43 protein-coding genes, 1 tRNA gene and 3 pseudogenes (1 of these 47 only partly in view) are annotated in these 49577 nt (G+C 66.3%); 16 read left to right on the plus strand and 31 right to left on the minus strand.

All coding sequences use genetic code 11. The annotated features are described in order from the left end of the window. The 3 genes from ACLBX9_RS23385 to ACLBX9_RS23395 all read right to left on the minus strand — a co-directional run. On the minus strand, positions 1-119 hold the start of the coding sequence (locus ACLBX9_RS23385) for a MarR family winged helix-turn-helix transcriptional regulator (RefSeq protein WP_010684026.1). 400 nt of this gene lie to the left of the window's left edge; only the first 119 of its 519 coding nucleotides appear in the window; the start codon lies at positions 117-119; the stop codon falls past the left edge of the window. 130 nt (positions 120-249) lie between these two features. Next, the gene (locus tag ACLBX9_RS23390) at positions 250-1194 is read right to left on the minus strand and encodes a site-specific tyrosine recombinase XerD (protein WP_447720591.1); all 945 of its coding nucleotides are present in this window, start codon (positions 1192-1194) and stop codon (positions 250-252) included. Continuing rightward, positions 1191-1343 carry a hypothetical protein gene (locus ACLBX9_RS23395; RefSeq protein WP_010684024.1) on the minus strand — a complete coding sequence of 51 codons (153 nt, stop codon included), beginning with the start codon at positions 1341-1343 and terminating at the stop codon, positions 1191-1193. Before ACLBX9_RS23395 ends, ACLBX9_RS23390 begins: the two co-directional genes overlap by 4 nt. Positions 1344-1622: 279 nt before the next feature. Here ACLBX9_RS23395 and ACLBX9_RS23400 point away from each other — a divergent pair, with 279 nt between their 5' ends. The 6 genes from ACLBX9_RS23400 (at position 1623) to ACLBX9_RS23425 (ending at position 7667) form a co-directional block, all read left to right on the plus strand. After that, on the plus strand, positions 1623-2222 hold the full coding sequence (locus ACLBX9_RS23400; protein WP_010684023.1) for a shikimate kinase: 600 nt from the start codon (positions 1623-1625) through the stop codon (positions 2220-2222). An 18-nt stretch (positions 2223-2240) separates the two neighbouring features. Further along, a complete protein-coding gene (gene aroB / locus ACLBX9_RS23405; RefSeq protein ID WP_447720592.1) occupies positions 2241-3386 on the plus strand; it encodes a 3-dehydroquinate synthase in 1146 nt (381 codons plus the stop codon). A 108-nt stretch (positions 3387-3494) separates the two neighbouring features. Further along, positions 3495-3570: transfer RNA gene (locus ACLBX9_RS23410), tRNA-Thr, on the plus strand. Positions 3571-4863: 1293 nt separating this feature from the next. Further along, positions 4864-5766, plus strand: coding sequence for a hypothetical protein (locus ACLBX9_RS23415; protein ID WP_447720593.1), 903 nt, complete (start codon positions 4864-4866; stop codon positions 5764-5766). Positions 5767-5770: 4 nt separating this feature from the next. Next, positions 5771-6196 (plus strand): DMT family transporter, encoded by a 426-nt coding sequence (locus tag ACLBX9_RS23420; RefSeq protein ID WP_447720594.1) that lies wholly within the window; start codon positions 5771-5773, stop codon positions 6194-6196. Further along, positions 6186-7667 carry a UbiA family prenyltransferase gene (locus ACLBX9_RS23425; protein WP_010684018.1) on the plus strand — a complete coding sequence of 494 codons (1482 nt, stop codon included), beginning with the start codon at positions 6186-6188 and terminating at the stop codon, positions 7665-7667. Before ACLBX9_RS23420 ends, ACLBX9_RS23425 begins: the two co-directional genes overlap by 11 nt. 89 nt (positions 7668-7756) lie before the next feature. On the opposite strand, the pseudogene ACLBX9_RS23430 reads toward ACLBX9_RS23425, so the two are convergent. Next, positions 7757-8023 (minus strand): annotated as a pseudogene (locus ACLBX9_RS23430) (IS3 family transposase); the annotation flags it as partial. Positions 8024-8185: 162 nt separating this feature from the next. Further along, positions 8186-9104, minus strand: a pseudogene (locus ACLBX9_RS23435) (transposase); the annotation flags it as partial. 222 nt (positions 9105-9326) lie between these two features. Between ACLBX9_RS23435 and ACLBX9_RS23440 the strand changes: the two are divergent. Then, positions 9327-9857, plus strand: coding sequence for a hypothetical protein (locus tag ACLBX9_RS23440; protein WP_447720595.1), 531 nt, complete (start codon positions 9327-9329; stop codon positions 9855-9857). A 45-nt stretch (positions 9858-9902) separates the two neighbouring features. Here the strand turns inward: ACLBX9_RS23440 and ACLBX9_RS23445 are convergent, their stop codons facing one another. Beyond that, complete coding sequence (locus ACLBX9_RS23445; RefSeq protein ID WP_447720596.1) at positions 9903-10139, minus strand: hypothetical protein; 237 nt, start codon at positions 10137-10139, stop codon at positions 9903-9905. 349 nt (positions 10140-10488) lie between these two features. Here ACLBX9_RS23445 and ACLBX9_RS23450 point away from each other — a divergent pair, with 349 nt between their 5' ends. From ACLBX9_RS23450 to ACLBX9_RS23460, 3 genes are all read left to right on the plus strand, one after another. Further along, positions 10489-10734, plus strand: coding sequence for a hypothetical protein (locus ACLBX9_RS23450; protein WP_447720597.1), 246 nt, complete (start codon positions 10489-10491; stop codon positions 10732-10734). A gap of 963 nt (positions 10735-11697) precedes the next feature. Further along, complete coding sequence (locus ACLBX9_RS23455; RefSeq protein WP_447720598.1) at positions 11698-12078, plus strand: hypothetical protein; 381 nt, start codon at positions 11698-11700, stop codon at positions 12076-12078. 632 nt (positions 12079-12710) lie between these two features. Next, the gene (locus tag ACLBX9_RS23460; protein ID WP_447720640.1) at positions 12711-12926 is read left to right on the plus strand and encodes a hypothetical protein; all 216 of its coding nucleotides are present in this window, start codon (positions 12711-12713) and stop codon (positions 12924-12926) included. Positions 12927-13003: 77 nt separating this feature from the next. Here the strand turns inward: ACLBX9_RS23460 and ACLBX9_RS23465 are convergent, their stop codons facing one another. From ACLBX9_RS23465 to ACLBX9_RS23480, 4 genes are read right to left on the minus strand one after another with little or no spacing between them, the layout of a single operon-like run. Next, complete coding sequence (locus tag ACLBX9_RS23465) at positions 13004-14293, minus strand: NAD(P)/FAD-dependent oxidoreductase (protein ID WP_447720599.1); 1290 nt, start codon at positions 14291-14293, stop codon at positions 13004-13006. 8 nt (positions 14294-14301) lie between these two features. Next, a complete protein-coding gene (locus ACLBX9_RS23470; protein ID WP_010684008.1) occupies positions 14302-15033 on the minus strand; it encodes an amino acid ABC transporter ATP-binding protein in 732 nt (243 codons plus the stop codon). After that, complete coding sequence (locus tag ACLBX9_RS23475) at positions 15030-15683, minus strand: amino acid ABC transporter permease (RefSeq protein ID WP_447720641.1); 654 nt, start codon at positions 15681-15683, stop codon at positions 15030-15032. Before ACLBX9_RS23475 ends, ACLBX9_RS23470 begins: the two co-directional genes overlap by 4 nt. Positions 15684-15688: 5 nt before the next feature. After that, the gene (locus tag ACLBX9_RS23480; RefSeq protein WP_447720600.1) at positions 15689-16462 is read right to left on the minus strand and encodes an ABC transporter substrate-binding protein; all 774 of its coding nucleotides are present in this window, start codon (positions 16460-16462) and stop codon (positions 15689-15691) included. A gap of 167 nt (positions 16463-16629) precedes the next feature. On the opposite strand from ACLBX9_RS23480, the gene ACLBX9_RS23485 reads away from it, so the two are divergent. Further along, positions 16630-17226, plus strand: coding sequence for a helix-turn-helix domain-containing protein (locus tag ACLBX9_RS23485; protein WP_051072187.1), 597 nt, complete (start codon positions 16630-16632; stop codon positions 17224-17226). An 80-nt stretch (positions 17227-17306) separates the two neighbouring features. On the opposite strand, the gene ACLBX9_RS23490 is transcribed toward ACLBX9_RS23485, so the two are convergent. From ACLBX9_RS23490 to ACLBX9_RS23515, 6 genes are all read right to left on the minus strand, one after another. Further along, positions 17307-18464 carry a M20 aminoacylase family protein gene (locus ACLBX9_RS23490; protein WP_447720601.1) on the minus strand — a complete coding sequence of 386 codons (1158 nt, stop codon included), beginning with the start codon at positions 18462-18464 and terminating at the stop codon, positions 17307-17309. A gap of 78 nt (positions 18465-18542) precedes the next feature. Continuing rightward, a complete protein-coding gene (locus tag ACLBX9_RS23495) occupies positions 18543-19907 on the minus strand; it encodes a DUF3100 domain-containing protein (RefSeq protein WP_447720602.1) in 1365 nt (454 codons plus the stop codon). 107 nt (positions 19908-20014) lie between these two features. After that, the gene (locus ACLBX9_RS23500) at positions 20015-21553 is read right to left on the minus strand and encodes an aldehyde dehydrogenase family protein (protein WP_447720603.1); all 1539 of its coding nucleotides are present in this window, start codon (positions 21551-21553) and stop codon (positions 20015-20017) included. After that, positions 21553-22437, minus strand: a complete 885-nt coding sequence (locus ACLBX9_RS23505) for an NAD(P)-dependent oxidoreductase (RefSeq protein ID WP_447720604.1) — start codon at positions 22435-22437, stop codon at positions 21553-21555. The genes ACLBX9_RS23500 and ACLBX9_RS23505 overlap by 1 nt, the downstream gene beginning before the upstream one ends. 101 nt (positions 22438-22538) lie before the next feature. Then, entirely contained in the window at positions 22539-23450 is a 912-nt protein-coding gene (locus ACLBX9_RS23510) for a LysR family transcriptional regulator (RefSeq protein WP_447720605.1), read from the minus strand. Positions 23451-23591: 141 nt separating this feature from the next. Next, positions 23592-24038 (minus strand): Lrp/AsnC family transcriptional regulator, encoded by a 447-nt coding sequence (locus tag ACLBX9_RS23515; RefSeq protein ID WP_039893243.1) that lies wholly within the window; start codon positions 24036-24038, stop codon positions 23592-23594. Between the two features lie 149 nt (positions 24039-24187). Here ACLBX9_RS23515 and alr point away from each other — a divergent pair, with 149 nt between their 5' ends. The 3 genes from alr to ACLBX9_RS23530 all read left to right on the plus strand — a co-directional run bounded on the left by alr (position 24188) and on the right by ACLBX9_RS23530 (position 27703). After that, positions 24188-25321 (plus strand): alanine racemase, encoded by a 1134-nt coding sequence (gene alr / locus ACLBX9_RS23520; RefSeq protein WP_447720606.1) that lies wholly within the window; start codon positions 24188-24190, stop codon positions 25319-25321. An 8-nt stretch (positions 25322-25329) separates the two neighbouring features. Beyond that, on the plus strand, positions 25330-26589 hold the full coding sequence (locus ACLBX9_RS23525) for a D-amino acid dehydrogenase (RefSeq protein WP_447720607.1): 1260 nt from the start codon (positions 25330-25332) through the stop codon (positions 26587-26589). Between the two features lie 718 nt (positions 26590-27307). Beyond that, the gene (locus ACLBX9_RS23530; RefSeq protein ID WP_010683995.1) at positions 27308-27703 is read left to right on the plus strand and encodes a TIGR02300 family protein; all 396 of its coding nucleotides are present in this window, start codon (positions 27308-27310) and stop codon (positions 27701-27703) included. On the opposite strand, the gene ACLBX9_RS23535 is transcribed toward ACLBX9_RS23530, so the two are convergent. The 10 genes from ACLBX9_RS23535 to kdgD form a co-directional block, all read right to left on the minus strand. Beyond that, positions 27697-28002, minus strand: coding sequence for a hypothetical protein (locus tag ACLBX9_RS23535; RefSeq protein ID WP_447720608.1), 306 nt, complete (start codon positions 28000-28002; stop codon positions 27697-27699). The two genes, ACLBX9_RS23530 and ACLBX9_RS23535, sit on opposite strands and share 7 nt — an antisense overlap. A gap of 329 nt (positions 28003-28331) precedes the next feature. Beyond that, positions 28332-28724: a response regulator gene (locus ACLBX9_RS23540; RefSeq protein WP_447720609.1), complete on the minus strand. Its 393-nt coding sequence runs from the start codon at positions 28722-28724 to the stop codon at positions 28332-28334. A 68-nt stretch (positions 28725-28792) separates the two neighbouring features. Next, positions 28793-30976 (minus strand): PAS domain-containing sensor histidine kinase, encoded by a 2184-nt coding sequence (locus ACLBX9_RS23545; RefSeq protein WP_447720610.1) that lies wholly within the window; start codon positions 30974-30976, stop codon positions 28793-28795. A gap of 272 nt (positions 30977-31248) precedes the next feature. After that, positions 31249-31845, minus strand: coding sequence for a DsbA family protein (locus tag ACLBX9_RS23550; protein ID WP_447720611.1), 597 nt, complete (start codon positions 31843-31845; stop codon positions 31249-31251). Between the two features lie 545 nt (positions 31846-32390). Further along, a complete protein-coding gene (locus ACLBX9_RS23555; protein WP_010683990.1) occupies positions 32391-32600 on the minus strand; it encodes a hypothetical protein in 210 nt (69 codons plus the stop codon). Positions 32601-32706: 106 nt separating this feature from the next. Beyond that, the gene (locus ACLBX9_RS23560) at positions 32707-34227 is read right to left on the minus strand and encodes an FAD-dependent monooxygenase (RefSeq protein ID WP_447720642.1); all 1521 of its coding nucleotides are present in this window, start codon (positions 34225-34227) and stop codon (positions 32707-32709) included. Positions 34228-34625: 398 nt separating this feature from the next. Further along, entirely contained in the window at positions 34626-36203 is a 1578-nt protein-coding gene (locus tag ACLBX9_RS23565) for an aldehyde dehydrogenase (NADP(+)) (protein ID WP_447720612.1), read from the minus strand. Between the two features lie 139 nt (positions 36204-36342). After that, positions 36343-37704: a glucarate dehydratase gene (gene gudD / locus ACLBX9_RS23570; RefSeq protein WP_447720613.1), complete on the minus strand. Its 1362-nt coding sequence runs from the start codon at positions 37702-37704 to the stop codon at positions 36343-36345. A 118-nt stretch (positions 37705-37822) separates the two neighbouring features. Further along, positions 37823-39178 (minus strand): MFS transporter, encoded by a 1356-nt coding sequence (locus tag ACLBX9_RS23575; RefSeq protein ID WP_010683986.1) that lies wholly within the window; start codon positions 39176-39178, stop codon positions 37823-37825. Positions 39179-39275: 97 nt separating this feature from the next. Further along, positions 39276-40190: a 5-dehydro-4-deoxyglucarate dehydratase gene (gene kdgD, locus ACLBX9_RS23580; RefSeq protein ID WP_447720614.1), complete on the minus strand. Its 915-nt coding sequence runs from the start codon at positions 40188-40190 to the stop codon at positions 39276-39278. Positions 40191-40298: 108 nt separating this feature from the next. Here kdgD and ACLBX9_RS23585 point away from each other — a divergent pair, with 108 nt between their 5' ends. Together ACLBX9_RS23585 and ACLBX9_RS23590 are read left to right on the plus strand one after the other, a co-directional pair. Next, the gene (locus ACLBX9_RS23585) at positions 40299-41201 is read left to right on the plus strand and encodes a LysR family transcriptional regulator (protein WP_447720615.1); all 903 of its coding nucleotides are present in this window, start codon (positions 40299-40301) and stop codon (positions 41199-41201) included. 752 nt (positions 41202-41953) lie between these two features. Next, the gene (locus ACLBX9_RS23590) at positions 41954-42529 is read left to right on the plus strand and encodes a DUF1919 domain-containing protein (RefSeq protein WP_083920225.1); all 576 of its coding nucleotides are present in this window, start codon (positions 41954-41956) and stop codon (positions 42527-42529) included. 82 nt (positions 42530-42611) lie between these two features. Here ACLBX9_RS23590 and ACLBX9_RS23595 read toward each other — a convergent pair whose 3' ends face one another. The 5 genes and pseudogenes from ACLBX9_RS23595 to ACLBX9_RS23615 form a co-directional block, all read right to left on the minus strand. Then, the gene (locus ACLBX9_RS23595; RefSeq protein WP_447720616.1) at positions 42612-43559 is read right to left on the minus strand and encodes an SGNH/GDSL hydrolase family protein; all 948 of its coding nucleotides are present in this window, start codon (positions 43557-43559) and stop codon (positions 42612-42614) included. Positions 43560-43765: 206 nt separating this feature from the next. Continuing rightward, positions 43766-44479, minus strand: coding sequence for a glycosyltransferase family 25 protein (locus ACLBX9_RS23600; protein ID WP_447720617.1), 714 nt, complete (start codon positions 44477-44479; stop codon positions 43766-43768). Between the two features lie 258 nt (positions 44480-44737). Beyond that, positions 44738-45595: a hypothetical protein gene (locus ACLBX9_RS23605; RefSeq protein WP_447720618.1), complete on the minus strand. Its 858-nt coding sequence runs from the start codon at positions 45593-45595 to the stop codon at positions 44738-44740. Next, positions 45585-47618, minus strand: coding sequence for a glycosyltransferase family 2 protein (locus ACLBX9_RS23610; RefSeq protein WP_447720619.1), 2034 nt, complete (start codon positions 47616-47618; stop codon positions 45585-45587). The genes ACLBX9_RS23605 and ACLBX9_RS23610 overlap by 11 nt, the downstream gene beginning before the upstream one ends. A gap of 1199 nt (positions 47619-48817) precedes the next feature. Next, positions 48818-49577, minus strand: a pseudogene (locus tag ACLBX9_RS23615) (hypothetical protein); the annotation flags it as partial.

A 49577-nucleotide genomic window follows, 5' to 3' on the forward strand; every position in this document is an offset into this window, starting at 1 on the left:
ACGGCGAAGCACAGCTGGTTGTCGAGGCGCTGCCGCTCCTGCCGGGTGGCCTGATCGACGGCAGCCTGCCCCGTCTGGCTCGGCTCGGCGCCGCTCTGCGCAGCCGTCGGACTCGACATAGGGGTGGTCTCTCTCTGGTAAATGCGGATCCGCATACCGGTATGGCGAAAGTTCACTCTTAGGCAGTTCGCAGCACCTGTACAATGCGCGGTGGTATAACGGACGGCGTCGCGCTGTAGGCGGCGGCGCTCAACCGTCCATCAGCGGGTGCAGATCCCGTACCATGGCCTTCAATCGTTCATCGAGGACGTGCGTGTAGATCTGCGTCGTCGAGATGTCGGCATGCCCGAGCAGTTCCTGGACGATCCGGAGATCGGCGCCGTTCTGCAGGAGATGGCTGGCGAAGGCGTGGCGTAGCACGTGCGGGCTGATCCGGTCCGGACGCAGGTCCGCCTGCAGCGCCACGGCTTTGAGGTCGCGGGCGAAGGCCTGCCGGGTGAGATGCCCGCTCTCGCTGTCGGCGGGAAAGAGCCACGCGGAGTCCTCAGGGACCGTTTCGAGGTGAGCCGCCATGGCGGATCGCGCCGCCTCGGTGAGCGGCACGAGGCGCTCCCGGCCGCCCTTGCCCTTGATGAACAGGTAGCGCTCGCGGGTCGCGCCCGCCGCGCGCGGCAGGGCGACGAGTTCGGACACGCGCAGGCCGGTGGCGTAGAGCAATTCGAGCAGGCAGACCATCCGCCGCGCCCGGCGAGCCACGCCGGGCGCCCGTTCGGCGGACGCCTCCGCCTGCGCGACGCCGAGGAGGCGATCGACCTCCGCGACGGACAGGATCTTCGGCAGGGACCGTCCCCGGCGCGGCCCCGACACGGCGACGCTGGGATCGGCTTCGGCGACCCCCTCGGCATATAGGAACTTGTGGAAGCCGCGCACGCAGGACAACCGCCGCGCCGCCGAGGACGCCTTCAGCCCCCGCGCCTCGAGATCGACAAGGAAGGCCCGGAGCGTCCCGGCATCCACCTCCGGAAGGTCGATCCCGGACCGGGCGAGGAAGCCCAGATAATCGTCGAGGTCCCGCCTGTAGGCGGACAGGGTGTTGAGACCGGCACCGCGCTCCGCGGCCAGCATGTCGAGATAGTCGGCGACCTCGGAGGACGGCGCGTGGGAGCCCTCGTCGCTGCCTTGGACCGCGGTCAACGATTGCCCGGCTGAAGCTTCGAGGCTGGGATGGTCACGGTCATCTCCCGGGGTGTGGGCTGGACGAAATTGGCCAGCGCGAACATCGCGGCAAAGACGAGGCCCGCCAGGATCGCGAGGGTGGCGAAGAAACGGAACAGGGTCGGCACGTGGGTCGAACCTCGGGCGGACGGGTGCGGTCACGGGGACCGGTGCGGGGACCAGGGCGGCAACCGGAATGAGCGGGGGCCTGCTCCCGGAAGCGCCGGGTGCCCGGTTTCGATCATGCGATGAAGGCGCTGACAAGGCCCACAACGCAACAGCGATACGTTTCGCTGGTCGCTTGAATCGCGCTAAGAGCCTGCCGCAGGATGAGTGCGGCCCCGACGCTCGGCGGCCGGGACATGGGAAGAGGGCGGTAACGCCACACGGATGCGGTGCAGCGGTCGATGAGTGAGGAGGCGGCGGGTGAACCGATCGAGGCGCGCTTGCGCCGGGCGCTTGGCCTGCGCTCGATCGTGCTCGTCGGCCTCATGGGAGCAGGCAAGAGCACGGTCGGCCGCCGCCTCGCGAGCCGCCTGGGCCTGATCTTCAAGGATGCGGACTTCGAGATCGAGGCCGCGGCCGGCCTGACCATCCCCGACATCTTCGCCATCTACGGCGAGCCGAGCTTCCGGGACGGAGAGGAGCGGGTGATCGCGCGGCTGCTCCGGGCCGGGCCCCTGGTGCTGGCCACGGGCGGCGGCGCCTACTTGCGCGAGTCCACCCGCGCGCGCATCGCGGAATCCGCGATCTCGGTCTGGCTCAAGGCCGATCTCGACGTCCTGATGCGACGGGTGCGCAAGCGCGGGAACCGCCCGCTGCTGCAGACTGAGGATCCGGAGGCGACGATGCGCGACCTGATGGCCGTGCGTCACCCGGTCTACGCCGCGGCCGACGTGATGGTCATCTCCCGGGAGGTCTCGCACGACCGCGTCGTCCAGGACGTGCTCGAGGCGCTCGACGCCCATCTCAACGGCGAGCCGCCCGTTCCCGTCGCCGCCCAGTAGAAGCCAGCGAGCCTGTCCGTGACCGAGCCCCAGACCAACGCGGATTTCCTGACGGTCCATGTGCCGCTCGATGGCGGCCGTGCCTACGACATCCGGATCGGACGCGGCCTGATCGACGCCGCCGGCGCGCCGGTGGCCGCTCTGGGTGCGCGCCGGGCCGCCATCGTCACCGACGCAACGGTCGGGCCGCTCTACGCCGGGCGCCTGCAGGACAGCCTCGAGCGGGCCGGCCTTCATGCCGGTCTCGTGACGGTCGCGCCGGGGGAGGGCTCGAAATCCTACGCGGGTTACGCGCAGGTCTGCGACGGCCTTCTGGCGCTCAAGGTGGAGCGCGGCGACCTCGTCGTGGCCCTGGGCGGCGGCGTCGTCGGCGATCTCGCCGGCTTCGCGGCGGCGACCCTGCGGCGCGGCGTGCGCTTCGTACAGGTGCCGACCAGCCTGCTGGCCCAGGTCGATTCCTCGGTGGGCGGAAAGACCGGGATCAACGCACCGCTCGGCAAGAACCTGATCGGCGCGTTCCACCAGCCGCGGCTGGTCCTGGCTGATACCGGGGCCCTCGACACCCTGTCGGAACGCGAGATGCGCGCAGGCTACGCCGAGGTCGCCAAATATGGGCTGATCGCCGATCGCGGCTTCTTCGACTGGTGCGAGGCGCACTGGCGCGGGATCTTTTCCGGCGGCCCGGAACGCGACGAGGCGGTGGCCGCCTGCTGCCGCGCGAAGGCCGCCGTGGTGACCCGCGACGAGCGGGAGGACGGCGAGCGGGCCCTCCTGAATCTCGGCCACACGTTCGGTCACGCCCTGGAGCGCCTGACGGGCTACGATGCCGGCCGGCTGGTGCACGGGGAAGGGGTGGCGATCGGCATGGCGCTGGCCTTCCGGTTCTCGGCCCGGCTCGGCCTCTGCGCCGGCCAGGATGCGGGCCGCGTCGCCAACCACCTCGCGCTGGCCGGTCTGCCGACCCGCCTGCAGGCCGTCCCGGGCGGATGCGGCGATGCCGAGGCGATCCTCGACGCCATGGCTCAGGACAAGAAGGTCCGCGACGGCGTGCTCACCTTCATCCTCGCCCGCGGGATTGGCCAGAGCTTCATCGCCCCGGGTGTGGAGCGGGCGGAGGTGGCGGCGTTCCTCCGTGACGAGTTAGCAGCTGATCACGGCGGCTGAGCCCGTTCGGCGCGCTCCGGCCTTGCCTAAAACGGGTCGGGCCGCTATGAGCCTGCCAGCCCGGCGTAACCCGTTCTGCGCCGTGCCGGGTCCGGATACAGGGCCCGGGCCGCAATAGCTCAGCTGGTAGAGCACCTCATTCGTAATGAGGGGGTCGGGGGTTCGAATCCCTCTTGCGGCACCATATGTCCACCAACGGTGACAGTAATTTCGCGAGTCCTTGGCGTTGCGGTTCGGCGCACCTTTGGCCGTCGCGTCACCGACGCGGACCATCCCGACGCGACTTGAGTTCTTTGGTCGGCGTCACCCACGACTAGGGGCTTACGCACATCGACCTGGCGGCCCTGCCTGTAGTGGGGAACAGCAAATCGCTTGCCGCCGCCGACCGTTCTGCGGAAATAGGAATAGCGAGGCAAACGCGGCGAACAGCGAGAAGATGCAGGGGTTTGTGACAGGCCGGCGGGGCGCCTCCTTCAATCCCGTTCACTCAGCCAAGCAGACGGCAGAGACACTCGGCGTCTGTACGAAGACCCTTCATGACCTGCGGGTTCGCGGCGGCGGCCCTGAAGACCTGCGGGTCGGTGCGCGGATGATCGGCTATCGCGTCTTCTAAAAACTCAAGCTCGAGTGTCTGTCGGCCGACAAGCCGTTCGAGCGTAGCAAGCCTGCCCCATAGGCCGGAATCCTGTCGGCTGCCGCCGCACCGCCGCAGAGCGCGCGGGCGACCACTGCCGCGGCAGGCTTGAGGCCGAACAGGTCCCGCAGTAAGTTCGCTTCCGTGGCCGCGACGGGGTCAAGCCGCGAAGGACGATATGCACTTGTCCGCCGAGTCGTCTGACGATGGACACTGTCAGCGACGATCGAGGAGGCATCAACCGATCAGTCTTCTTATGGTCCCTTTGGCAAACTAAGGTCGAGCGTGCGGATGATGCGCCGTGGCGCTGCCGCCGTCTGAGCGCGGCGTCAATTCGCTAACTTTACTTTCTTTTCTTCCAGTCAATACACAACGCCGGGCGCTGGCCGCTGTTAAGCTTGCGCGCGATCGGCTGGACGCTCGCCTCCGCACTTGCACTGCACAAACCGCTCGTGCACGAATGAGTTGTCTGCGCCGACTTATAGATGGCGCCTCAATATGCTACTCCGAAGATCGATTGCAGCATCAAAGGGTCGGTTTAAGGACCGACACGAAATATAAGCTGCCCGAGGGTAAACAATGGATAGAGCCGAGTTGATGCATGGCTTGGAACACGCGCGAACTTCGAATGTCGAACGAGCGCCAATCATTCCAATCCGCGAGAGACGGTTGCTAACCATTGCTCCACGTATATTGCTCGTAGGTCTCGCATTACTGGTCGCCGCCGCCTCTTTTTCCGGATACTACACAAAGTGGCAGTTCCGCGATGTCGCCCCGGAGTCAGGGCTCAATAAGATGCTTGATGGGACCGCAATGCGACCCTACGCTTATCGAAGGCTGGTCGTGGACACGGTCAACGCGATCGATCAGGTTGCACCCCCTGCCGTCAGGCTTCTCGCCGCTCATTTTTTGCATCGGCGCGACGGCACGCCCCGGCTCGCCTTTCCCTCCTTTGTCGAGAGCGATAGCAGCAAGATACTGCGCTACGTACTGGTATATTTTATCACTTATTTAAGCGCAGTCGCACTTACTGTGCTCGGATACATGCTTGCTCGAAGTGAAGGTTTCGGGCCGTTTGCTTGCGGTGCAGGCGCTGCATCGTTCATGTTGATATTTCCGTTAATGCAATCTTTTGGTGGATTTTTTTATGATTACATCGAATTGGCATTTTTCTGCTTGTTCCTGCTGCTGGCTCGCAAAGCGTGGTGGCCCGCCATGCTCGCAGTCACGGTGCTCGCCACATGGTCAAAGGAAAGCTTCTTTTTCTTCGCGTTAACTGCCTATCCCTTGCTGCGTGAGCGCAAATCGGTACCCATGTCTGCGGCAATCACCGCAAGTTGCGTCGCCCTTGCAGGTCTTACCTATGAAGTTGCAAGAATTCGCTTCGGAGCCAATGCGGGCGACACTGCCGAATACCACCTCATCGATCAACTCAATTATTTTCTGTCCGGTATTTTTCTCGTCAAGTGGGAAATTACCTACGGAGTTCCCCTGCCGCACCCGTTCAGTCTGCCCTCGATCATCGCGGTCACCGCGTTGGTTGCGGTCGGTTGGCGATGGGTGACTCCGGCGATGCGTCAGCAGATTGCAATTGCGGCCGCACTCAACGTGCCTCTTTTCCTGCTGTTCTGCGCTCCGGGCGAGGCGCGGAACCTGAGTATGCTGTTTCCGGGTCTGCTTGTCATGATGGCGGCTGCATTCCAAGCTTCCACACTCTGCAGCAGCGCCTATCAGCTGCAGAGGTGACACCATGCTCGTTTGGATACTCCTCGGGATCACTGTGGTGCTCACCGGGTGCGCGCAGATCTGCCTGAAGCTCGGCGTGCAGTCGCTGCTCGCCCATGCCGATCCCGCGCGTGGCGCACTGGGGCTGGTGATCGCTTTTTGGCTGGAATGGCGGCTCCTCGGCGGACTCGCGCTCTACGGTATCGCGACGCTCACGTGGCTCTTCGTGCTGTCACGCCTGCCGTTGTCGCTGGCTTACCCGTTTGTCGGGCTGAGCTTCGTAACAGTTGCGGCACTCTCGGTCGTGCTGCTGGGTGAGCGCATCGTGCCTCTGCAAGTGGCTGGGACGGTGCTGATCGCGCTCGGCGTCGTGCTGGTCGCGATGTCGGGCAACGCGAATCCGAAATCACCGCCGATGATGTCGGCCGCGGAGGGGAACAATGAGCCTTGAGCAGCTGACCACAGCACAAGCGAGGTCAGACAAGACGCCGCTTTGCGTCGACCTCGATGGGACGCTGATCCACGGTGATCTGCTGTACGAGGCGGTGTTCGCCGCGCTCAAGCGGTCTCCGGGCGCCGCCTTCGAGCTGCTCGGCGCTATGCTGCAAGGACGATTGGCGGTCAAACACGTCCTTGCGCGCGTGGCGCCTTTCGATCCTGCACTCCTTCCCTATCGCACCGACCTCGTTGAATACCTGCGCCAGGAGCGTGCGATGGGTCGCCCGATCCATCTTGTCACAGCTTCGCCCAGAGCCTGGGCGGAGCAAGTTGCCGCGCACATCGGAATCTTCGATGCCGTGTATGGGTCGGAAAGCGTCAACCTGAAGGGTGCAGCCAAGGCGCGCTTCCTCGCCGAGTCCCATCCGGACGGCTACGACTATATCGGCGACGCGAAGGCTGACTTGCACGTCTGGCAAGGTTCACGCCGCGTGTTGCGCGCTGGTCGCGGGACGCGCCTGCAACTCGCGGACGCGAAAACGTCGCATCGCGACTTCCCGACAAACGTTTTCCCGCCCTTCCCGCTGCTGCGAGCGATGAGGCCGCACCAGTGGCTCAAGAACCTGTTGATCTTCCTGCCGCTGTGTGCCTCGCACCAGATCGACAACCTCGGGCTGGTCATTGATTCCGCATTCGCATTCATCGCGTTCTCGTTGACGGCATCGGCCACCTACTTGTTCAACGACCTGCTCGATATCCCGTCGGATCGCGCCCATCCGCGTAAACGCACCCGGCCTTTCGCATCGGGAGCACTGTCCATCCCGGTGGGTGTGGCGGCGGGCGCCATACTGTTCGGCGTGGCGTTGGTGATTGCGGCGATGACCGGGGTCGGCTTCTTGGCCGTACTGATCTGTTATATATTACTCACTGTTGCGTATTCAGTTCGTCTGAAGTTATCTATGTTGATCGATGTGTTCACGCTTGCGACGCTCTACTCCGCCCGCGTCGTTGCGGGCGGGGCCGCGACCGGCGTGCCGCTGTCGATTTGGCTGCTCGCCTTCTCGATGTTCCTGTTCTTGGCGCTGGCGATCGTGAAGCGATGCGCCGAGCTCGTCGACCGTACGAAGGCTGTTGACGAGCGGATTTCGGGGCGCGGATATTTTGGCGGCGATCTATCGGTCCTGCAATCGCTGGGCAGCGGGAGCAGCTTCGCGGCTGTCCTCGTCCTGTCACTCTACGCTGCTCAACCGGAGGTCACTCGCCTTTATGCCAATCCGGCACTGCTGTGGTTTATCGGACCCATACTACTATACTGGTTAAGTCGGATGATGCTGCTCGCGCAGCGAGGCCACATGCATGATGATCCGATTATCTTCGCTCTTCGTGAGCGAAAGAGCCAAATCCTGATCTTGATTTGCGTCCTAGTGGCGCTCGCGGCGGTTAAGCTCGACATGCCTATGGGATTGATCCTGCCGGGAAAGTGATGGTGATCTGCCCCCACTGGGTGGTCCGCGCGTAGGGTCCGTGCATGTTCGGCCTGGAGTTGACCCGGTTTGTGATCCACCGCCGTTACAAGTTCTCGGGCTGTGACAGCTTGGTTGGCGAAGGCCCTGGTCGTCGAGTCGCCCAGGGCCGTGTGGGGTCAATCTTCAGCATCATGACACCTTCAGCCCTCGATGCGCTCGCGGGCATCGGCCAGCGACTGGACCCCCAGGGGGCTCAGACATTCCGCCCGCAGGCGGCCGGTGGCCACTCGCAGGCTTTCTGGCCGACCTCGCCCCTGGATTGAGGCGTCGAGCGCTTCGGTCACTTGGAAGGCGCGGTAGGTGGCTCTCGGTGTGAACCGAACCGTCGCGGCCTGCCCTCGGACGCAGCTCCCGGTAGATTGGACGACCGCCATGGGCGGAGTTCGATGGAGAACTCGCGGTTGGTCTGGATCGAGGTTTGACCGGGGTCTTGGCCGAAGGCCTTCCGCCCGGCGGTGAGGCCGGGCTCGGCTGCCCAAGGTGATCAGCGTGACCAGCTTCCGTCGGTTCGGGGCGGCGGCCGCGCGATGGAACTCGTCCCGGGCCCCGTCCGGCCCCCGCAATCGAAGCCGATCCACCCGCAGGGTCCGCGCGAGGTGCTCACACAGCATCTCGACCGTCCTGCGACTCCGCCGCGAGGTACGGGCTGCCTCCGAGGCGCAGATGTCGCGCGCCATCTGCCGGGCGTCCCCGTGGATCGAGCGCGGGATTTTGCGGGCGGATGCGGCGGGGCAGCATCGTGGCTTCAGCGCGCAGGCATCGCAGTCGTGCTTGCTCGCGCAGTGGCACTGCATCTCGTCTGCGTCGACGAGCGGGGTCAGTGACCTGTGGACCTTTTGACGTTGCCACAGGTGCTTGCCGGCCGTGCAGATGTAGGCGTCGGCGCCGAGTCGCAGGTGAAGGCCAATCGGCTGAAGGTGCCGTCGCAGCGCTCGGACTCGTCAACGACGGGGATGAGCGGCTCGATGCCCTGCTCGTGGACGAGCCAGCCCAGCATCGGGGCCGAACTGTCGCCGCCGTCACCTGCGAGCCGGGCGGGGTAGAGATCGGAGCGCTCGCGCGAGCGCACGATCATGCGAATGGCGGCCGTGACCTCGGCCTGCCGGATCGCGGTGGTCGGCTCGACGTCCACGCACACCGCGTGGTCGAGGTCGATCAGATGGTTGGCCGCGTAGGCGAAGTCGGCCAGCCCATCGTCCGCGCCCGTCCAGCGCGCGGCCGGGTCGGCGGGGAGACGAGCTTGGGCACGACCGGCCTCGCAGCGCCGAACGCGGCGTCGAGCACGGCCGGGTACTCTCCGGCGGCACGTCTGACAATGTCGGGTAGCAGGCCGTTCATATCCTCGACGCCCATCTGCCGATTGGTATCGGCCTTGATCAGGCTGGCGTCGGTCGATCATCGGTTCCCTCACCGCGCCTTCAGCTCGGCTGCGCACTTCCGGATTTATTCCCGGCAAAATCCGCGCTCATGTCGCCCTGCCAGCGTCGAGTGCGACGGGATCGACTTCTTCGCTGCAAGGGTAGGCCCGCGCGACGGGGGGCGGCCAAAGGGTGCCGTCCACATCTGTCCAGGAACTCGCGCCTGCATTAACGTCCTGCCGAAAGGGAGGAGGGCCTGATGCGACGGCTCGCAACGGCGTTGACGGCGATTGGATTGGCGACGACTGGAGCCAACGCTGCCTGCCATAAGGTGCCGGTCATCGAAACCTCGAAGGTTCTCATCGGCGCGTTCTCGCAGCGCATGAAACAAGTTGGTGCCGACGACTGGCACTTCGGTACTCAGACGACCCGCGGCCCGATGTTCTTCTCCCTGGACTCGCGCGTGCAACTCTTCGTCAAGGACGCCGATGGGCTCGCGGGGGAAGTGGGCCTGCTGCTCAACAAGCCGACACCGACCGACAACGTGCAGTTCGAAGCAGCGGCCACGTTTCTCGCAGCGTACATCTCCGGCGTGCCCGAGAGCGCCTTGCGACCGCTCATCGTCCGCGCGATTGCCGAAGTCCGCAGAACCCGCGAGAACCAAACCGTTCGGGACGGCGAGACGACGCTGATCCTCAGCAGTCCGGACGTCGACACCGTAGCCGTGATCTCTGGACGTTTGCGATGCGACCGAGATCGGACTCATTACGCGACCTCGGCGGCGAGCTGACTGACCAGCGCCTGATCGGCACGCTCATGGCGCGTCATCCGCTCATCACAGCGCCTCTGCTCGCCCATCGCTGAGCTCCGGCAGCTCGCGCAGGCCACGGAACGGGCGGACGACCCGGCTACCGTTCTGGCGCTGGATCAGGACGTTGTGCGGAGCGCGGCGGCAGCTCCAGCTGCAGTCGTTCAGCGGGCTCATCGGTGCAGACGATCCGGCGCTGGTCTTGCCCCAACGGCTCAGCACTCGGACGGACCAGCCCGCCTCGAGGTCGGTGCGGCCGATCATGCCTCATCCTCATCTGACAGGAGAGCAAGGGCGGCTTCGGCTAACGCTTCCCAGTGATTGACTGAGGCGGGGCAGAGAGAAGCGTAAGATCTCTGCACATGGAGCCGGTCTGCTGATCGCCGGTAAAGCTCGCGCTGTTCCTCACTTAACACCGACCAATCCCTGCGGTCGTCAGCTTCGCGGTGGAGATCGCGGGCGCGTTGTTCACGGTCATCAATCATCCCGGATTCCCGCTGCGCCGAATCTGACCTCTGTAACGGCGTAATATTGAACGGTAAAAGTCGGCTATGCCAGTAGTTTTCGCGGCTCTATCGCTCTTGTTTGCCATACGTCGTCCGGAGATAAGCTCGTGAGCTTCGGCTTTTGGCGCCTGTCCAGGAGATTGTTGGCGATGAGCGGTGGCGTCTCAAAGAAGGCATTCGCGGTGGCGATGCGTGTGCAGCGGCCGCCTCAGGACTCGACCACGCCTTCGCCCGAGCAGCCCGAGTTGCGCCTTCCGAGGATACGGCCAAGCGAGGTCGCCGCCGCCGCTGGCGTTGATGCGGTCCGCCGTGCGCTCGAAGGATTGCTGGTCGAGACGCGACCGGCGGTCTGACGCGGCACTGAGCGCTCAGCAGTGCGGTCGGCCGACCATCAGCGTACCTTCCCGCCGAACAGATCGCCCTTCGCGCCCTCGGCGTCGGTCTCAGCTCGGAGCTTGCGGGCGATCGCCTGCTGAGCGCGGTCTGGCGGTCGGCGAGCGCGATCCATCGCGGAGAGGCTCGAAGGCGCTGGGCCAGCTCCCGCTCGGCGCCGGCTGCCAAGTTGGCGGCGGTGAAAGCCTCAGCCATGGACGGGCTCCCAATCGATCACGGAACGAACCGTGCCGCTGGTCGCTTCATTTTCCATAAATTAGGTGGCGCTCCTGCCGTGCGCGGGCGACTGGACACGCTGTGCTCCGTTCGTCCGACGCATCCGGAGAACATCGGAAGTGCGCGATGACAGGCGGCGAGAATGACGGCGTGGTGCCGTCCTCGAAGGACGTTGGGAAACGGTAATCACCCGGGCGACGTAGTAGAGGCGGCTGTGCTCGCGGCGGAACGCGCCCCAGTCGGCCATGCGGGCGAGCTTCCATTCGGTTGACCCACCGAGGAAGATGCCCACGCTCGGAGCGGCGCGAGGTCGGCGTGGTCCATGCCACCCCGCACGGCGATCAGCACGCGTGGCACGACTGACAGGCACCGATTGAGGTAACGGACGGACAGGTCGGGCGGGGGAGGCCCGCCTGCGACGATCCGAAATCGGATCCGCTCACCCGTTTTCGGTCAGGTCCACTCCCCCACGCGCCAGACGCCAGCGCGCGGGATGAGCAAGCCCCAACCGTGCCGGCCGAGGGCATCGAGGTTGCGGCGCCTGCCGGTGCGTGAAGCCCAGCACCTCATGCCGCCGCTTCTGGTGCCAGGTTCGCGGACGAGGCCCCATCCACATAATTCACAGCCGTCACAAACCTGTTTCTAACTGATGTTAGAGACAGCATTGCTCCTTCATGGAAGATTAGCTGCTCGCGTCGAGAGTCGTCATGGGCGCCAGTGCAGTCATGATATCGGCCCTGGCAGCGATCACCTTCATGGTCGTTGGTCATGACGTTTTGAGCGACGGCCGTAGATTTGCCGAAGCGATTCACGACTTCGTGTGGGTCGCATCGGGTCTGTTCGCTGCTGTGGCGGTGTGGTTGTTCGTCGCTCAGCCGGGACCGTGCGTCAGAACAGCTTGCGATCAGACTGTTCGCGCAGGCTCTGGATCGGCCGGGCCCGGCGCGAGAGACGAACTGATTCGGGGCCAGTTGCGCATCATTCAAGACGGCGGCACCCACCCGTTCCCTGAACGGCGGAAGGAACGCGGTGCGGATAAGCAGCCAAGCGTTTTGATGAAACCGCACGGACCCGCGCCTGAAATCTAACCCGTATTGGCGCGGCAGGCGTGGACGCCCCGTAGGTCCGCACCTGTGAACTCTAGCACCGCGGCGCTCTGCTATGCGTTCGCTGTCTCGTGAGAATGCGGGCCATTCATACCCGCTTCCCATAAGGGCTGCAGGCTACGCCGGCTTCTCTCCGGTCGGGTTAAACCAGAACGATGTCTGGATCGCGGTGCCCGGCATGCATCCCGATCCGGCGGCTATCGGCCGGTTCGTGATCCACGGCGCCGTCAACGGCGTAGTCAGGCGATCACCTCTTCTCCGGATTGGGGTCGGGACGCTGCACGGTGACCCTGCCGTCGCACTCGCTGCCGGGGACGGTCTCCCACCCGTGCTGTGCTGCGGCTTGAGCCTGATCGAGCGTCACAGGCATCTCGCCATGAGCAAGGCGATCTCCGAAGGCGCTAAGCCACAGGTCGCCGGACGAGTCGGCTATGTCGCCGGGCTCAGTGCAAGGGATGGGGAGCCTGCTAGGGCTGCCGAGTTCGAAAGCTGTCGGCTGCTTAAAGAGCATGGAGTTTGGCCCCGGTACGATATCCTTTTTCATGGCCAATCTCTGCAACCTCGCTGGCGTGAGTTAGAGGCGCGACCGCACGACGACAACTCTCACAGGCGTCATACTTCCGGATCCAACCGGCGTCGCGTACGTGACCGCGCCCGACCGCTTGGCTGGACGACCAATCGCGCATCGCACCGGATTTGCAGTCGTGATCCAGGTCGACGGCTATGCGGCCTACGAAAGCTTAGCCCACGGCGGCGCAGTACATCCTCTCGCGCGACGGCCTAGTTTGCGCAAGAGCCACTGCCCATGTCTCGTCTTTGCCCTCGTTTAGAGGCAAGGTCAATCGAACCCCGAAAGCGGACCTCGCGGCATCCCTGACTGTCAAAGTTTTCGAGATACCTTGCCTCGTCAGCGAATACCGCCGTCGCTCAGCCGATACCAACCGATGATCGCAGAGACGTACAGGCGGTGCAGCGCGTGAAGCGGCAGGGGCCTTACCGGCGTGGGCAACAGAGGAAGGCTGTCGGCATCGCCGGTCGCGATGTACGCGGCGATCGCCCGGCCCATCGCCGACTGAAGACCGACGCCGCGGCCCTGGCAGCCGATGTCGATGAGCAGTCCAGGTGCCGGTTCGTGAAGATGAGGTAGATAATCCCGGGTGATCGCCACGCGGCCACACCAGCGGTGATCGAAAGCGATACCGTCGAGCTGCGGAAAGAGCTTGCCGACGATCCGTTCCAGATGGACCCAGTCGTGCGGGCTGCGCGGCTCCCGGAAAGGGCCGAGGGCGCCCATCAGCAGCCGGCCCGTATGGTCGAGCCGGAAATACAGCAACAGCTTGCGCGTGTCCGAGGAGACCTGCCCCTCGGGCAGGATCGAGCGCCGCAGGTTGTCAGAAAGCGGTACCGTGGCGACCTGGAAGGAGTTGGCCGCGATCACCGTCCGGGCCAGGCCAGGCCAGAGCCCGCCGGTGTAGCCGTTGGTGCAGAGGACGACGCGCTCGGTCGCAAGGCGAGCTCCCTGCGCCGTGGTGACGGTCCAGCCCGATCCGGTCCGGGCGAGGGTTGTCACGGGCGATCCTCCGTGGATCGCGGCCCCCGCCGTCAGGGCGGCCCGGGCCAGACCCCGGGCGTAGCTCAGCGGCTGGATCGCGCCGCCGCGACCATCGAGCCAGCCGCCGAGGTACCGCTCCGTGCCGAGCAGCCGGTCGGTCTCGTCCTTGTCGAGGACGCGGGCCGGGGCACCGAGGTCCGCCCACTGGCGCGCCCGCCGCGCGACCTCCTCCAGTCCGGCCTCCGTGTGGGCGCCCTGGATCCAGCCCGCGCGCCGGTGCGGCACGTCCATCGCGTGCCGATCAATGAGATCGAAAACCACGTCGGCGGTGCCGCCGGCGAAGCGGGCGAGCCGTTCGCCGCGCTCGCGCCCGAACCGGGCAATGAGATCGGCGGGGTCGTACTTCAAACCCGGGATGACCTGACCGCCGTTGCGCCCGGAGCCGCCGAAGCCGATCTCGCGCGCCTCCAGGACGACCGGCCGGATCCCCCGCTCGGCGAGATGCAGGGCGGTGGACAGGCCGCAGAAGCCGCCGCCGACGATCACCACGTCGGCCTGGCCGGACTCGGCCAAAGGCGGCGTCTCCGGCGCAGGCTCCGCAGTGGTGGCCCAGAGCGATGGGGCGAGCGGGAACGGTTCGGCCACGGCCTGTCCTACAGCGGATGCAGCACGCGCTGCAGGAAGTCCTGAGTGCGGGGGTTCTGTGGGCGGTTCAGGATCTCGGCGGCGGGCCCCTGCTCGACGAGGCGCCCCCCGTCGAGGAACAGGACCCGGTCGGCCACCTCCCGGGCGAAGCCGATCTCGTGGGTCACGACGATCATCGTCATGCCCTCGTCCGCGAGGCCGCGCATCACCCGCAGCACGTCGCCGACGAGTTCGGGGTCGAGCGCCGAAGTCGGCTCGTCGAACAGGATCGCGTCAGGCCGCATGGCGAGCGCCCGGGCGATGGCGACGCGCTGCTGCTGACCGCCCGAGAGCTGGTCCGGCCGGGCATGCTCCTTCCCCGACAGGCCGACCCGGGCGAGCAGCGCGACGGCCCGCGCCTCCGCCTCCGCACGGGGCTCGCCCTTCACGTATAACGGTCCCTCGACGACGTTTTCGAGGGCGGTGCGGTTGGCGAACAGGTTGAATCGCTGGAACACCATGGAGACCCGCGTGCGGATCGCCTTGATGCTGCGCGCATCCCGGTCGACGCGCGTGCCGCCGACGCGGATCTCGCCGCCGTCATAGGCCTCGAGCCCGTTGATGCAGCGCAGGAGTGTCGACTTTCCGGAGCCCGACGGCCCGATGATGCAGACCACTTCGCCCTTGGCGACCTCGGCCGATACGCCCTTGATCACCTCCAGCGCGCCGTAGTGCTTGCGAACATCCTCGAGGACGATCATCGATGCCGACCCTTGGCCTCGAGATGGCGGACCAGCAGGATCAGCGGCAGGCTGAGAGCCAGGTACATCAGCGCCACCATCGTGTAGACGCTGGTGTTCTTGAAGGTTGACGACGCGATCAGCTTGCCCTGCAGGGCGAGTTCCGCGACCGTGATGGTCGAGGCCTGGGACGAATCCTTGAGCATCATGATCATGATGTTGCCGTAGGGCGGCAGCGCGATCCGGATCGCCTGCGGCAGGATCACCCGCCGCATCGTCATGCCCCAGCTCATGCCGATGGAGAGCGCGGCCTCGACCTGCCCGCGGTCCACGGCCTCGATGCCGGCGCGGAAGTTCTCGGCCTGATAGGCCGAGTAGGCGATGCCGAGGCCGATGATCGCCGCCTGGACGGCCGTCAGCGACAGGCCGAAATCGGGCAGCACGAAGTAGATGTAGAACAGCTGCACGATGATCGGGATACCGCGCAGGATGTTGATCATCACGGCGCTGAAGCCCGCCAGAACGGCGATGCCGGAGACCCGCAGCACGGCCCAGACGAGGCCGAGGAGTGTCGAGACCACCAGCGAGGCGAGGGTGATCAGGACCGTGAGTTGCACGCCCTGGAGCAGGATCGGCAGGTAGTCCTGCGCGTCGGCGAGGAACTCGCGCACGACGGTCAGGACCGGTCGGCGGACGGCGGCAAGCCCCATTTGGTCAGGATCGCCTGAAGCGTCCCGTCGGCCTTGAGCTTGGTGAGTGCGGCGTCGATCTTGGCGAGCAGGTCGGTTTCGGTCTTGCGCACGCTGAGGCCCACCGAGGCCACGACGGTCGGCTTGAAGGTCTCGACCAGGCGGACGCCGGGGAAGACGCCCTGCTTGACGTAATAGGCCAGGATCGGTGCGTCGGCGAAGCCGGCCTTCAACCGGCCGGAATTCACGTCGCGGATGATGTCGGGGATCGTGTCGTAGATCTTCACCTCGCCGAAGAGGCCCGACTTCTTCAGCGGCTCGACGAAGGCGGTGCCGACCTGGGCGCCCACGGTCTCGCCCTTGAGGTCGGCGAAGGAGGTGTAGTCCTTGGTGTCGGTCTTCGGGACGATCAGGCCTTCGCCGTAGCTGTAAACCGGCGCCGAGAAGGCCACGACCTCCTTGCGCTGAGGCGTGATGAACATCGCCGCGGAGATGACGTCGATCTTCGAGGCGGTGAGTGCCGGGATCAGCGTCGAGAATTGGAGCGGCTCAACCGCCACCGTGAAGCCCGCCTCCTTGCCGACCGCGTTGACGAGGTCGACCATCACGCCCTGGATCGTGTTGGTCTTGGTGTCGAGAAACGTGAAGGGCAGGCCGGTGGGGGTCGCGCCGACCTTCAACGGTTGGGCGCTCACCGCACCACACAGATATCCGACGAACAGGGCCGACGTCAGGCACAGTTTGGCCAACCGTCTTCTCATCTTGCCGCTCCCATGCAGTGATCGCAGCACGCGACGTTCGTCGGCGCCAGTTTTCATTGTCGTGAAGAATACCGCATGTTTTCGGTATCGACGCAAGCGGCTTTCACGTGCATGAAAGAACGCGCGAAAGGCAGGCTGGTGTGACGGTGGGCATCCCCCGAGGCGAGATGATAGGTCCGGAACCGGTCGACCGTGCCGTAGGTCAGCGCCTGCGTGGCCTTCGGCGGGCGCGGGGGCTGTCGCTGGAGGCCGTTGCCTCCAGCACAGGCCTGTCGATCGGCTTCATCAGTCAGGTCGAGCGGGGCCTGTCCTCGCCCTCGCTCCGCGTCCTGGCGCTCCTCGCCGACACGCTGCAGATCGGGATCGGCGGCCTGTTCGAGCCCGGCCCGCAGGCGCCGGAACCGGACCCGATCGTGGTGTTCCGGAAGGATCGGCCGGAACTGCAGCTCTGGCGGACCGGCATCACCAAGCAGTTGCTCACTCCGCCCGGGGGCACACAGGGCATGAGCCTGTTCCACATGGTGCTGAGGCCGGGCGCCAGCACGGGGGACGAGCTGTTCAGTCACGACGGCGAGGAGGCGGGTCTCGTCCTCGAGGGCCGCCTGACCCTGGTCGTCGAGGCGCGCACGCTCCAGCTGGCGGAAGGCGACAGCTTCCGCTTCGAGAGCCGTCGGCCGCATCGCTTCGGCAATCCCGGGACGCACGACCGGACCATCGTGCTTTGGGTCAATGTGCTGGGGTCTTCTCAGATCGATTCGCCGTAGCTCCGAAGGGCACGCGGGATCGAAGCGCCGGGGCCTCGAGGCGCGCACCCGAGACCGTCGAGTGTGGCGTCGAGGATCCGCTACTGACCGCCCAGCAGGCGCGTCCCGAGGGCGGCCCAATAGGCCGCTCCGATCGACAGGGCCGCGTCGTTGAAATCGTAGGCCGGATTGTGAAGCGGGGGACCGCGCTCGGCCCCATCCGTCCCGATCCACGCATAGGCGCCAGGGCAGGCTTCGAGCATGTAGGCGAAATCCTCGGATGCCATGGAGGGCACGACCTCGCCATGGCGCGCGGAGAGCTCAGGGACGGTCCCGGCCGCCTCCAGGGCGGTGCCGACCGCGTCTGCGGTGTTGACGGTGGCGGGGTATCCGAACCGGTAGTCCACCTCCGCGCGGGCGCCGTGCGTGCCGGCCGTCCCGCCCGCGATCGCCTCGACGAGCTCCGCGACGCGCTTGCGCACGGCCTCGTCCAGGCACCGGACCGTGCCGCGGATGACAGCGCGCTCGGGGATGACGTTGTAGGCGTCGCCGCCGTGGATCTGCGTGACGCTGAGCACGACTGGGTCCGTGGGCGCGATCCGGCGGCTCACGATGGTCTGCAGGGCGAGGACGAGCTCGGAGGCGACGACCAGGGTGTCGGTGCCGCGCTCCGGCATGGCCGCGTGGGTGCCGAACCCGGCGACCGTGATCTCGAACGTGTCGAGGGAGGCCATGATGGCGCCGACCCGGGTCGCGAAGGTCCCGAGCGGCAGACCGGGCCAGTTGTGCAGGCCGTAAACGGACTCGCAGGGGAACAGCCGGAACAGGCCGTCCTCGACCATGGCGCGCCCGCCGCCCTCGCACTCCTCCGCCGGCTGGAAGATGAAGTGCACCGTCCCCGTCAGATCGGTGCGCGCCGCGAGGTGCCGCGTCGCGCCGAGCAGCATGGCGACGTGGCCGTCATGGCCGCAGGCATGCATCACGCCGGGCGTCCGAGAGGCGTGAGCCACGCCCGTCGCCTCCTGGATCGGCAGGGCGTCCATGTCGGCGCGCAGGCCGACAGTCGGGCCGTCGCCCCGGCTCAGGGTCCCGACCACGCCGGTGCGGCCGAGCCCGGTCTTCACCGACAGGCCGCAGGCGGCCAGCTCCCGGGCGACGAGATCCGCCGTGCGGACCTCCTGGAAGGCCAGCTCGGGATGGGCGTGCAGGTCGCGCCGCCACGCGACCATCCGCTCCACGGTCTCCGCCTCGATGCGCATGCGACCTCTCTCTGATGCCGGAGGCTGCCAGACCGCCTCGATCCCCCGTCCGGACCCTACGCCGTTCGGCACGGCGGTTCACCCCAGTGGCGGGTGCATGAAGAACTGCGCGATCAGGACCGCGCCGAGGAACGTCCCGGCATTGGCCATGAACGAGACCACGACGATCCGCCAGCCGAGGCGGCGGAGCGCGGGCACGTCCTTGGCGACCGAGAGGCCCGCGAAGGTCAGGATCGGCGTGGCCAGCGCCAGGAAGTTCAGCTTGCCGGTCAGGGCGGCGATCTCGGCGGCGTGGGGCGTGCCGGGATAGGTCAGCGCCATGCCGATGATCGAGACCCACAGGACGGCGGGCAGGCGCCGGCCGAGGAGCAGGTAAAGGCCCCAGCCGGCCAGCACGGTGCCGATGATGATCGCCATCCCGGCGACGACCTGCGCGTCGGGGACGACCCCGTAGGTCAGCCAGTTGCCGATCAGCCCGTAGGCGCCGATCAGGATCCAGGCGAGCACCGTCTCGCCGAGGCCGATCCGCGCCTCCGGATGGGCCGGCGCGCCGCCCTGCGGCTCTGCGGCCGTCGAACGGGCCGCGTCCGGCCGGTTGCGGCCGAGGATCGGCTCCAGCTTGCCGTAGGCCCAGATCGTGAAGGGCAGCGACAGGAACAGGGTGAAGTACGTGCCGATCGTAGTGGTGACGAGGTTGCTGGCCGCCGCGAAGGTGGCGACATCCTTGGCGACCTCGGGCGTCTGCTGGGCCGCGATCGCCCCCGAAGCCGCGGCCATCATGCTGCCGGAGCCGACCCCGGCCCCCATCGCCAGCGCCAGGGGGTTGAAGAGGCCGAGGCTGGTAATCAGCCCGGCCAGAAGGGCGATGAACACCGCGCCGAACACCGTGCCGGTCAGGTACTCGGCCAGCACGCCGCGCCCCTCCGGCGAGTCCATGCCGTAGCGCTCGCCGATGATGGCGAGGCTGGGCTCGCGGCCGACCGAGAAGGTCGCGCCGATCGCCTCGCGCTTGATGCCGAGCAGGAGCGCGACCGGCAGGCCGAACACCATCGTGCCGAAGAAGTGGCCGAATTCCTGGAAGGCCAGGGCCCAGCCCGAGGCCATGATCTTCGGCAGCGACCCGCCGACGAGCAGCCCGAGCTTGGCGATGAAGATCAGGAGCGCCGGCTGCAGATAGGCGCCGGCCGCGTTCTGGAGCGCGCCCGACAGCCGCAGCGGCGCCGGCAGGCGCGGGCTCATCAGCCCCAGCGCGCCGCCCAGCAGCAGGGCCCAGAGCAGCGGGAGCAGCACGATCTTGCCGGCGCCCACCGGGATGCTGACGTTGCCGATCGCCTCCGCGATGACGACGATGACGAGGGCGAGCAGGAACAGCGTCAGCTTACCCCCGCCCGAGACGGGCGGCGCGACCGCCCGCGTATTCGTCGCAAACAGTTCCCCCGCCATCGTCATCCTCCTCGACCCCCCTCGGGGCTGCCCGTTGCTCCGCCTGCCGGTCTTGATCGCCGGCTTGGCGTTAGATCGTCTCGGTCATTGCGCCCGTGGCGTCGGGCTCAGCCCACGTAGCCGAAGGTGACGGCCGGCGCGGCGGCGGTCTCGACCCAGACGCTCTTGGTCTGGGTGTAGGCCATCAGCGCCTCGCGGCCCGAGGAGCGGCCGAAGCCCGAGCGGCCGAAGCCGCCGAAGGGCGAGGCCACATTGATCGTCTTGTAGCCGTTGACCCAGACGGTGCCGGCCCGCAGGGCCGCCGCGACGCGGTGGCCGCGCCCGCCGTCGCCGGTCCAGACCGCGCCGGCGAGGCCGTAGGGCGTGCCGTTGGCCAGCGCGACCGCCTCGTCCTCGCCGTCGAACGGCAGGACCGCCAGGACCGGGCCGAACACCTCCTCCCGGGCGATCGCCGCGTCCGGCGCGACGCCGTCGACGATGGTCGGGCCGTAGTAGAAGCCGCCCGTGTCGCGCAGGGAGGCGGGGCAGGCCCCGCCCGCCGCAATCGTGGCGCCGGCCCCCGCGGCGGCCTCGACCATGTCGGCGATCTTGTCCCGCTGGCGCCGATTGTTGATCGGGCCGATCTGCGTCGCCGGGTCGGTCGGCGCCCCCACCGGTATGCGCGCGGCGGCGTGGGACAGGCGCGCGACGAAGGATTCATGGATCGAGCGGTGCACGAGGAGCCGGGAGCCCGCCACGCAGCTCTGGCCGGCGCCGCCGAAGATCGCGGCCTGCGCGCCGATCAGCGCCCGGTCGAGGTCGGCGTCGGCGAACACGATGTTGGCCGACTTGCCGCCGAGCTCCAGCACGCTCGGCACGATGGCGCGGGCCGCCGCGGCGGCGATCTGCCCGCCCGCCTCGGCCGAGCCGACGAACACGACCAGCCGGGTCTCGGGATGGGCGACCGCGGCGGCGCCGGTGGTCGGGCCGGCGCCCGCCAGCACCGAGACGAGGCCGCGCGGCATCCCCTCGGCGCGGTCGCAGAGCAGGCCCAGCGCCAGCGAGGTCAGGGGCGTCAGTTCGGAGGGCTTCAGCACCACGGCGTTGCCGGCGCAGATCGCCGGTGCGATCTGCCAGCCCGCCGTGAAGATCGGCGCGTTCCAGGGGGTGATCTGCACCACGGTGCCGAAGGGCTCGTGGCGGGTGTAGTTCAGGTGCGAGGTCGGCACCGGGATGACGTCGCCGTGCAGCTTGTCGCACCAGCCGGCGTAGTACTCGAACATCTCGGCGACCTTGGCGACCTCGCCGCGCGTGTCGCGGATCGGCTTGCCGGCCGAGAGGGTCTCCAGCTCGGCGAGCGCGCCGGCGTGCTGCCGGACCAGGGCGGCGATCACCCACATCGCCCGGCCGCGGGCGGCGGCGCTCATGCCCCACCACGCGCGCTGGGCGTCGCGGGCCGCCGCCATGGCGGCCTCGACGACCGACGGGCCGGCATCGGCGAAGGTCGCGAGCACGCCGCCGTCGGCGGGGTTGGTGAGATCGAGTTCGGCGCCGGTCCCGGCGAGGATCTCGCCGGCCACGACGCTGCCGATGCGGCCACCCGGCAGCAGGTCGGCCAGGAGGGCGGCGACCCGGTCGGCGGCGGGCGAGTGCGGCGTGCCGGACATCAGTGGGCTCCCTTGGGATCGCGGTAATCGGCCATGCGGGTGAAGTCGGCCGTGTCGGGGATGGCGGGTTGCGTCGCCTGCCAGATCCGCTTCACCTCGGCGGAGAGCGGCAGGTCGATCCCGCATTCGGCGGCGAGTTCGAGGGCGAGGCGCACGTCCTTGCGCATCAGGCCGGCCGAGAAGCCGCTGTCGAACGTGCCGGACTGGACCCAGCGCGGGACCATGACCTCGCTGATCGCGCTGCGGCCGGTCGCGGTGTTCACGACCTTGACGGCCTCGTCGGCCGAGAGGCCCGCCGCCTCGGACAGGCGCAGGGCCTCGCCGGTGGTCACGAGATGGGCCGCGACCAGCAGGTTGTTGACGAGCTTGACGATGTTGCCGGCGCCCGACGGCCCGACATGCGGCGCGCGGGCCGACATGGCCTCCAGGACCGGGCGGGCCAGCTCGTAATCCGCCTCGGCGCCGCCGATCATCATGGTCAGGGTGCCCTCGGCGGCGCCGGACGGGCCGCCGCTGACGGGAGCGTCGAGGAGCCCGTGACCGGCCGCGGCGAGGCGCTCGGCAAGGCGCCGGGTCGTGCCGGGATCCGAGGTCGAGGTGTCGATCACCACGACCTTCCGGTCGGTCCGGGAGAGGAGGCCGCCCTCCGCGGTGACCACCGCCTCCACGTCCCGCGCCAGCGGCAGCGAGAACACCAGAGCGTCGGCCCGGCCGAGCACGTCGTTGAGGGCGTCGACGGTCGTCACGCTGGCCGCCTCGGCGGCGGGGCGCCGGGCCGGACTGAGGTCGTAGCCCAGGACAGCGAAGCCCTTGCGGGCCATGGTCGCGGCCATGCCGAGACCCATGTTGCCGAGCCCGACGACTCCTACCGTTGCGATGGTCATGCCGATCCGTCCTCACGAAGCGGCACGATAGTTCTGGCAACTGAGTGTTGCGACAACAGCCGATTTCTGCACGATCCGTGCGGAGATTCCGCACGCTCGCGTCAGGCCGGGGGCGGGCGGAACGCCACCATGTGGTCGGCCAGCCAGCCGAGCAACCGCGCCGCCCCCTCAGGCAGGCGCCGCCCCGCGCGGATGACGAGGTGGGCGCTCGCCTCTGACAGGATCGCGTCGCGCAGCGGCACCGCCGCGAGGAGGCCGTCGCGCAGTTCGGCCGCCACCACGAAGCGGGGCAGGAACGCCACGCCCATGGCGGCCATCACGAAGCGGCGGTGCAACTCGAAGGACGCCGTCTCCAGCCGCGGCACCAGCCGGAAGCCGCCGTCGGCCTCGACGCGGCCGATCAGCTGGCGCACGCCGTGGTCGGGTGGGAGGAGGGCGGTAGGCTCGGTGGCGAAGCTGCGCAGCGGGACCGGCGACGCTTCGTAGGCGAGGGCGTGCCCCTTCGGCAGGACGGCGAGCAGCGGCTGCCGGGCGGAGACGATTCCGCGGACATCCGGGTGCGCGGGCGGGTTGTAGACGAGGCCGATATCCGCGTCCCCGCGGGCGATCGCCGCGAGGATCCCGTCGGTGGTGCCGATCTCGACCTGATAGGCGATGCCCGGATGCTCCTTGGCGAAGCCCGCAAGGGCGTTGTCGAGGAGGTCGATCAGGAAGCCGGCGCCGCAGCGCAGGCTGATCGTGCCGCGCTGCACGCCGCGCAGGCGCTTGAGCTGGTCCTCCAGCAGCGCCGCCTCGTCGGCCTGCCGCTGCGCGTGCGCGGCGACCAGCCGGCCGGCCTCGGTGGGGACCACGCCCCGGGGCAGGCGCTCGAGCAGGGTCTCGCCGGTCTGCGCCTCCAGCTCGATGATCTGCCGGCTCACCGCCGAGGCGGCGACGTTCAGGATCTCGGCGGCCGCCCGGACCGAGCCCGCGCGCACGACGGCGAGAAAATAGCGGAGGGCGCGGTCGTTCATAACGGCTGCACCGTGCCTGCGGCGCGGCGCGGCATCAACAGGCCACCGCCGGCCGGGCGGCGCGCGAAAAGTCCGCTGATCGCGATCCGTCCGAGCCGCCTCGACCGCGGGACCGGGCGGCTCCGGGGCGGCCTCCGGCGGTCAGAACGGCCGGCCCGCTGCCACGACGGTCCGGATGGCGAAGCTCGACTGGAGCCGGGCGACGCCGGGCAGGCGCGACAGCACGTCCTTGTGCAGACGTTCGTAATCGGCGGCGTCGATGACCCTGAGCTTGACGAGGTAATCGGCCGATCCGGTCATGAGATAGCAGTCCTGGACTTCCGGACAGCGCCGGACGGCCGCCTCGAAGCGGTTGAGGTAGTCCTCGGTCTGGCGGTCCAGGGTGAACTGCGTGAGCACGACGAGGCCAGGCGCGTCGGCGGCGCCCACGAGGGCCGTGTAGCCGCGGATGATCCCGGACGTCTCCAGCGCGCGCACGCGCCGATGACAGGCCGAGGCGGACAGGCTGACGGCGGCGGCGAGATCCGCGTTGCTGATCCGCCCGTCACCGCGCAGGACCTGGATGATGCGGCGGTCGGTTTCGTCCACGCCCGGCTCTCGCAGGATATTCGAATTGGCCGAAGAAACTTGCACTCGGGGTCCCAGATAGCAAATGTCTTCGACAGCACGCACGCCCGTTCGACGATCCTTCGTGTAGCCTTCGGACATCGCATCCGCGCGCTGTCCCGAGGGCCGCCATGAGCATGATCGATATCGCGCTTCGGCCTGATGCGGGCCCAGCCGGGACGGCCTCCGCACTCCTCACGATCGATCTCGCGGCCATCGCGGAGAATTACCGCCGCCTCGCCGCGCGGGCCGGGTCGGCGACCTGCGCGGCCGTCGTCAAGGCGGACGCCTACGGGCTCGGCGCCGACCGGGTCGCGCCGGTCCTGGCCGCCGCGGGCTGCCGGCACTTCTTCGTCGCTCAGGTCGGCGAGGGCGTGGCCCTGCGCTCCATCCTCGGACCCGGCGCGGTGATCGCCGTGCTCAACGGCACCGCCCCGGGCGGCGAGGCGACCTGCGCGGATCACGACCTCGTGCCCGTCCTCAACGACCGGTCCCAGTTCGACGGCTGGCAGGGCTTGGCCCGGCGGCGGGCGCGGTGCCTGCCCGCGATCCTCCAGGTCGACACCGGCATGGCCCGCTTCGGCTTCGCGCCGGAGGAGGCCGGCGCGCTCCTCGACCGGCCGGACGCCCTCGCGGGCCTCGACCTGCGGCTGGTGATGAGCCACCTTGCCTGCGCGGGCGAGCCGGGCAGCCCGGTCAACGCGGCGCAGCTGTCCGTCTTCCGGGCCGTCCGCCGGCGCCTGCCCGCGGTGCCGGCGAGCCTCGCGGCCTCGTCGGGGATCTTCCTCGGTCCGGACTTCCATTTCGACATGGTGCGCCCCGGCGCCGCCCTCTACGGGATCGCCCCGCAGGAGGGCGGGCCGAACCCGATGCGCCCGGTGATCGGCCTGCGGGCCCGGGTCATGCAGACGCGCAACGTCCCGGCGGGGACGCCGGTCGGCTACGGGCACGCGGCCACGGTCGCCCGGAACAGCCGACTCGCCACGGTCGCGATCGGCTACGCGGACGGGCTCTTCCGCAGCACGGCGGGCGGCGCGGCGTGGTTCGGCGGCGCCCGGCTGCCCGTGGTCGGGCGCGTCTCGATGGACAGCCTCGTCCTCGACGTCACCGACGTGGCGCCCGGCACGCTCGGGCCGGGGGCGCTCGTCGACATCGTCGGGCCGGAGCGCGACGTCGACGCCGTTGCCGCCGCGGCCGGCACGATCGGCTACGAGGTCCTGACCAACCTCGGCCACCGTTTCCACCGCATCTATCTCGGAGCCTGAGGCCCGCCATGCACGTGCTCATCCTCGGCGGCGGCGTCGTCGGCGTCACCTCGGCCTACTATCTCGCCCGGGCCGGCCATCAGGTCACCGTGCTGGAGCGCCAGCCGGGCTCCGGCCTGGAGACCAGCTTCGCCAATGCCGGGCAGGTCTCGCCCGGCTACGCGGCCCCCTGGGCGGCGCCGGGAATCCCGGTGAAGGCGCTCAAGTGGCTGATGATGCGGCACCGGCCCCTGGTGCTGTGGCCGCGGCTCGAGCCCCGCCTCTACGCGTGGCTCACGCGCATGCTCGCCAACTGCACCGAAGAAGCCTACCAGCGGAACAAGGGCCGCATGGTCCGGCTCGCCGAGTACAGCCGCGACGCGCTGCGCGACCTGCGCACCGAGACCGGCATCGCCTACGATCACCGGGAGAAGGGCACGCTGCAGCTCTTCCGGACGCACAAGCAGCTCGACCATGTCGGCGACGACACCCGCGTCCTCGACGCCTACGGCGTGCCCTACACGGTGCTGGACCCGGCCGGCTGCGTCAGTGCCGAGCCGGCGCTCGCCGCCGTGCGCGACGTCTTCGTCGGCGGCCTGCGGCTGCCGGGCGACGAGACCGGCGACGCCCACCTGTTCACCCAGCGCCTCGCCGCGATCTGCGAGGGTCTCGGCGTGACCTTCCGCTACCGCACGGCGATCGCGCGCCTGCATCACGCCGGCGACCGGGTGACGGCGGTCGAGACCGCCGACGGCGACCTTCTGCGGGCGGATGCCTACGTGGCGGCGCTGGGCAGCTACACGCCGGCGGTGCTGCGTCCCCTCGGGATCGCGCTGCCGGTCTACCCGGTGAAGGGTTACTCGCTGACGGTGCCGATCACCGACGCGGCGGCCGCGCCGGTCTCGACGGTGATGGACGAGACCTTCAAGGTCGCGATCACCCGGCTCGGCGACCGGATCCGCGTCGGCGGCACCGCCGAGCTCGCGGGCTTCAGCAGCGCCCTGCGCCTGCCGCGGCGCGAGACCCTGGCGCGCTCGGTGCAAGACCTGTTCCCGGCGGGCGGCGACCTCGACCGGGCCTCGTTCTGGACCGGCCTGAGGCCGATGACGCCGGACGGCACGCCGATCGTCGGGGGCACGCGGGTCGGCAACCTGTTCACCAACACCGGCCACGGCACGCTCGGCTGGACCATGGCCTGCGGCTCCGGCCGCCTGCTCGCCGACATCGTGTCCGGCCGGGCTCCCGAGATCGCGAGCGACGATCTGGCGCTCGACCGCTACGCCGCGTGAGACGACTTGGGTGATCGCTCAGACACCCCGCCGGGCTAGTGATCGAGAACGTCGAAAAACGCCCGCCGTCTCGTCGCGGTCGGGCGGACCGACGTTCAGGACGGATCGGGGATGGCTCGTCTGCCGCATTCGCGCCTCGGTCCCGAGGCGCGCCGGAAGGCGGTCGAGCTGGAATCTTGAACGGTCCCCGAGCGCGTGGACAGCGACTGGCGGGGCGGATTGGCGGGCCACCACCGCACTTGCGTTCAAGGCCGCTACACGACGCTGACGGCTCGAAGCGAACCGGCTGCTGTCGGCCGATTTCGTTGAAAAACTCGGTGGCAGCGCCTCAGGCGTCATCCCAGATGGGGCCCGGGAGAAAATCGGTCTCTCGCGCCGCGGCAATCCTACGCACGAGGCGCGTTCTGTTCACCCCCAGACCAGGACTTTCGCCGGTCGGTGCTTTTCGCGGCGCTGCTTCGGCCAGCTTCCAAGTTTGTCAACACAATCAGCCACATCCGGTCGCCGCTTCGCGCGCAACTCGGCCCGTCCCCGGTATTTGGTCCGGGTTGATACAAGCGGACATCGGGGATTCAACGACGTGACGAGCGCCGTCGAGCCTGGCCGCCGCGATGCGAACCAGCCATACGTGCGGCCGGGCGGACCACGACCGACTGTGATAGATGTAGCGGGAGGTGCGCTGGCCGTCCGGCGCTGAACGCCCCCCTGGAGAATTGCAGTGGCACGTCCGGATCTCGGCACGAAACGACTTTGCCCGACGACAGGCAAGAAGTTCTATGACCTCAACAAGAACCCCGTCATCTCGCCTTATTCGGGAGAGGTCGTCCCAACCTCGGTGACAACGTCCTTCGCCAGGGGAGCCGCGCCTGTGGTAGCGCGCAAAGAGGCACCGACCGAAGACGAAGAGGACACGGACGGCCCGGAACTCGTGTCCTTGGATGAGGTCGAGGCTGAGGAAGCCGATAAGGACACGGATACCGACACGGACAGCGATGACGCTCTGGATGTCGATGACGATGGCGACCGGGTCGAGGATGACACGCTCGTGGTCGATGAGGACGACGAAGATACCACCGACCTGATCGAGGTAAATGACGACGATGATGATCAGTAGCCGCGCTTGAGTCTCCTCGCCCGAGCCGCCCCGCGCACATCGCAAACCCGGGTGACGCAGCCGGTTGATCGGGCGACGGGGCGGCCCATGAGCAGGGCCGATCGCACAGCCATGCGGCGTGACGGCTCGTCGGCTTCAGCGTCGACTACGGTGGCGTTTGCCGATGCGTGCGCCGCGACAGTCGCAGCCAAGTCAAGGATATGGTCCGGCCCGATCGGATGATCCTGCGTGGTCGGCACTGTGAGGTAGACGTCGATGGCCGCGCAGACGTGCTCGATCGCGATGCGCTCGGCGGTCACCAGATCCCAGAGCGTAGCATCGTCTGCCATCCGAGACGTTCTACACCCAGCGCTCGAGGCCGCAACAACGGGCCATCGCAGTTGGGTAGTTTCGGCCGGCCCCTTTCAGAAGTTCCGAGCCATAACACCGGACGTTCGACCAAGACGTGCTGTTGCACGGATGCGCGACCGTCTCGGGCGTCGCGTCGGGTTCGACGGTTCCTCCGGCGCAGATATCGGCTCAAGCTTGGCGAAGGCCCGGCTATCAGACCCGGTCGGTCACGGTCAGGCAGCGACGTGATGTGCGGTTCGGATGGTCATCAGGGATTGTCGGCCCCGCTGGCAGTGACCTACGAAGCAGGCCTGCACCCGAGGATGAGGGTGGCGACGGCGTGCACCAGTTCCGCCTCATGATACGGCTTCGTCAGTCGTGGGGGATCGCGATAGCCATCCGCATCCGGCAGCTTCACATCTCCGGTCGCGAATAGATACGGCACACCTCGAGACTCCAATACCGCAACCAAGGGGTGGACTGTCTCGCCATGGCCGAGGTTCACGTCCAGCACGGCCGCGGCGAGGCCGTCATCCTCAATGAAGGCGAGCGCCTGAACGACGCTCGGTACAGGCCCCGCGACGCAGGCTCCTGCCGCCTTCAGCCAGCGCTTCAGCTCGATCGCGATCAGGTATTCATCCTCGACGACGAGGATGCGGTATCCGGCGAGCGGTCGAGCAGGATCGGGCACCGTACCTCCGAAGCGCGCAGGGAAGGGCGCGAGGACCAGGTTTTCGAAGCGCCCCACCTTCACGGAGGTCAGGATACCGGCATTTCAATCCGGCAATGCACACCCTCCGGCCCAAGCTCGTAATCTACCTTGGCCTCCAGCGCGTAGGCTAAGGCATTCTGGATCAATTCGGTGCCGTAGCCGCGCCGGGTGACACTCTCCGACCGCACGGGCACGCCGCGCTCGACCCAGGACAGGGCGAGGCGGCGGCGCTGGCGACGATCGCGCACGGTTTCCCAGGTGACACTGAGTCGGCCGGCCTGACTCTTGAGCGCCCCGTGCTTGACCGCGTTTGTGGTCAGCTCGTGCACCGCCAGGGCGAAGTTCTGCACCTGCCGCGCGGTCAGATGTACTTCGGGGCCCGCGATGCTGACGCGATCGGACGCTCGATCAACATAGGCGGCCAACTCCGTCCTCACGAGCGCCCCAAGCTCAACCGTGTCGCTGCCGAACTGGCTGAGCAGACCCTGCGCCCGGCTGAGCGCCTTCAGGCGCTCCTCGAAAGCCTCGATCGGACTCCCCTGCTGCAAAGTTCTGTCTGCCACGGCGATGACGACGGCGAGCAGGTTGCGTGAGCGATGCTGCAATTCGTTGATCAACACTTCCTGTCGCGCCAGCAGCCTGTGATGGTCCGTGACGTCGATGTTCACGCCCGACCACTTCCGGATCGACCCGTCCGGATTCGTGATCGGCACAGCGCGGACGTTCGACCACCGCCACGAGGCGCTCGGTGCGTGCCACAGGCGGTACTCGTGATTGACAGCTGTCCGCGCCGCCACGGCCTGCCGCCACTTCGCCTCGGTGACATCCCGGTCGTCGGGATGGATGGCGGCGATCCAGCCCGACCCGAGCCATTCTTCCAAATGCTGCCCGGTGAATTTGCGCCAGCCTGGACTGTCGACCTCGATGACGCCTTCGGCCGAGGCTTCCCAACTGAACTGGCCGAACCCCTCGACTAGGCCGCGGAACCGCTCTTCACTCGCGCGCAGCTCGTCCTCGGCACGCTTGCGCGCCGTCACGTCGCTGGCTGCTCCGATCCATTCGCGGATCTCGCCCACCTCGTCGAGGAGGGGCACGGCCCGTGACAGGGCCCAGCCCGAGCGCCCGTCCGCCTGCCTGACGGGATGCTCCAGTTGGAACATCGCCTTGGCCTCCACCGCCTGTTGAATTGCCGCCCGCAAGCGCGGCTGATCGGCCGGGTCGATGTATGCGCCCAGCCAGTCATCGCTCGGGCTGACGGTGTCGGCCAGGAACCCCTGTCCATCGAGTACGCGCAACTCGCGCCAGTCCGGGCTCATGCGGTAGACGACATCGGCGCTGGCGGTGACGAAGGCGCGGAACCGCTCCTCGCTCGCGCGCAGGCGGTCCTCGGCCCGCTTGCGAGGGAGGATGTCTTTGAACAGGACCGCCACCTGCCGTTGCTCGGGCGTCCCGATCGGGAAGGCGTAGACGTCGTACCAGCGCCCGAGCGCGTCCGCGCGATCGTCGAAGCGTTCGGCTTTGCCGGTGCGGGCGATGCGACCGTAGGTCTGGAGCCAGTGCGCCTCGATATCGGGCACCAGCGCCCGGACCGTCCGACCTACGGCGTCCGTCAGCCCGGTCTGCTGCTCGAAGGCCACGTTCACGTACAGGAAGCGGTAGTCGACCGCAGCTCCGGCCTCGTCGAACAGAACCTCGATGGTGCAGAACCCTTCGTCGATCGCATTGAACAGATGATGGTAGCGGGCCTCGCTCGTGCGTAACTTCGCCTCGGCGCGTAGGCGCTCACCGATCTCGAAGCCGGTCATGTGGACTGCGATCACGTGTCCGGCCTCGTCGCGCACCGGCACCAGAAGCGCGTCAAAGACATCCTCCGCGACGCCTTCGCCGCGGGTGTCCAGGGGTTGGCCGGCGACTTGGACGGCCTCGCCCGCGAAGGCGCGCGCGTAGTAGGGTGCGACGGTTGCCCAACCGTCCGGGAACGTCGTCGCGAGGGGACGACCGAGGGCCTCCGGATGCCGATCGCCGTAGAGCCGGGCGGCGGCATCGTTGTAGATCAGGAGGTGCCCGCGTCCGCAGACGATGGACGCGACGACAGGGCTGGCAAGCACATGCTCGACCATGGCCGCGAGGCGGGGCGACCATGTCTCGATCGGGCCGAGCGCCGTCGCGGCCCAGTCATAGCCGCGAACGCGTTCGGCCATTTCACCGGCCAGATGAGACCCTACGGACATCGGTATCGGGACGTTGATGGACGCTGACGACCGGCATCATGTCGAGCGAAGCCAGCCGCAGCAATGGTAGCCACCCAGGACAAGCCGCCATTCCATGGGCATCATGCCGGTGACCGCGTGGCGGACCTTTCGATGATCGTCCGAACGTCCGGGTCGGGAGCGGCTTCAGTGCATGAGGGCCCTGCCGGTGCACAAGGATCGTAGGCGGTGTGGCGCCACAGCCATCCTTCTCCGGCACCCGCTTCGATGGGCCGGCCCTCTCGTGACCTACGTCAGCCGCCGCCAGTCAGCCGTCGCTCCAGGAAGTCCAGCCGGTCCTGACCCCAGAAGATGTCCCCGCCCACGGCATAGGTCGGAGCGCCGAACACACCGCGGTCGATCGCAGCCTTGGTCTCCCGTGACCGTAGCGCCGTCCACCGCGCATCATCCGCGTGCTCGAGGACGGATGGCCCGTCCAGGCCAACGTCGCCGATCAGCCGTCCGAGCGTTTCCCGGTCACCGGTGTCAGCCTCTTGCTCCCAGAGCGCCCTCAGGACGCGATGCGCCAGATTGACGGCAGGAGCATCGCCGATCGTCTCGCGCACCACGAGGACACATCGAGCGGCGGTCGCCTCATCGGCCGGGAAGTGCCTCGGCTTGAGGTTGATCGGAATGCCGAGAACATCGCGCCAGCGCGCCAGTTCCTGGAGCCGATAGGCTTGCCGCTGCGGCGAGCGCTTGGCCAGCGGGAGCCCTCCTGAAGCCGGGAAAACTTCGGCGGTGTCGATGGGATAGATCCGCACCCGCGCACCGCAACGCGCGGCAATATCCATCAAGCGCGCGCCTCCTAGGTAGGTCCAGGGCGAGTTCAACGAGACGTAATAGTCCACCTGACAACGCATCGGCCCTCCTATCGACTTACGATAGCTGAAGCGGCGCCGCGGCGGCGCCCTTTGTACGTCACGCCGCTCCCGGACCTGCTGCTGCACTCCGCGCGGGCTCGGTCGCGATCATTGCGTCGGGCGATAGGAGGGTAGGGGGAGCCAGACGGCTGTGGCCCGTTCCTACAGGTTACGTTCGCAAGCCATTGTCCAATCTGACGTTATCCGATGGCTTTCAGCGGCGTACAAGCCCATCCGAGACTGCGCCTGCCCTTTCGCAATGCAAGGGTCCGGGGTTCGAATCCAGCGTGTGGCACCGCCCCTCAGCGCCACGCGTGCTGGCCGAGGATGACGACCGGCAAGCACCGAACAGGCGACGCGGCCACCGACCTCGCCGTCTCGGACCTGCGCGAGGCCGCCCACGTCTCGGCCGGAGACAGGCGCCGCGGTGGGCATCGTGTCGGTCGACCTCGCAGCCGGGGATCACCCAGTCACGAAGAAATGGACGCTCGACCGGGCAGTCCCGGTCCTACGCACGCGCACGGCCGCCGATATCAAGCGGCGAGATAGGCAGCCAACCCGGCCAATCCCGACAACGAGGAGCGGCTCTCTTCCGTGCAGCGCGCATTCAGGTCTGCGGCCAGCCCGTCGAGCTTGGCCTGGAGCGCGACGATGCTCGCCTTCGACAGGTTGCCAGGGAGCAGAACGACAACATCCCCCTCGGTGAGGCGGATTGTTTCCCGGATCGCAGCGCCTTCGGACATGTCGGCCTCCGTCGGGAGAATTGATCTCCCGGTCTGACGACAAGATCTCATGGGCCGAAACCTTCGGCGGTGCTCCGGCACACGCGCATGAGTCGGATCGATTCGGTCAAGTCGTGCCGAACCATCGCGTCAGCGATCGGCCGGCGGCTTCCTCATCCGGGGGAGTGTCACAGGCCCAGGCGACGATCCCGTCGGGCCGAACGAGCAGGGCCTGCAGGCCGAGCCGGTCCTCGACCTCGCCGGCGACGTAGCCGACGCGCCCGGATTGCCGGTCCGTCAAAGCTTGCAGCGATGGACGAGGGGCGAAATCCAGGACCAGGCCCTTACCGGCACGCATGAGGCCGCCAACCCGTCTCCCGTCACCGAAGACGAAATCGGGCACGCTGCGCCCGACCAGCGGATGGCCGGCGCCGAGATCGTAGCTGAGCGACACGCCCCATACGCGCTCGGCGAAGTAGGTTGCGCCGTCTGTCGTGTCGATCAGGTCACGGATGATGGCTTCGAGGGCGCGCGCGCTTCGGCTCGGCCGCATGAGCGCGGCCTGGGCCCGCGACCAGTCGAGGACGCGCGCACCGACCGGATGCCGCTCGCGCTCGTAGCTATCGAGGAGATCCGCTGGCCCAATCCCCCGGATCGTGGCCGCGAGCTTCCAACCCAGGTTCATCGCATCGCCGAGCCCGAGGTTCAGGCCCTGGCCACCCAAGGGCGAATGGATGTGCGCGGCATCGCCGGCCAGAAGCACGCGGCCGCTGCGATAGGCGCTCGCCTGACAGGCGCGGTCAGTCCACGTTGTGGCAAGCTCGAGTTGGGTCACCGTGACATCCGTCCTGGAAACCCTGCGCAGGACCGCCTCGACGTGCGCGCGCGTGATCGGCGCGGTGCGATGGAAGGCCCCACCGTCGAAATCGGCCACCGCGACCGTGTCGGGCGGCGTGTACAGGTACATGCCCTCCGCGGTGTAATGCCGGCCGGGCTTGAGGGTATCCCCGTTGGCCAGCGCGGCCCGGACGGAGTAGCCCGTGAATTCAGGCTCGGTGCCGGTGAAGGCCAGGTGCGCCGCCTTGCGCACCGTGCTGCGCGCGCCGTCGCAGCCGACCAGCCAGCGGCCCCGGTACGCCGCGCCAGACGCCTGGACGATGACGGACCCGTCCGTCTGGGCGAAGCCCTCGACGCCCACGCCCCGCAGGATCCGGACCCCCGATAACTCAGCCCGCCGGGCCAGGACGGTCTCGAGGCTTTCCATCGCGATGGCGAGGGTGCTGACGGAGCCCGGCAGGCGATAGGCCCAGCGCGCCGGATCGATCCGGTCGTGGAAGAACTGGATGCCGGCAAAATGACCGCCGGGGCGGCGCGGCTGCGCTATCCAATGCGCCGTTCCCGGCATGGCGCGGCTCACCGCATCGGCCGCGATCTCTTCGAGCAGACCGCGGCGGTCGAGGCTCTCGAGCGTCGGAACCGTCAGGCCGCGTATGCCGAACGGGGGGCGCTTCAACGGCGAGGATGGGTCGCGCGCCTGCTCGAGAACCAGGACCGAGCAGCCCGCCAGCGACAGTTCGCAGGCGAGGAACAGGCCGACGGGACCGCCGCCGGCGATGATCGTGTCATAGACGGTCGATGATGGGGGCATGGCCGGACTCCGAGTCGATATTCGACCGGAGCGTTTCCCGAACCTGAGACCCGCGCGGACGAACATCCGGACGCGCACGCGCGTCCTTCGTTCGTCGTGGGGGTCCGCGGCACGAGGCCAAAGACCAGAGCTTTCGTTACCGAAAGGACTTGGGCTGACCAGACCAAGTCTGCCTTTTCCGACATGCCGACGGTAGCGCACCGGCCGCGCGACCGCAACGGCCACGTTTCAACGCCGCCCCAGGAGCCTCGCGCATCGCGGACGTGAACGGGGCAGAGAAGGGGGAGGGGTGCCGTGTTCAGCCGCGTGCGCGCCCGGCGTACAGACCTGCCCGCTCTCGGACGGTTATCGGAAGCTGCGGCTGTACGCTTGATCGGGCCCGGGCTCACGCCCCGTCGTCAGGCGCCGGGCGCGGCCCCGTCGACGCTTCTCGGAAGCCGCCACGGGTTCGCATCCGTCAGCGCGGCCGGGAGGAGGGCCTCCGGCAGGTCCTGATAGCAGACCGGCCGCAGGAAGCGGTCGATGGCGAGGCTGCCCACCGACGTGGTGCGCCCGTCCGAAGTCGCGGGGAAGGGGCCGCCGTGGACCATGGCATGGCCGACCTCGACGCCGGTGCCGAAGCCGTTCACCAGGATGCGGCCGACCTTCCGCTCCAGGAGAGGCACGAGGCCGCGCGCCGCCGCGTGATCAGTCTCGTCCAGGTGCAGGGACGCGGTGAGCTGGCCTTCGAGGCCCTCCAGGACCGTGCGCAGCTCGGCGGCATCCCGGCAGCGGACCACCAGGGAGGCTGCGCCGAAGACCTCCGCGGCGAGCCGATGGTTGGCACGGAAGGCGGCCCCGGTCGTCGCGAACAGGATCGGCCGCCCCTGCTGAGCGGTGCCGGGCTGGCCCTGTGCCACCCGCGCCACCGCGGGATTGCTCTCCAGGGCCGCGACGCCCTCGCGATAGGCCCGGTGGATGCCGGGCGTCAGCATGGCGGCGGCGGCCACACCCGAAAGGGCGTCGGCGGCGGCCGCCTCGAAGGCCGCGAGCCCCGGACTCTCGACCCCGAGGACGAGACCGGGACTCGTGCAGAACTGGCCCGCGCCGAGGGTGAGCGACGCGACGAAGGCGCGCCCGATCTCGGCACCGCGTGCCGCGAGCGCGGCGGGCATCAGGATCACCGGGTTGATGCTGCTCATCTCGGCGAAGACCGGGATCGGGACCGGCCGCGCCGCGGCGATCCGCATGAGGGCGGTGCCGGCGCGGCGCGAGCCCGTGAAGCCGATCGCGGCGACGCGGGGATCGGCGGCGAGATGCTGGCCGATCGCGATACCCTCCTCGAACAGCAGCGCGAACACGCCGTCCGGTAGGCCGCACGCGGTGACCGCGCGGCGGACCGCGTCGCCGACGAGGGCCGAGGTACCGGGATGGGCCGGATGCGCCTTCACGATCACCGGGCAGCCGGCGGCCAGCGCCGACGCGGTATCGCCGCCAGCGACCGAGAAGGCGAGGGGGAAGTTCGAGGCGCCGAAGACCAGCACGGGACCGACCGCGATCCGGCACAGGCGCAGGTCCGGTCGCGGCAGCGGCGTCCGCTCGGGCTGGGCCGTGTCGATGCGGGCGCCGAGGGAGGCGCCGCTTCGGACGACGGCGGCGAACATCCGGAGCTGGCCGACGGTGCGGCCGCGCTCCGCCTCGATCCGCGGGCGGGGGAGGCCCGTCTCGGCCATGCAGCGGGTGACGAGTTCGTCCCCGAGGTCGAGGATGGCGTCGGCGATCGCCTCCAGGAGGGCGGCCCGTGCCGAGGGGGGCATCGCGCGGTAGGCGTCGAAGGCGTCCGCGGCGAGCGCGCAGGCGTGTTCGGCCTGCCCCACCGTCGCCGAGGCGAAAGCCGGCTCCAGAGATGCCCCGGTGGCGGCCTCGACCGCGCGCCACGGCGTGCCGCTGCCCGGCACACGCGCGCCGCCGATCAGGTTGTCGCTGCTGAAGGTCATGCGGTTGCGCCTGTTCAACAATCGGCGGAGTCGTCGGGAGCCGCGCCCGGGCGCGCTGCACGCCGGCACGGCACGAGACCCTTGTTTCGATACGCCCCCCGCCGGACCGGCAGCCGCTCCGGAGGAGAGCGCACTGGCCTCACCGGACGAGGCAGGGCTTCTTGTTGTCGAAGATCCAGTTCGGGACGAGGAACTGCATCGCCGCCGCGTCGTCCCGGGCGCCGAGACCGTGGTCGCGGTAGAGCGCGTGAGCCTCCTCGACCGCCGACCAGTCGAGCTCGATCCCGAGGCCCGGCCGCTCCGGCACCCGCACGAGGCCGCCGCGGATCGCCAGGGGCTCCTTGGTCAGGCGCTCGCCGTCCTGCCAGATCCAGTGGGTGTCGATGGCCGTGACGTTGCCCGGCGCGGCGGCCGCCACGTGGGTGAACATGGCGAGCGACACGTCGAAATGGTTGTTCGAGTGCGAGCCCCAGGTCAGCCCGTGGTCGCGGCAGAGCTGGGCCACCCGCACCGAGCCGGCCAGCGTCCAGAAGTGCGGGTCGGCGAGCGGGATATCGACGGCGCCGAGCTGGATCGCGTGGTTCATCTGCCGCCAGTCGGTGGCGATCATGTTGGTGGCGGTGGGCAGGCCGGTGGCACGGCGGAATTCGGCCATGATCTCGCGGCCGGAGAAGCCCTGTTCCGCCCCGCAGGGGTCCTCGGCGTAGGCGAGCACGTGGCCCTGGCCCTTGCACAGGCGGATCGCCTCGGCGAGCGACCACGCACCGTTGGGATCGAGGGTGACGCGCGCCTCGGGGAAACGCCGGTGGATCGCCGTGACGGCGGCGATCTCCTCCTCGCCGCGCAGCACGCCGCCCTTCAGCTTGAAATCGTTGAAGCCGTACTGCTCGTAGGCCGCCTCCGCGAGGCGGACCACGGCCTCGGGCGTCAGGGCCTCCTCGTCGCGCAGCCGGAACCAGCCGTCCCGCGCCTGCGGCTCCCGGTAGCCGAGGTCGGTCCTGCGGCGGTCGCCGACGTAGAACAGGTAGCCCAGCATCTCGACCGCGTCCCGCTGCTGACCCTCGCCGAGGAGCGCGGCGACGGGCACGTCGAGGAACTGGCCGAGCAGGTCGAGCAAGGCGGATTCGACCGCGGTGACCGCGTGGATGGTGATGCGCAGGTCGAAGGTCTGGAGGCCGCGCCCGCCGGCATCGCGGTTGGCGAAGCGGGTGCGCATGGTGTTGAGCACCGCGTTCCAGGCACCCAGCGGCTGGCCGACCACGAGGTCGCGGGCCTCCTCCAGCACGCTGCGGATGCCCTCGCCCCCGGGAACCTCGCCGAGGCCGGTGGCACCCGTCGAGTCGGTGAGCACCACGAGGTTGCGGGTGAAGAACGGACCGTGCGCACCCGACAGGTTCAGCAGCATGCTGTCGTGTCCCGCGACCGGCACGACCTTGATGTCGGTCACGGTCGGCGTGTTGCGGGCGGCGTGGCGGCTGTCGGACTGCGTGGTGACGGACATGGCGTGTCCTCCTGCATGTGGTCTGGCTGGGGGCCGCACGGCCGGGCGCGGCCGGACTCGCGGGGCAGGAACATCGGGACGGGGGCCGGCTCCCGGGAGCCGGCCCCGGACGTCGGCGTCAGGCGCTCTTCAGCTCGACGCGGCGGATCTCACCGACCACCACGAGGTAGCAGAAGCAGGCCACCAGGGCGTTCAGGCCCACGAAGACGAGGGCGCCGTTGAACGAGCCGGTCGTCTGCACGATGTAGCCGATGGCGATCGGCGTGGTGATGCCGGCGGTGTTGCCGAAGGTGTTGAACAATCCGCCGGACAGGCCGCCGCTCTCCCGCGGCGAGGTGTCGGCGACGACGGCCCAGCCGAGCGCCCCGATGCCCTTGCCGAAGAAGGCGAGCGCCATCAGGCCCACCACCAGGGCATCCGCCTGGACGTAGTTGCAGCCGATGATGCTCATGGAGAGCAGCATGCCGCCGACGATCGGGATCTTGCGGGCGGCGGTCAGCGAGTAACCGCGGCGCAGGAGCATGTCGGAGATCACGCCGCCGAGGATGCCGCCGATGAACCCGCAGAGCGCCGGCACCACCGCGGCGAAGCCGGCCTGCAGGATCGACAGCCCGCGCTCCTTGACGAGGTAGACCGGGAACCAGGTCAGGAAGAAGTATGTCAGCACCGTGATGCAGTACTGGCCGACATAGATGCCGAGCAGCATCCGGTTGGCGAGCAGCTCGCGCAGGGTCTTGCCCGCATTGGCCTGCTTCTTCGTGCCCTGCCCATCCATGTCGAGCAGCGCGCCGCCGGCCTTGATGTAGTCGCGCTCGGCCTCGTTCATCAGCGCGTGCTTCTTCGGGCTGTCGATCACCTGAAGCCAGAGCACCGCGAAGGCGATGCCGAGCACGCCCATGCTGGTGAAGACGTGGTGCCAGCCGAAATTGTGGACGATCCACGCCATCAGCGGCGTGAACAGCACGGTGGCGAAATACTGCGCCGAGTTGAAGAAGGCCGAGGCCATGCCGCGCTCGCGGGTGGGGAACCACGCGGCGACGATGCGGGCATTGGCCGGGAAGACGGGCGCCTCCGTGAGGCCGACCGCGAGGCGCAGGGCGAACAGCAGCACCACGGCGGTGAGGCCGGTGAAGAAGCCGACGGCGCCCTGCATCAGCGTGAAGGCCGACCAGAGGCCGATGGCCGCCGCGTAGACCCATTTCACGCCGTAGCGGTCGAGGAGCCAGCCGCCGGGGATCTGGGCGAGGACGTAGGACCACGCGAAGGCCGAGAACACGTAGCCCATCTGGATCGGCGTGAGGCCGAGTTCCTTGGCCATGTCCGGCCCGGCGATCGAGATGGTGGCGCGGTCGGCGTAGTTGATCGTGGTGGCGGCAAACAGCATCAGCACGATGAGAAGGCGGATGCGGGTGCGGCGCGCCGCGTCGGCACCGACGAGCGTCGCGCTCGTGGTGCCACTCGTGGAGGCACTCATGGACGTTCTCCCTGGGATGGTGCCGCCCGGTTGAGTCCGGGCGGTCGCGCGTGCCGCCGTTGGCTCGGCGGTTGGTCGTTCGCGGTGCGAGGGGGTGTCAGCGGCGGTCGCCGATCAGCGCCTTCAGCTCGGCGAGCTCGGCGGCATCGAAATCGGTCAGGGGCGGCCGGACCGGGCCCGCATGGCGGCCGACGGCGGTCATGCCCGCCTTCACGATCGAGACCGCGTAGCCGCGCTTGCGGTTGCGGATCGCGATGTAGGGCAGCACGAACTCGCGCAGTTCCCTGTAGACCGCATCCCGGTCGCGGCGGCGGACCATGTCGTAGAAGGACAGCGCCCATTCGGGCAGGAAGTTGAAGATCGCCGAGGAGTAGGTGGTGACGCCCATCTCCAGGTACGGCAGCGCGAAGGTCTCGGCGGTCGGGAGGCCGCCGACATAGGTCAGGCGATCTCCGAGCCCGGCGTAGATCCGGGTCATCAGTTCCACGTCGCCGACGCCGTCCTTGAATCCGACGAGGTTCGGGTTGCGCGCGCAGAGTCCCGCGAGGGTCTGCTCGTTGAGCTGGGCATTGGCGCGGTTGTAGACGATGACGCCGAGCCCGGTCGCCCTGCAGACCGCCTCGACATGGGCCGCGAGGCCCGCCTGCTCGGAGCCGACCAGGTAGGGCGGCAGCAGGAGGATGCCGTCGGCGCCCGCGGCCTCGGCCGCCCTGGCGAGTTCCACGGCGAGCGCCGTGCCTTGGCCGGCGGGCGCGATCACGGGCGTGCGGCCGCGGGTCTCCTCGACGCAGGCGCGCACGACGCGGTCGATCTCGGCGGGGGTGAGCGAGAAGAATTCGCCGGTGCCGCCGGCGGCGAACAGTCCGGAGACCTTGTAGTCCGCAAGACGTCCGAGGTTGTCGCGGTAGGCGTTCTCGTTGACGCTGTAATCGGCGTTGAAATGCGTGACGGGAAAGGAGAGCAGGCCCGAGCCCAGCGTCCGCGCAAACTCCACGGGGGTCATCCGAGACATCGCTTTCACTCCCTGATCTGCGCCGTTCCGGCGTTGGATCGGGGATAGGCCCGCCCCTTCGATGCGTCCAACGTTGATTTTGGCTCGATTATCCCTGATCGTGCATCAATGTTCGACCTCGGCCACGCTCGCAGCTTCGTCGCCGTCGCCGAGGAAATGCACTTCGGCCGGGCCGCGGCGCGGCTGAACCTCACACAGTCGCCGCTCTCCCGGCAGATCCAGATGCTGGAGCAGACGCTCGGCGTCACGCTCCTGGAGCGCACCACGCGGGCGGTGCGGCTGACGCCGGCGGGCCGGACCTTCCTGGCCGAGGCCTACCGGGTGATCGCCGCGGCCGAGAGTGCCGCCCGGCTCACGCAGCGCGCGGCCCGCGGGGAGAGCGGCACGATCCGCCTGAGCTTCACCGCGGCCTCCGCCTACAGGACCCTGCCGCGGATCGTCTCACATGTCCGCCGGGCGCTTCCTGAGATCGACCTCGTGCTCGAAGAGATGGTCTCCGACGAACAGATCCAGGCCCTCGAGGAGAATCGCGTCGATGTCGGCCTCCTGAGGCCGGGCCCGGCTCTTCTCGATCCGCGGACACCGATCGCCACGGCCACAATCGTCCACGAGCAGTTGTTGCTCGCCGTCCCGCGCAGCCATCCCCTCGCGAAGGGAAACGCGCCGAAGGTCCGGGATCTCGACGGGGAAGCCCTGGTGACGTGGTCGCCGCGCGGCGGACGCTACTTCATCGACCTGTTGGACACACTGTTCACGGCAGCCGGCATCCGGCCTCGGGTGGTGCAGCGGGTCAACCAGCTCCACGCCATGCTGGCGCTTGTCGGAGCCGATATCGGTGTCGCACTGGTCCCCGACAGCGCCGTTCATATCGGCATGACCGACGTCGTCCTCCGTCCCATCGCAGCGCCGGCGACGGCGCGACCCTGTCTCCTGCTGGCCTGGCGCCAGGATAATCCGAATCCGTGCCTGCCATCGTTCAGGTCGAACGTGGTGACGCTCAATGACGATTAGACCGGACCACGTCCCTTCTCGTCTGACGCGCGGCCCTGTGCCTTGAGATCCGCCGAGCGCCGTCGCCTGGATCGGGCTGACGGAATGAACGAGAGGCGCGGCCGTAACTGGACAGGCGCGTGCCGACCCGCTCCTTCAGGCAAGTCGGAGATCAGCGCCTCCGACGTAACAGGTCTTCGCGATATCGGCCGAGAGATCGCCGGGGCAGAGATGGAGACGGGGTCTCACCGGATTGAGCGATCATTCCGCATCACACGGATCAACCCAGAGCTCTCGGCACGACGGAAATTCAAATCGAACGACCCTTATATTCACTCGATCTGGCCCTATCAAAATATGTGATGCATTGGCCCCGAATAGTGTCGTCATCCTAGGATCAAAGGATGGCTGGCTCCTGCGCCCCTCGTGCAGGATCGTTTCGGCGTGCCATGCCCAATCCGCTCGTCGCCAGTCTACAACGGGGATGGAACTCGACGGCCACCCAGTCGAGCCGCCTTGCGTCCACCGGCCGCGAGGAATCCTCGAAGCTCGGTTTGATTTCGACTGCGGCAAGTGCACCCAGCGCAAACGCGCCCCGACGAGAGGCTGCCTGTCAGCGACGGTCGCTTGCACCGCCACGCGCTAGCTGCTCAAACTTTCACCGCGCAAACCAGAAGCCGAGTTGCCAAGATCCTCAGATTTCCTGGCAATATTAATTCATGTGGCTTTTAGACTATTATATCTATGTCAAAGACCTCTAGGGAGATGAAGAAGTGAGAGCCATCATTGCGAACAACTGCTGGGGATCCCAACCGTACGAAGAGTGCAACATGCGCTACAATACCCCTTTCGTCGGTCTTTTTCTCTATGCGGACGACTATATAAAACTTCTAACAGATTTTCGCGCGAACATGTCGTCAGAGTTACGATTTGTAACGCGATCAAGAAACGGCCAAGAACCCGGTTGGCCGATCGGCGTCATCGGTGACGACATCGAGATTAATTTCATGCACTATGGGAGCGTCGAAGAGGCTCGAGAAAAATGGGCTTACCGGACTGATCGACTCCCGAAGGAGGATGATAATTTACTCTTCAAAATCTGTGATCGTGATGGATTCAGTGGTATTCATGCAGATGCTTTCGACCAACTCCCTTTCAAGAACAAAATCTGTTTTTATAACCGCCATCGAACAAATCTGCCAGCGATGCGCGTCTCCCATCCCGTCGATTACCCAGGAGAGGAATGTCCGGATGGGGTCATGTTATGGAAAATTACGAGACTCGATCATGAGTTGCGAATAATCGATTGGCTCAAATCCGATTGCGATTCTCACCTCCGTGGTGATTAGTGCGGGACCGTTACCTGACAATCTCGATCGGATAGTGAATTGACGTCCGCCATTAACGACTTGGAGATCAATCTTTGGGTCGTCACTGCTGCGTGGTGGCGGCAGGTAACGGTGGCGATAGTGAGTGCAGGGCTGTCGTCATACCGTCTCTCGGTCGACGCAGAACTTCGTTCAAATGACCGACAAGGCCGCCGTCAATAAACGCTTGAGCGGCTACGCTCCCTCCTAATTCATTGAAGTGAAAAAAATCATAGAAAATGTCGTCTCGATCTAACAATGAAAGCTCCAGATCGAAAAACGGTATATCGTTTTTAATGCAAAATATTCGCGTAGAATTGTTGATAAATCTCCTTCCAACCACAGTTTTTTTGAAGTCTGTTTCCGACATTCTCGTTTTGACCCAATCATTATTGTAGTTTTGTTGATGGGGCACTGTGGCGAACCAAATCGGAATTCCGAACTCTACCGAAACACATTTAAACATATTCAGAATCGCGAACCGATGCTGAATGCGGAGGTCGTCGGTCAGATCGTTGTCCCGCGAGAGGTTGTCCCGATCCAATGTTATGATAGGTTCAAGCCACTTATCATTTGTCCAAAAACTCGCCTTCCGCTCGATGACATCGACGTCTACTATGCCTGTCATGATTACGACAGCAGTCGGATTGAGCGGAACGATTTTATTCAATAGTACATTAAATTCGTGGAGCAATGTCGCCCCGCTATAGCCCGCATTAAGTACTCGCAAATTATGATCAGATTGCTGGTTGACGTATTTATCGAGCATCGCACAAATTCGAAGGCTCTCGTCCATATACATACTTTCGACAACACTGTCCCCAAGAACGATTATGTTCCTTTCGCTGTCGGCGCTGTCGGCATACGGTTTAATAAAGCCGTTCTGATCAGTGTTGATCACGAACTCTTTTCGAACAAAGCTCGAATTCACCTGATTCAAATACCAGTCAGGCGGAGAAAATCTGGATGATGCGCAGGGTGCATATTCCTTCAGACGGATGGCGCGAGACATCTGACCAGCTCCAAGCTTGCGTGGAATTGGGGCGTCGATTGAGCAAACTACCGAGTCGTGGCTTCAGGCGCGTGTGCCGACAAGCACTTGCTTATATGGATCGACATCGTCTCGAATATCGATCACAGCGTTATGACACTCGAAGAGGAAGCGAGAATTGCCATTCCAGATACCTTCTTGTGAAAGTCGAATATCAATACAAGCTATCATCGAATGGTCGATTTCAAGTTGTAATCCGGCAGTACTATGGGCGGGACGCTGACATAAGCTTTGGCGGCTGGATACCAACCGTTCATAAGTGAGTCTATGCCTTCATTTTGATTGACGATGCGAAATCTCTCGAGTGGAACTAGACATGTCTTCAGCGGCAAACAATGGTCCAGTAAAGATCGCGCGCCGCGTGGGGAGATTGTATAGCAGGGTGTTCCGAAGCAATTGAGAAGTTTGAATAGGGCCAAATTATATTTCTCTTCCGCGAACGACTTGAGAACACGACCGTAATCAACACCTTCCCACCTGACCTCACCACCAATCATGCCTGGAATAAAATCGATCCATAGAAAGAAATGCGTGTGGTACCCCCATACCATGATGTCCCAATCGTCGTCTCTCGCCAAACAAGAAGACAGATGGTCTAAAAAATTTCGGCCGATGATCGCATCATCCTCGACGATCGTTATAGCTTCGCCACTTTTGACCGCATCAGACCAGAGGGCAATGTGAGACATTGCGCAGCCCAGAGCGCCATCGGAATAGCTTAAATCTTCAGATATCAAGCCGTCTGCGGCGAGCTTCTGGCGATCAAGCGTGCTGCCATTGATGGCTGAAAACCGTCGGAAGTTGCTGATATGAGGATTTACTTCACGAAAGCGTGACAGCCGATCCGTACTGCTGTCTAAATTGATGAGTTCTATCCGCATGATTGTCTCTCGTAATTTCAGCTCGGACTGAAAATCATCACAGACTGCGGGCATGAGACGGCAGAATCAAGCATAAACCGTCGCAAATTCGGAATTCGACATCGGTCATAGCAATTATTCGCGACTGCCATGCCCAGGAATAGCGACACCGTCGCCCGCTTCATCGATAAAGCCACGAAACGGTATCGAGAATACAATCCGTAGTGACTCTATTCCTACAAATTGACGCGAAGGAAAAAATTATTCAACAGATTGTGACTAAATGAAAAGCCGTCGGATGAATTTTGGGAGATGTCCTGCACTTCCGACATCTCGGCAACTCGCGCTCCATTTATCCAGATACTCGGGCAAGGGTAGCGCAGCTCGCTCTACCCACCGATTCAAAGCCCCGAGATCCTCCAAATACACCGGGTTCTTCATCATCGCTGGAAGCAGGACTGTCACACCGGCCTTTGCATATTCAGAAAGACCCACAAAATCCTCAACAGCCTGCCGGTTGTGCTTGAACCACATCTTGGTTTCAGAGAGACCTTGGCTGGATGCCAGGCCGTTATACTGCGCTACCGCAGCGTCACGGTATCGCTCGATTTCGCGGCCGTATGCCGAGTCTCCTGGAAAAGGGGGCGCGTCTTTCCAGGCCGCGGCGAGAAGCGACAGGCCGCGGAGCGAGAAGCTCTCGACAATCATCTCCTCGACCCATTGGCAGGGCGCACTCGGCTTCGCGTCACTGCTCCACGAATTGCACATGACGTGACCGAATTCGTGACCGAACTGGTAGGCCAGTTGGGACCATGCGCGTTCTCCGACGTCGACGAAAATTTTCGCCGTATCGGGACGGTCCTGATGCAGCCAGACCGCGGGCGGACCGGACGGGCGATTCTCTACGCAGATCTTGCGCGGCTGACGGTCAGACGAAATACGGTAGCCCGAGGTGCATGCCTCCCTCATGCGGCCGATCACCAGCGCGGCTGAGCGCTTCGGTGCATGCCACTCACCGTCGACTTCCACGGGATTCGACATGATCGGGGGACCTTCAGGCGTCGCCATAACGGAAGTAATCATCGAAACACTTCCCATAGCGACCAGATTTCTTCGTGATAACTTGCTATTCAACATGCGCTAGATTCCGGCCCAACAGAGTCCGCGCTTGACTCGTGTGATCTTCGATGTCGTCGCGTGCCATATATCCATAGATCTGGCGATTATCCAAATATTGCACGACGCTGTTTTTACGTGCCGTATCTGAGAAAATCACATACTCATGCCGATCTGTTTCATCCTGATAGGACAGCAATGGGATGACATCAGCGCGGACGAGATAGGTGCAGTGCACCACCGGCATCTCGACGACACCTTGAATCCAGCGATTCAGCACCCAGTCATACTGATCACAATGCGCGTAATATCCTTGCGCATCGACTGCGGCATGATAATTGGAATAGTAACTGCCCTTCTCGATCGAACGAAGGAACGGGGCGACGATGGGAACGTTCAGCGACGTGAGCTCGCGCAGCGTCGAGGGTCTTAGAAAGTTATCGACGTCTGCGGTAAAGTAGAATTCACAGTTCTGTTCGATGGCTTTCTGTAAACTAATCTGACGTATGTAGCCCAGGACCCTAAATCGAGTGCTGTTCCATTCATGAAGCGCGTATTCTTGAACGCGTTCACTGACATCGCTGGCATCGAACTCGACACCCGCATATTGGGGTCCGAATTTCTCGACCCATGCCCTCAGGATCGTCTCCGTCTCATCCGTGTTGTTGTTCGTTCGGATGTAGATGGAAATCTTCGATTTCGGATAATCCAGGTTCGTCAAGCACTCAAGGTAGAGCGGCAGTGCCGCGGCCATCTGCTTGGCCAGAATCGCGATGAGGACGCGCGGCTCTGTCGCGACCGGCCTCAAGGTGCGGGGAGCCGCCAGTTCAAATTGCTCGAGAAAGTTCGGCTCGGCATGAGCACCCAACTTACGAGCCACTTTCTCGTCCTGGATCTTCGCCAGCGAAGACCGCGCATTCGCCGCGACACGACCGCGCTCCGACGGCGGAAGTTTGCCGTCGGCCAGAAGCTTGAGACAGGCGTCAACACATTCACTATGGTGATTCGACCAGTAAGCATTGATGGCGAGCTTATCCAGCAGGCCGTAGTCGTAGACCCACTTCGACAGGAAAAGACCGCTCGCCGGCTCGAACAGAGTCGATCCCGCTTTGGCCGCCGTGAACCCCTCCTCATTCCGTCCCGTGCGGAAGCAGAAATTGCTGATGTCGTAGAAGGCCTCCGCACGATGACTGCAAACTTCGGTCGCGCGCCGATACGTCGCGAGGATATCGTCGGCCGGCCGATCGAGCCGTTCCATCAGATGGCCGGCTTCCAGGAGACTGATATAGACTTCTTCGGCCCAGTACCCCATGTGGCTTCGCGCGAGATAGGCGTCGAGTGCCTTCTCCGGCTGATTGCTGTCCCGGTAACTCTGCGCGAGGTAGAACGTGTATCGTGACCTCAGGAAGCTGTCGGTCTCTCCTTCCAGAGCCTCTCTCAATTTCTCGGCGTCCCGACGGTAGGTGTCCGGATCCTTCTCCCGCGCTCCGCCCGAGGCACCCGATGTGATATGAAAGCCCGAGGCGTCTCCGGTTGTAGATCCTTGGGGCGCCTCAACATATTCGTGGAGCACGCCCTTGTAGCAGAACGGCTTGCCGTTAGACATTATCTGAGGCCGCCAATATCTTATGCTGCCCCGCCGGATCTCCACGTTGTAGTAGTCTGCGCTCATCGAGCCTTTGAACGCGGCCCCATCGAAATTGTCTTCGTATGAGAGGGTCTCGTCAGCGTCCATGACGAAGGCGTAATCCACGAGATTCCGCTCCCGGAGCCGCTGCAGCGCTGAACTCCGATTGGTCGCGAAGTCCTGCCACTTCTCTTCCACGACGTCGCCCGGGACACGGTTCCTCTCGAGCCAGGCGCGGATGATGTCCTGGGTGCCGTCGGTGGATCCGGTGTCGGAGATGAGAACGTAGTCGATCAGCGGGACCATACTGTCGAGGCAGCGCTCGATGACGCTCGCCTCATTCTTGACGATCATCGACAGTCCGATCTTTGCCATGTCTTCATTCTCTCGGCCGAACAAGCTGATCTGCAGGCGCAAGACCGGATCCACTTCGCCCGGACCCGCGACATCCAGACACGCTGAGCTCCGCTGCCACGCACTGGAGTTCAATTCGCTGGGCGCGTTCCCCTTTACTGCGCACGCCTCATCCGACGGCGAGGGCTGCGGCGAGCGACGTCATCCGGGCAACCGGACCATGCAGGTTCGAACCTACTCTGCTCGGGAGACGCTCTCAAGGCGAGTTGTAGTCTCTGGCGGAAAACATTGATTGATTACGCATTTTGACCGCTCGATCGCAGAACCATGAAGTTCGCTGTCCAGCCGGCGCGCCAACGACGACCACTTGGTCGCGCTCTTGATCGGAACGCGTCGCGCGCACGAGAGGGCGCCGCCCGATCAAGAAGGCAGGCGTCCCATGCCGTACCCTGCGCACCGTGACCGCAGCGCCGACCGGGCGACGGGCAGCATCGCCGGGCGCCCGTGCAGACAGGTACGCGGCATTCGTTTGAGATCACGGCGCTCTCATCCAGCCCGGACGTCGCCCAGACGCGGGTGATCGGTCCGGACCGGGACAGGGCCCGACAAACGGGCGCGCTCTCCGGACCCGCAGCCTCGGTTACCCATATCGCTTGTGGTCGGCGGGTCCCTCGTCCGGGACGGTGAAGCGTGGCTGTTCGAGCGGGCGCTCTGGCGCGGCTCGCTGCGGTTGGATGCCCGGGGCGCTGTCGACGGCAAGATGCCCTTCGTGGACGCGACATTCATCCGCTGCGGCTAACCCGATGAACGGCCACCTGCGCGGGATGACGGTACGTGGAGCGGGAATCAGGGGCGCGCGCGGCCAGACCGACGCTTCGATCACGCTGTTCCTGCATCGAAAGCGAGGCACGCCAGCCGCGACCGCTCTGACGACCGGCGCCTTTCGAGCACCCCGCATGACGAGCCTCGCGGGTCGCCGCGCAGGGCCAGGCCCGACGGGTGATCGTCCTCCTCGGCGCTTCCGCGGACAATGGACGGACGGTGGGCGTCCGCTCGTCCGGCCGGTGGCCGTCCAGGCGAACACGGGAATGAGGGACCGATCCATCGCCAGGAGGACCGGACGCGACCCGCACCTTTGTCGGGCCCGCGTCCGAGAGCGGGGCCGGGTCGAGTGATCGGTCGGCGGTGCTTCACGAACAAAAAGAGGCCGCAGCTTGAAGCTGCGGCCTCCTGGCTTGGGCGAGGTCCCGAGCTGGGCGCTCTTACCTCACGTTCTTGCTCCAATCCACGTTGGTGAGCTGGTCTTGCGGCGAGGACTGGGCGGAGAACGAGGCTCCGACCGAGTTCCGCGACGATCCGACCGATGTACTCACCTGAGTGGTCGCCTCACCCGATGTCCCACCCAACTTGAAGGCATTCATGAGCGTCATGATGTCTTGCTGAGCTGAGGTGTCGCTGAGCAGGCCGCTCACCGAGCCGTTGTTGGTGATCAACCGGGCGATCAGGTTTCCGAGCGATCTCAGGACGTCCATGTCCGAGATACCCGAGCCCTGGGTCGGCTGGGAGAAGACCGGGTTCGTTCCAGAATTGGTCGATCCTGGATTGATCTGCGCTCCCGACCCACCATTCGAGCCGTTGGTGTCACGGACACCATTGTTGTTGCCGTTGTTTCCGTTGTTGCCGTTATTCCCGTTGTTTCCGTTATTCCCGTTGTTTCCGTTGTTTCCGTTATTCCCGTTGTTTCCGTTGTTGCCGTTATTCCCGTTGTTGCCGTTATTTCCGTAGTGGTTGCCGTTATCCCAATGGTGATGGTGGTGATGGTGGTGGTGGTGATGGTGGTCGTCGGGATCGCTGCCCCCAGTGGCACCCGTCGCTCCAGTGGTACCCGTCGATCCGGTCGAACCAGTCCCTCCTGTAGCTCCGGTACGACCTGTCGCTCCGGTGGCGCCCGTCGAGCCGGTCGAACCGGTCGCTCCCGTCGAGCCGGTACGACCCGTCGCTCCGGTGGCGCCCGTCGAGCCG

It is taken from the genome of Methylobacterium sp. A49B (assembly GCF_053346215.1).

Coding starts and splice junctions, on each gene's coding strand:
- ACLBX9_RS23400 (WP_010684023.1), top strand. CDS start 1,623: ATGAGTGAGGAGGCGGCGGGTGAACCGATCGAGGCGCGCTTGCGCCGG.
- ACLBX9_RS23420 (WP_447720594.1), top strand. CDS start 5,771: ATGCTCGTTTGGATACTCCTCGGGATCACTGTGGTGCTCACCGGGTGC.
- ACLBX9_RS23425 (WP_010684018.1), top strand. CDS start 6,186: ATGAGCCTTGAGCAGCTGACCACAGCACAAGCGAGGTCAGACAAGACG.
- ACLBX9_RS23440 (WP_447720595.1), top strand. CDS start 9,327: ATGCGACGGCTCGCAACGGCGTTGACGGCGATTGGATTGGCGACGACT.
- ACLBX9_RS23445 (WP_447720596.1), bottom strand. CDS start 10,139: ATGATCGGCCGCACCGACCTCGAGGCGGGCTGGTCCGTCCGAGTGCTG.
- ACLBX9_RS23455 (WP_447720598.1), top strand. CDS start 11,698: ATGGGCGCCAGTGCAGTCATGATATCGGCCCTGGCAGCGATCACCTTC.
- ACLBX9_RS23470 (WP_010684008.1), bottom strand. CDS start 15,033: ATGATCGTCCTCGAGGATGTTCGCAAGCACTACGGCGCGCTGGAGGTG.
- ACLBX9_RS23480 (WP_447720600.1), bottom strand. CDS start 16,462: ATGAGAAGACGGTTGGCCAAACTGTGCCTGACGTCGGCCCTGTTCGTC.
- ACLBX9_RS23485 (WP_051072187.1), top strand. CDS start 16,630: ATGATAGGTCCGGAACCGGTCGACCGTGCCGTAGGTCAGCGCCTGCGT.
- ACLBX9_RS23490 (WP_447720601.1), bottom strand. CDS start 18,464: ATGCGCATCGAGGCGGAGACCGTGGAGCGGATGGTCGCGTGGCGGCGC.
- ACLBX9_RS23495 (WP_447720602.1), bottom strand. CDS start 19,907: ATGGCGGGGGAACTGTTTGCGACGAATACGCGGGCGGTCGCGCCGCCC.
- ACLBX9_RS23500 (WP_447720603.1), bottom strand. CDS start 21,553: ATGTCCGGCACGCCGCACTCGCCCGCCGCCGACCGGGTCGCCGCCCTC.
- ACLBX9_RS23505 (WP_447720604.1), bottom strand. CDS start 22,437: ATGACCATCGCAACGGTAGGAGTCGTCGGGCTCGGCAACATGGGTCTC.
- ACLBX9_RS23510 (WP_447720605.1), bottom strand. CDS start 23,450: ATGAACGACCGCGCCCTCCGCTATTTTCTCGCCGTCGTGCGCGCGGGC.
- alr (WP_447720606.1), top strand. CDS start 24,188: ATGAGCATGATCGATATCGCGCTTCGGCCTGATGCGGGCCCAGCCGGG.
- ACLBX9_RS23525 (WP_447720607.1), top strand. CDS start 25,330: ATGCACGTGCTCATCCTCGGCGGCGGCGTCGTCGGCGTCACCTCGGCC.
- ACLBX9_RS23545 (WP_447720610.1), bottom strand. CDS start 30,976: ATGTCCGTAGGGTCTCATCTGGCCGGTGAAATGGCCGAACGCGTTCGC.
- ACLBX9_RS23555 (WP_010683990.1), bottom strand. CDS start 32,600: ATGTCCGAAGGCGCTGCGATCCGGGAAACAATCCGCCTCACCGAGGGG.
- ACLBX9_RS23560 (WP_447720642.1), bottom strand. CDS start 34,227: ATGCCCCCATCATCGACCGTCTATGACACGATCATCGCCGGCGGCGGT.
- ACLBX9_RS23565 (WP_447720612.1), bottom strand. CDS start 36,203: ATGACCTTCAGCAGCGACAACCTGATCGGCGGCGCGCGTGTGCCGGGC.
- gudD (WP_447720613.1), bottom strand. CDS start 37,704: ATGTCCGTCACCACGCAGTCCGACAGCCGCCACGCCGCCCGCAACACG.
- ACLBX9_RS23575 (WP_010683986.1), bottom strand. CDS start 39,178: ATGAGTGCCTCCACGAGTGGCACCACGAGCGCGACGCTCGTCGGTGCC.
- kdgD (WP_447720614.1), bottom strand. CDS start 40,190: ATGTCTCGGATGACCCCCGTGGAGTTTGCGCGGACGCTGGGCTCGGGC.
- ACLBX9_RS23585 (WP_447720615.1), top strand. CDS start 40,299: ATGTTCGACCTCGGCCACGCTCGCAGCTTCGTCGCCGTCGCCGAGGAA.
- ACLBX9_RS23595 (WP_447720616.1), bottom strand. CDS start 43,559: ATGTCTCGCGCCATCCGTCTGAAGGAATATGCACCCTGCGCATCATCC.
- ACLBX9_RS23600 (WP_447720617.1), bottom strand. CDS start 44,479: ATGCGGATAGAACTCATCAATTTAGACAGCAGTACGGATCGGCTGTCA.
- ACLBX9_RS23605 (WP_447720618.1), bottom strand. CDS start 45,595: ATGTTGAATAGCAAGTTATCACGAAGAAATCTGGTCGCTATGGGAAGT.